Source organism: Nocardioides alkalitolerans DSM 16699 (assembly GCF_000426525.1).
Taxonomy (GTDB): Bacteria; Actinomycetota; Actinomycetes; order Propionibacteriales; family Nocardioidaceae; genus Nocardioides; species Nocardioides alkalitolerans.
On sequence record NZ_KE384533.1, the window covers coordinates 1 to 56,228 of the forward strand.

Consider the following 56,228-nt stretch of genomic DNA (forward strand, 5'->3'; position numbering starts at 1 on the left):
AACACGATCAAGAACGCCGAGGAAGTGACAAGTGTCGCCTCCGCGCCACTACTCGGAGCTATCGCGTTCGATGGTGCAACCAAGACCGAACCCCTCGTTACGTCTCTTCCGTCGCACGCCCCTCGAGCCGAGGCCTTCCGCGTCCTTCGGACCAACCTCCAGTTCGTCGACGTCGACGCTGAAAGCAAAATATTCGTCGTCACCTCGGCATTGCCGTCCGAGGGTAAGACAACGACCTCGGTCAACCTTGCTATCACGCTTGCGCAAGCAGGCCAGCGTGTCCTTCTCATTGAGGGGGACCTCAGGCGCCCGAAGGCTCTGGAGGCGCTTAACATTGACGCCGCCGTCGGAGTAACTACCGTTCTGGTTGGCAAGGTCAGCTTCCCAGATGCTATCCAGAAGCATTCCGAAAGTGACCTTCACGTACTTGGCGCCGGAGCCGTGCCGCCCAATCCGGCAGAACTTCTGCAATCTCGCGCCATGGCGGACCTACTATCTGAAGCGCGATCCGCATACGACATCGTCATCATCGACGCTCCCCCGTTGCTACCAGTGACTGACGCCGCACTAATCACTGCTCAGTCAGACGGCGCACTCCTGATCGTGCGCCATGGGAAGACGACGCGCGACCAGCTCACCGGGGCAGTAGATCGCCTCCAGCAGGTCGGCGGGGACCTCGTCGGCGTCGTGATGAACATGGTGCCAACGAAGCGCGGCGCGGGCTACGGAGACGGTTATGGCTACGGTTACGGCTACGGCTACGCTCCGCAGGCACCCGCGACGGCGGTACCGACACGCAGGAGTGAGAACACGCGGCGCGGACGTCGCGCCTCCAAGCCGTGAACTAGCAGGAAGACATGCAGCTCGGTCACAGTGGATCCGAGCCCGATTACGAACAGGCTGAAGGAACGGTCCGGTCTTTCTTCTCCGGCTCGATGCCGGCCGTCGTCTCGACCGAGACATTCCCCGTCTGATTTGACCCAGTCGTCATGTGCCATTCGACGTCAGCCGTGAACTTTGGCTCGAGATCCATCAGCACCGTGACAACAGGGCGGCCCTCAAGATCCACCGCGGGTGGGGTCACAATCTCAGCTCCATTGAACTGGACGTCAGAGATCGCGCCTCCTACGGGCCCGATTATCTGCATGGCGACACGCTGACTACCAGCGCTGATGCCGAAGATCTCCGCGCCCGTTACGTAGTCAGGTAACGAGGCCGCGTTTTCCGGAGCGTCCGAAAGCAGGTACGCACGACCGGTCAATCGCTGCACACCATCGACGCAACTATTGGCCGTGACTTGGACATCATGACGAAGAAAGTAAGACATCTTGGCGCCCGTGACGTCGTTGAGATAAGCGCCAACCTGCGGGTCCGCCGTGGGGCTGAAGACCAACTCTCCAGCAATCCGCGAACCCGCCAAAGCCGCCTGCTCAGCGTCGTCGAACGAGTGCACCTTGACACGGCCCTCATCGGTCCCGCGGGCGAGCGCCTCGATCATGGTTCGCGGATCCTCCGACCCCGCGAGGAACCGATCGAATACTGCCGCCGCGACCGCCGTGAAGTAGGCATCCTGGTCGGCCGGATCCTCGTAACGGAGATAGACCTGGTGGAGGAGTTCGTCGACGGCATTCTCGCTTGTCAGGGCGGGCCCTCCGGGCACCTCGATGGGACCAGTCGCACCAAGAAGGTAGGAAAGGGTCACTGGGTCCACGGTGAGAACCCCGTCGACGGTCTCGTACTCCTGCTCCCATCGCGCCTGCCATAACTCGGCGGTGCGCGGGAAGTCAGGGGTGAAGTTTGCGTCCAGGAAGAAGGTGCCCAGTTGGCGGTTCCAGATCTCGTCCTCGGCGTCCGTCAGCGGAAGCACCGGCTCGTCGGTGCGTCCAAACGAGCTGGCAGCCACCTGCCTAGTCAAGCTCACCCTTCCGGCGTTGGCTTCGACGAGCGAGACAGCACCCGGCAGTCCGCCGCCGGCTCGAATCTCAGCGTTGTTCTGGAACACCAGCAGATAGTTGCGCGACCCCTCGGCACCGAGCATCGTCGGCATGATCTCCAGCGCAGTGTCCGCCGTACCAAGCGCACGCGATGCCCGGTCGACCTGGCTCACCGCGTCTCGATACGGGCCCTGAAGCCGACCCGTGAAGCCGGCGGGATCGTGCTCGCTCAGCTTCTTCTGCGCATCCTCGAAAGCAGCCTTGCCGCGGGCCACCGGCTCACGCATGCTCTCCACAAGTGCCAGGTCCACGGCACCATCCCGAGGGCTCAGACCGCTGATGTCACGCGACACTTCCAGAAGCGGCTCAGCACCATCACGCGCGAGGTCATCGAGCACACCCGAGACGGTTCGCACACCGTCGAGGTCGTCACCGACGACGGGAGCCCACGTCAGCACGGACCAGACGGGGCCATCGGTGCGCGCGGCTGCCGACCTCGCACTCTCTTGCATTCGCGTCAACGCTGCTGCGGCGGCCGAGTCATCGCCGGAGGTCACCGCCTCTTGCAGCACCCTGGCGTCCTCAGACGCCGCGTTGAGGTCGGTGCTGACCTTCCAGACCTGCCATGCCGCGTACACACCGAAGACGACAACCAGAAGCACGATGAGCAGCACAGGAAGCTTCCAGCCGCGGAGAGCACGCATGCCTCGACCCTACCGAGGAAGTGACCTGGCTACTGACGCTCGGAGAAGCCTGTGAGGGATTCGAGACCGTTGCTGCGCAACGTCCTCATCCACCGAGGGTTCAGCGGAGCTTGGGGCGAACGTGAAGTCCAACCTCGGGGTCCACCAGGACCTCCTGGGTGGCAGGCAGCCCGCCCGCGTCGAGCTCGATGTCGAGCGACACGTTGCGCTTCACCATGGCCAGGGCGATGGGGCCCAACTCGTGGTGCCGGGCGGACGTGCCCACGAAGCCCACGACCTTCTCGCCGTTCCGCAGCTCGGCGCCATGCGCCGGGAGCAGGTTCTCGGAGCCGTCCAGGTGGAGGAGCGTCAGCCGACGCGGCGGCCGACCGAGGGTGTGGACGCGGGCCACTGTCTCCTGACCGCGGTAGCAGCCCTTGTCGAGGTGCACGGCCGGGCCGATCCAACCCGCCTCGTTCGGGATCGTGCGGTGGTCGGTGTCCAGTCCCAGACGCGGCTCACCGCGGGCGATGCGGAGCGCCTCGAAGGCCCACAGACCACAGGCGGGGCCGGCAGCCTCGGCGTACGAGAGCAGCTGGTCACGCGGGACGAACTCGTAGCCGGAGTAGGGCTCACCGGTCGCAGACGACGGCCGCCAGGTGAGAGCCAGGCTGGACGTGACGACCTCGACCTCGACCTCGGACCAGAAGCGCATCTTCACGAGGAAGTCGGCGAGTGCAGCGCCTTGGCCGGGCTCGGTCTGGACGAGCAGGGCCTCGCCGTCGTCGTACCCGTAGAAGGCGTGCTCGACGTGGCCGTTGGGACTGAGGAGGAGCATCCCGGTCCACTGCTTCGGCTGCAGGTCCGTGAGGTGCTGGGTGGTGAGGTTGTGGAGGAGCGTCAGGCGGTCCTTGCCGCTGATGCGCAGCACGTCGTGGTGGGAGAGGTCGACGAATCCCTCGCCGCTCTCCAGTGTTCGCTGCTCGGTGTTGAACGACCCGTAGTGCGCCGCCACCGGCGCGTCGATGCCTTCACCGGGAACGCCGCCGGGCAGGGCCACCAGGGGGCTGGTGGGCGCGGTCGGTGCGAGCGTCTCGTCAGTCATCGGTCTCCTCTGTCGCGTGCGGCCCGTGATCGTGGGCGACGACGGTCTCCGGGCACGTGCGGCACGTGCCGAACACCGCCAGGTGACCCACGTCGGTCACGAAGCCGTGGTGCTGGTCGAGCAGGGCGACGAAGTCCGCCGCCACGCTCTCTTCAACCGACGTGACCAGGCCGCAATTCCGACAGACGAGGTGGAAGTGCGTGTGGTCGTCGTCGATGGCGTGGTAGGTCGGCGCCCGATCGGTCAGATGGGCGTGTCGCACGAGCCCGAGCTGCTCGAGCACCTCGAGCGTGCGGTAGACCGTTGAGAGGTTGACCGCCGTGGAGTGCCGGCGCACCTCGACGTGGACCTCGTCGGGCGTGGCGTGGCGCAGCGTCGTGACCGCCTGGAGGATGAGCTCGCGCTGTGGCGTGAGCCGGTATCCCTGGGATCGCAGGCGAGCGCGCCAGTCGTCGGTCATGCGCGCTGCAGTCGAGCCCACGTGCGGGGCTGGAGCGGCTCGCCGCCCGCCGCGATGTCGTTCGCGTAGAGCAGGTCGCCCTCGACGTTGCCGTAGAGCCGCTTGCCGCCGGTGATCTCGGCGGCTCCCTCGACCCGACCGATGGCGTCGGTGACGATCTCGACCTTGCCCTCGCCTGCGTTGCCGAGCCAGATCTCGATGACGCCGCTCTCGTGGGCGAGGAGCAGCTCGACCTCGCCGCCGGGCTTGCCGCGGAGGAACCCGGTCTCGATCGCGTCCTCCCGCACCTTCTCGCCCGCCTCGTCGACCACCCAGGAGCGCGCCATGTAGTGGAAGAACGGTCGCCCGTCGTGGGTGAAGATCAGCTCCTGGCCGAACTGGTACGGCTCGATGCCCGGGTAGTCACCGTGCCCGTTGCCCCGCCACGTGCCGAGCATCCAGGCGATGGGCCCGCAGTCGGGGTGGAGGTTCTCCGGCAGCTCGAACGGCATCAGCCGACCCGCGGGGTGCGCAGCACGCGGACGGCGGCACGGAGGGCCACGGCAGCCAGCGCCAACGGCGCGGCGACGAGAACGGCGGTGAGGACGGCATCCATGCGATCGAGTCTAGGCCGAAATGAGCCGAGGCCCCCACCGCAGTGCGGTGGGGGCCTCGGAGAAGTCGTGCTAGGCGATCACGGACGGCCGGAGGGCGTGGCCCAGATCCAGTACGAACGCGTCGTGGAGCGGTACGTCGTGTCCGAAGGCACAAACGTGATCGAGACCTGGTAGCTGCCCTTGCGGGGGATGACCGGCGTGACGACGCGGGTCACGGAGCCGCCGTAGCTGTAGGCCGTGGCAGTGAACTGGCCCTGGCCCGCGAGACGCAGCGTCACGTAGGTGGTGCCCGTCACCTCCGTGCCGATGCCGTTGTTGCTGCCCTGAAAGAACACGGCGATGCCCTGGCCAGTGCCAACGCGACCGAAGCGCCACGGCGCGTCGACCTTGATGCTCGAGCCCACGGCGTACTGCCCCGGGTAACCGCCTTCGGCGGCAGCGACCGGCGAGGCGCCGGCTCCAGCGACCAACCCAGCAGCCATGACGACCGCCGAGATGACCGCGACGAGAAGCTTCTTCATGAGAACCCCTGACGTTGATCATGTCTGGCGGACGAACCCCTCATCCACCTGCAGAGAAGACTAGGGCAGAAACCCGCGTCCTTGCGCCAACAAAGGCAAATCCTCAGCGAACGCCGAGATATTCACGCCGCTGTAACCGATGACCGGCCCTCAGGAGCCTCTCAGCACGCGGAATCCAGGCCCAGCAGCGCACGGGCCCCTGCGCGCGACATCACATCCCGCTGGGCTAGACCACCCAGGGTGACCACCCGCTCCACCAGGGTCCGGTTGGATTCCACCGGCTGGCCGGGCGCGTAGGTCAAGGTGTCCTCCATGCCCACCCGGAGGTGGCCGCCCTTCGACAGCGACGCCAACGCGACGGGCAGCGACGCGCGCCCGATGCCCGTGGCGCCCCACGAGGTGACCTCGGGCGGCAGTGCGGCCACCGCCGCGACGAGAGCGTCCGCCGTCCCCGGCATCCCACCCGGGACGCCCATGACGAGGTCGCAGTGCACCTTGCCGCCGACGGGGAGCCCGTAGCGGCGCAGCAGCCGGCCGAGCGCGTGGACGTGACCGAGGTCGAAGAGCTCGAACTCCGGAGCGATCCCGAGACCCTGCGCCGCTTGGTAGAGGTCGCAGACGAACGGCCACGGGTTGAGGAAGACGTCGTCACCGAAGTTCGTCGTGCCCATGGTGAGGGAGCAGGAGTCGGGCGCCGCCTCCAGCACGCGGAGTCGAGCATCGAACGGGTCGTGCACCGACCCGCCCGTCGAGAGCTGGATGACGAGACCACTCCCCTCACGCAGCGCCGCGACGGTCTCCTGGAGCCGGGCCAGCTCGAGCGTCGGAGCGTGGACGTCGTCGCGGATGTGCACGTGGATCATCGCCGCCCCCGCCGCCTCGCACTCCTGCGCGGTCGCGACGAGCTCAGCGATCGTGGTCGGCAGCGCGGGGAAGTCGGCTTTCGCCGTCTCCGCGCCCGTCGGAGCGACGGTGATCAGCAGGGGGTTGATAGAGGCCTTCTCCATGTCGAGCATGCTGACAGAGGATCGTCCGGCACGAGAACCCTCGCGCCGCACTTCTTCCGCCTCTGGCGCACGTGTGGGAGCAGCCCGTCTACCGGACCTAAGATGTCCCCCGCCCCCACCGCCCCATCTCGGAGTAGTCCTGTGCCCGCCACCCCACGTCGTCCGACGGATGGTGGCCGCGTCGCCGGACGCCGGGTGGCGGGGCGCGATCCCGGTCGGCCCGTGAGCGCACGAGAACGGGCGCTCGAGGTCAACCGCGAGATCGCCAGGTCCCGTGACGCGGCTCCGGGCCGTCGGATCGCCGAGCACCCCCGCGGCCGCCGGGTGGCGGAGCGCCCCGACCGCACGTCCGAGGCCACCGGCGCCGAGCGGCGGGCGTCGCGGCGACGCTCCAGTCCCCGTCGCGCGCTGCGACCGAAGACCCGGGCCGACATCCAGGGCCTCCGCGCCGTCGCCGTGCTGCTCGTGGTGGCCGAGCACCTCACCGGCTGGCCACGCGGCGGGTTCGTCGGCGTCGACGTCTTCTTCGTGATCTCCGGGTTCCTGATCACCGGGATCCTCCTGCGCGAGCACCAGCACACCGGCCGTATCTCGTTCGCCGGCTTCTACCGCCGGCGCATCCGGCGGATCGTGCCGGCCGCGACCCTCGTGCTCGTGGTGACCGCCGCCCTCTCGTGGCTCGTCTACCCGGCCGCCCGCGCGTCGGCGATCACGCTCGACGGGGTCTGGGCGTTCTTCTTCGCCGGTAACTACCGCTTCGCGGTCGCCGACACCGACTACTTCGCCGCCACCGCCGGCGCCTCACCGCTCCAGCACTACTGGTCACTCGCGGTGGAGGAGCAGTTCTACCTCGTGTGGCCCGTCGTCATGCTCGTCGTGCTGACGCTGATGGGCCGCGCAGGGTGGCGCAGCCGCGGTCGGGTGGGGGTGGGCGTCGCGATCGGCGTGGTCATCCTCGCGTCGGTCGCATGGGGCTTCCACGAGACCGGCGAGCGGCCCGCCTGGGCCTACTTCTCCACCCTCTCGCGCGCCTGGGAGCTCGGCCTCGGCGCCCTGCTCGCGATCTGCACGCCGCTGCTGCTCCGCATCCGACCGATGCTGGGCGCCGTCGTCACCTGGACCGGCCTCCTCCTGATCGTGTCGGGTGCCTACGCGATCGGCGCCGACCAGGGATTCCCGGTGCCCGGCGCGATCCTCCCCGCCGTCGGCAGCGCGCTGGTGATCGCCGGCGGCACCGCCGGCCCCGCGCCGTACCTCTGGCCCCTCACCAACCGCGCCATGACCTACGTCGGCGACATCTCCTACTCGCTCTACCTCTGGCACTTTCCCGCCATCGTGCTGCTCGCCGGCCTCCTGCCGACCGGCTCGTTCCTGCACCTCGGCACCGCGGTCGTGGTCACGGCGATCGCGTCGATCACGGCCTACCACTGCTTCGAGAACGCGATCCATCACTCCCGTTGGCTCGAGCCGCGTCCGCACGCGCACCGGACCGTCGTGGCCCGCGCCGGCGGCCGCTCCCCCGCCGTGCGCCGGGGGCTCCTGGCCGGCACCAGCGTCGCCGTGACCGTCCTGGTGGTCGGCTCGGCCATCGCCGCGACCCCCCGGACCGAGGCCCCCGCCTCGAACGACCTCGAGACGCTCGCCGTCGAGCCCGCCGACGACGGTGCCCTCGCCGAGCAGCGTCAGGAGGTCGCGGAGGCCCTGCTCGCGACGACGTGGCCGGCCCTCGAGCCGAGCATCGACACCCTCGGACGCTCCGATCTCTCCGCCGCGTGGGTGCAGGACGACTGCCTCGGCTACGAGGGCAACGCGCTGCCGGACCCGATCGAGAACGCCCACACCTGCGTGTACGGCGACGAGACCGCCGACCGCACCATGGCCGTCTACGGCGACTCCATGGGCGTCTCGTGGGTGCCCGCCCTCGAGGCGGCCTTCGGCGACTCGTGGCGCATCGAGGTCTTCACCGCCCGCCAGTGCACCTTCGCGGACGTCGAGGTGCGGGAGACGAACGGCGGCCCCTTCCCGGAGTGCGCCGCGTTCCGCGCCGACGCGCTCGCCGACCTCGCCGCGCGCGCACCAGACGTGCTCGTGGTGTCGTCCGCCGGGGACCCCCGCCAGGTGGTCGGCGCCGCCGACGAACGCGACGCGATGGCCCAGCTGCAGGCGGGGGCCGTGCGCAGCACCCGCGACCTCTCGGGCGTCAGCCCGGCCACCGTCTACCTGCCCCCACCACCCGCGACCCGGTCGGTCGCCACCTGCCGCACCGCGGTCGCCGTACCCGCCGACTGCATCAGCGACCCCGCCGTCACCCAGCCCTGGGCCGACGGAATGCGGTGGGCCTCGCAGGCCACGGAGGGCGGGGTGTACGTCGACGTGCGCGACTGGTTCTGCGTCGAGGGCACGGGGTGCCCGGCCTTCGTGGGCGGGACGCCCGTGACCGCGGACGGCGCCCACCTCACCGACGCCATGGCCACGCGGCTCGGGCCGGTGGTCCGGGAGGTGCTGATGCGTGCCGTGCCCGCGCTGGCGGGCTGACGTCAGCCGTTGGACGACATCGCGAGGTAGACGAGCACGAGGGTCGCGATCGCGAGGACCGCGAGACCGAGAAACTGGGCCGTCTTCGCGCGACGGCGCTGCTCGACGGGGTGGGAACGAGAGCGGGCCATGGGGGACTTCCTTCGTTGGGGGGCGAAGGCGCTCGAACAGCTGAGATTGCTGGGGCGCGCAGACCACTCTGACGTGTCATGACAGAGCGGCGACAGCCAATACGACGGACTTGACCGTGACCTGCAACTCACTCTCAAAGGACCCGCAAGGCCTGGTTAAACGACGCACATCTCCCATTGAAGAAGCAGCGAGGGGCGCCACCCCTCGCGGGATGGCGCCCCTCGTCGTACAGCGGGAAGACCAGGTCAGAGCGTGATCGTGACCTCGGCCACGGAGCCCGTCTGAGCGACGACCTTGCGGTCCGTCGGCTCGGCCTTCGGCGCGAGCGTGCGCAGCGTCCACTCGCCGTCGTTCGCGAAGAACCGGAAGTGGCCGGTGGCGGAGGTCGGGACCTCGGCCGTGAACTCGCCCGTGCGGTCGAGCAGGCGCACGTAGGCGTTGCCGACCGGCTCACCCTCGCGCGTCACCTGACCCTGGATGACGGCCTCCTTCGCGACGTTCACGCCGTCGAGGGAGAGACCGCCTGCGGTTGCTCCACACATCTCAGGCCTCACCCGGCTCGTCGCCGAGGGCCACGGGGACGCCCACGAGGGAGCCGTACTCGGTCCACGAGCCGTCGTAGTTCTTGACGCTCTCGTGGCCCAGCAGCACCTTCAGCACGAACCAGGTCAGCGACGAGCGCTCACCGATGCGGCACAGCGCGATGGTCTCCTTGGAGTCGTCGATGCCGGCGTCGGCGTAGAGCGCCTTGAGGTCCTCGTCGGACTTGAAGGTGCCGTCGTCGTTGACGTTCTTGCTCCACGGCACGTTGATCGACGTGGGCACGTGGCCGGCGCGCTGCGCCTGCTCCTGCGGCAGGTGGGCCGGGGCGAGGAGGCGACCGGCGTACTCGTCGGGGCTGCGCACGTCGACCAGGTTCTTCACGCCGATGGCGGCGACGGCCTCGTCGCGGAACGCGCGGATCGAGTGGTCCTGCTCCTGCGCCGCGTACGTCGTCGTGGCGCGGCTCGGCACCTCGTCGGTCAGCTCGCGGGAGTCGAGCTCCCACTTCTTGCGGCCGCCGTCGAGCAGCTTGACGTCGCTGTGGCCGTAGAGCTTGAAGTACCAGAACGCGTAGGCGGCGAACCAGTTGTTGTTGCCGCCGTACAGCACGACCGTGTGGTCGTTGCCGATGCCCTTGGAGGAGAGGAGCTCCTCGAACTGCGCCTTGTTGACGAAGTCGCGACGCACCTGGTCCTGCAGCTCGGTGGTCCAGTCGAGCTTCACGGCGCCACGGATGTGGCCCTTGTCGTAGGCGGACGTGTCCTCGTCGACCTCGACGACCACGATGGTGTCGTTGTCGAGGTTGTCCTCCACCCACTGGGCGGAGACGAGCGAGTTCTCGCGGCTCATGCTGATTCCTATCGTCGGATGCAACTGGGAAGTCTGTGGATGATCTGGGTGGGTCAGGCGGTCGCCGTACGGCGCGAGGTCGCCCGCTTCGCGAGGAGGTAGACCTCGCAGCCGAGGCAGAACGCGAACACCGCGTTGAGCAGGGCCGCGGCGAGGGCGAAGCCGACGGCGACCTGGCCCACGAGCGTGGCCCCCGCGACGTACGCCACGAGCGCAACCACCGTGAAGGCGAGCCCGACGGTCTGGGCGAAGCGCGGCGGGGCCGCGTCCTCCAGCTCAGCGGGCGGCGAGAGGCGGGGACGCACGAGGGTGCGGAAGAGCAGGGAGTACGGCGTGTGCTGCACCCCGAGCGCCGCCCCCAGGCCGAAGACGACGACCTGCGCGGCCAGGAGGACCGTGCCGACGACGCTGTCACCGAGCAGCAGCACGGCAGCCAGGACCACCGAGGTGATCGCGGCGGCGACCTGCGGGCCACGGGGATCGATCAGCGTGCGCGCGGACGCGTCGGGAGCCGACGGCGACGCGGTGGCGTGGGCGGGCTGGGACATGGTGACGACCTGACGGACGGGGGTGGGCGAGGGCTCACGATGACGCGGAGGGTCGGCGTGCGCTGGGCGCGCACGACGACAGACCTCGGGCGTCGGTCAGGAGGGACGACAGAGCGCGGAACGGACGCGGCAGTGGTCGACTGCGCGTCGCTTCGTCAGCATGGTCGTGAACACGAGAGCCAATGTAGGCCGGGGTTCGGGGCGAACCGAACCCGTCGACCGGATCGTGAGACGGGTGTCCGATGGGTGGACGTGACCCGCGATCGACAGGTCAGCCGCGGGAGGTCTCGAGGACCTTCGTGCCGGTCGCCGAGTCGTCGGAGGCCGCCTCGGCGCCGTGCGGCTCGACGGTGGGCGGCTCGACGGTGGGGCCGGGGCGTCGTACGACGAGACCCACCCCGCGACGGCCACCCAGCCAGACCAGCGCACCGTCACGCAGCGGCGCGGCCCCCCGCACGCGGACGCCGTCGACGACGGTGCCGTTCGTGCTCCCGAGGTCGCCCACGAACCAGGTGCCGCCGGCGTTGTAGAGGATCGCGTGCCGGCGCGAGACCTCCGCGCTGGGGAGGTGGACGCCGCAGCCCGACGAGCGGCCGACGATCGTGCCGGAGCGCACCGTGGCGGTGAGGCCCGAGACCGTCACCACCGTGATCTCGTCGGCGCCGCGGAGCAGGGTGGCGCGGCGAGGGGCGGGCGGTCGCGAGCGGGCGGGCGCCGCCGAGCGAGCCGGTGCGACCAGCGGCGGCAGCGGGGCGCCGTACGCGTTGGCGGCCGGTCTCGGGAAGGGACGTGCGCTCGAGCGGGAGACGGACGGGCGCTGGGACCAGGCGTAGGCGAGCGAGGCGCCGGCCACCGCGCCCAGCACCGCGACCACCACGACGACGAGCACCTCGTTCACGACCCCTCCTCCTGCACCCCGGCCCGGCGTGCGGATCGCCGGCAGGAACGCCTGGGACGAGTAAGCCACGTGAGCCCGCGTCCCGTCGAGAACTTCGCCCAACCTCGACCCACGCGACCCACGCCCGGAGTAGGGGCGGAGGAGCGAAACGACCTACCAAAGAAGGAAGCGGCCGAGGGCGTCGGATCTCCTACACTTGCCGCGGCACGACGCACCAGTCGGCCAGGAGATTCAGGAGCACCGTGGCAGGCATCGAACGTGGCGACGACATGCTGCGCGTCCGGGAGACGCTCGCCTCCATCGCGCCGGGCACCGCGCTCCGGGACGGGCTGGAGCGGATCCTGCGCGGGCGCACCGGGGCACTCATCGTGCTCGGCCACAACGAGCTCGTCGACTCCATCGCGACCGGCGGGTTCACGCTCGACGTGCCGTTCAGCGCGACCGGCATGCGCGAGCTCGCGAAGATGGACGGCGCGATCATCCTCGACAGCAACGTCACCCGCATCCACCAGGCCGCCGTGCACCTGATGCCCGACCACACGATCCCGTCGGAGGAGACCGGCACCCGGCACCGGACGGCCGACCGCGTCGCCAAGCAGACCGGCTTCCCCGTCATCTCGGTCTCGCAGTCGATGCAGATCATCGCCGCGTACGTCGACTCGACGCGCCACGTGCTCGAGGACTCCGGCCAGATCCTCTCGCGCGCCAACCAGGCCCTCGCCACGCTCGAGCGCTACAAGCTGCGCCTCGACGAGGTGGCCACCACCCTCTCCGCGCTCGAGATCGAGGACCTCGTCACCGTGCGCGACGTCGCCGTCGTCGCCCAGCGCCTCGAGATGGTCACGCGCATCGCCCGCGAGATCGACGACTACGTGCTCGAGCTCGGCACCGACGGCCGTCTGCTGTCGCTGCAGCTCGAGGAGCTCATCACCGGCGTCGACGCCGAGCGCGAGCTCGTCGTGCGCGACTACCTGCCCGCTGGCAAGCGCGCGCCGTCGACCGAGAAGCTGCTCGAGCGTCTCGAGGGGCTCTCCGCCACCGAGCTCGTCGACCCCGCCTCCGTCGCCAAGGCCCTCGGCCTCGGCGCCAGCGAGCACCTCGACGGCGCCGTCGCCCCGCGCGGCTACCGCCTGCTCGCCAAGGTGCCGCGCCTGCCCGCTGCCGTCGTCGACCGCCTCGTCGAGCACTTCGGCACGCTGCAGAAGCTGCTCTCCGCCGGCGTCGACGACCTCCAGGCCGTCGACGGCGTGGGCGAGCTGCGCGCACGCAGCGTGCGCGAGGGACTCTCGCGGCTCGCCGAGTCGAGCATCCTGGAGCGGTACGTCTGAGGGGTGCTCCCTCGGTGGTCGAGGAGCGAGCGTCTCGAGACCCCCCGCGCGTTTGACGATTCCGAGGTCGCGCGGCCGCCGACGCCTTTACCCTGAACGCCGCCCGGTGAAGCGTCGCCGGACCGTACTGGGGAGAACAGCGTGAGCATGCAGCCGACCACCCGTCGCAACGTCATCCGGTCCGCCGCGTGGGTCGCGCCCGCCGTCGTCGTCGTGAGCGCCGCACCCGCGTTCGCCGCGAGCACGACCGGGACGCTCACGATCGACCCGGGGAGCACGCGGTACGGACCCACGCCCATCGAGCCGGAGTTCGGCGCCTTCGCCGTCCTCTTCCGCGGATTCACCATCACGCCGAGCGTGTCCGGCACCGGGCCGCTGACCCTGACCGTCACGAAGCCGTCCGGCTTCGACATCTACGACGACTACACCCCAGCGGCCCCGTCGCTCTGGACCAGGATCGGCTCCCCCGTCTTCCAGGAGACCACGCTCGTCTACCGGTACGACGGCGCCATCGCCGCCGGGCAGCCCATCGCGTTCGGACCGAGCAGCTCCGAGGCCGTCTACTTCGACGACCAGGGCGAGCGAAGCACGATGGTTCTCTCCTTCCAGGCGTCGGGCTTCGACGCGCAGAGCATCAGCTACGGCCCGCGGTAGTCGGGCGGCGGCCCCCGCCGTACGCGCACGACGAGCCACCACCGACGGTGGTTGAACGCTCGATCACGTCGAACGGGCTGGTCAGCCCTACTGTGACCCCCGTACGGCGAACTGCTCGCCGCCTTCGTTGGGGGAACAGCATGCCGATCGAGCCCACCACCCGCCGCAGCGTGCTCGCGGCCGCCGCGTGGAGCGCACCCGTCGTCGTGGTCGCCACCGCCGCCCCGGCGTACGCCGCCAGCGCGACCGGGACGCTCACCGTGTCCGCGGGCAGCACCCGGTACGGAGACTCGATCTCCGAGCCCGGCCTCGGCTACTCCGGCGTCATGTTCAACGGCTTCACCCTCACCCCGAGCGCCGATAGCGCCGGCCCCCTCACGCTCACCGTGACCCCGACCGCGGGACGCGTGTACTCCGACGGCACGGAGCCCGACGGGTGGGAGCGCACGGTCGTCGAGGACGAGGTCCTCGTCTTCGTCGGCGGCGGCCCTCTGACCGCCGGCACCCCCGTGTCGTTCGGTCCGGGCGGCAGCGAGGGCGTCTACTTCGACGACGACGGCAGCGGGGCTCCGTTCACGCTGACCTTCTCGGCTCCCGGGCTGACGTCGGTCGTCGTCAGCTACGGGCCGAGCCGCGCACCCCGGGCCAGGACCGCCCCCGGCCGGTAGGGCCGCGGCGCTTCCGACGTACCGGATGCGTCGGATCATTCACGGACCCGGCGCCCTCGGGCCCGCCCCTCGGGGTCGCGGTGTCAGCGACAGGCCGGACGGGGCGCCCACACCGCAACCCGCAACCCGCAACCCGCAACCCGCACACGGTCCGCCGTACCGACCGACAGCCTCAGCCCGTGGTCGCCGGGGCGGCGGGGTCGGCCGTCGGGTCGGGCGTCGGCGTCACGGCGCGCTCGATGACCTCGGGCTCCGGGGCCACGAGCTCGAACTGGGTGTCGGTCGGCTCGCCGGCGAGGGCGGCCGCCTCCGCGTGGTAGGAGCCCGGCAGCGACCACTGCATGAGGGTGCAGTCCGGGCCCGAGCGCCAGGCCGGCCACTGCAGCTGCACCGCGACGGGCTCGGCCTGCCGCACCACGACCCGGCTCACGGGGATGGCGTCGGGGCAGTGCTGGGTGGTCCAGATGTCGTCGTCGCCGGAGGTCACCTTCACGACGGTGGTCTCGGAGGAGACCTCCCACGTGCAGGCGGGCGTCTCCTTCGTGGTCAGCGCGAGCGCGATGGTGACGGGGCTGCCGCCGACGGCCTCGCCGACGAAGGGCTCCACCACGACGTCCTCGGGCGCGCACGGGCCGGACGGCTGCGCCGGGGGCGTCGTGGTCGGCGCGGCGGGGGTGGTCGGGGTCTCGACCGGAGCGGTCGGCTCCCCCGCAGCGTCGGTCGGGGGCGCCTCGGTCGTCGTACCGCTCGGGGTGCCGGCCACCTGCCGGGCCTCGTCGGCCGTCTCCTCGGCCCCACCGCCGCCCAGGAGCCGGGCGACCAGGACGACGAGCAGGGTGGCGACGCCGACGAGCAGCGCCCGCCGGACCCAGTACACGCGCGCCGGGTGACGGCGGCGCGGACGGGTGGAGGCAGACATGGGCGACACGCTAGCCAGCCGGACGCTCCCGGCCGGGCAGGCGCACCGACGTGGCGGACGCCTCAGGCGAGCCGGTCGAGCTCGTCGCGCTCGGGGCGCTGCTCGAGGGTGTCCAGCGCGGCGTCGACGGCGCGCTGGCGGGCCCGCTCCAGGCGTACCCACACGACGCCGACCACCACGGCCGGCACCCACAGCGGCGCCGTCACGAGCAGCCCGAACAGCATCCAGCCCCAGAAGACGTAGCCGACGACGAGCACCGGGACCGCGACGAGGGCGGCGAGGAGCCAGACGACGGGGTGGGTGGTGCGCACCTCCGCACGGTAGCGCCGCGACGGCCCGGTGGGGCGGGTTCCGGACTTCTGGCTAGGCTCCCAGACCGTGCCGACCCCGCCCGCCAGCCCGTCCTCCGAGCCGTCCCCCGAGCGGCTCCCGGCCGATGCCGTGGACGTCGACGCGCTGCACGCGGACGTCCTGGCCTGGTACGACGAGCACGCGCGCGAGCTGCCCTGGCGCGGGGTCGCGGCGACGCCGTGGTCGGTGATGGTCTCGGAGTTCATGCTGCAGCAGACGCCCGTGGTGCGCGTGCTGCCGGTGCACGCGGTCTGGATGGAGGCGTGGCCGACACCGGCGCACCTCGCCGCCGTACCGACCGGGGAGGCCGTGCGCGCGTGGGGCCGGCTCGGCTACCCGCGGCGCGCGCTGCGGCTGCACGCGGCGGCCACCGCGATCGTGGAGCGGCACGGCGGGGAGGTGCCCGCGTCGTACGACGAGCTGCTCGCCCTGCCCGGAATCGGCGACTACACGGCGGCCGCGATCGCGTCGTTCGCCTACGGGCGGCGGCACGTGGTGCTCGACACGAACGTACGGCGGGTGCTCGCCCGCGCGGTGGGCGGCGACGAGTTCCCCGCCCGCTCGGTGATGCGGTCCGAGCGCGACGTCGCGGCGGCGCTCCTGCCCGACGAGCCGGCCGACGCCGCCACCTGGAACGTCGGCCTCATGGAGCTCGGCGCCCTCGTCTGCAGCGCGGCCAACCCGGCCTGCGGGCGCTGCCCGCTCGAGGACCGCTGCGCCTGGGTCGCCGCGGGCCGCCCGGCGTACGACGGACCGCCCCGCCGCGCGCAGGCCTGGGCCGGCACCGACCGCCAGTGCCGTGGACGCCTGCTCGGCGCCGTGCGCGACGCCGACGGGCCCGTGCACACGAGCACCCTCGACGCCGCGTGGGCCGACGCCGACCAGCGCGAGCGGTGCCTCGCGAGCCTGGTCGCCGACGGCCTGCTGGCCCGGGTCGGGCCGGAGAGCTGGGCGCTCCCCTGACCCGACCCGGTCAGCCGGTCAGCCGGTCCGATCAGCCGGTCCGGTCAGCCGGTCCGGTCAGCCGGTCCGGTCAGGGCCCGTAGGCGGCGATCCGGATCTTGTAGAGCCCGTGCGCCTCGGCCTGGGCGTGCGCCCGCTCCCACGACGCCGACGGGATCCTCACCGTGCTCGCCCGGCGCTGCGCGAGGTAGCGCGCGTCGGCCGCGGCCAGGGTGGCGGCCCGGTCGTCGAGCGAGGCGTCGTACGCCGCCAGGTTGGCGGCCGCGATGCGCTCGGCGGACGACGCGGCGTACTCCTCGGCGCAGGTGCGCGCTTCCGCCTCGGTGGGCCGGGTGCAGCTGCGGGTGGCGTACGCGCCGGCGGTGACCGTACGGCGCCACTGGTCGCGGCGGGTGGCCGAATCGGACGCGGTCACGTAGACGTTGCCGGTGCCGAAGGCGGTCCAGGTGCGGCCCTTGGCGCGGGCCGTGACCTCCTTCTGGAACGACGTGCGCAGGACCGTCGCCGTACCCGTGCCGGTGCCCGTGCCCGAGACGATGCCGGAGACGCTCGCCGCGCTCCCCGTGGTCACCGTGACCGGCTCGCCCGGCTCCTCTGGCGCAGGGTCACCGACGGTGAAGGTGTCGATCACCTTCGGGGCCACGTCGGGGGTGCGCAGGTCGAACGAGTACGTCGTGATCGCCCCCGTGCCGGTGTTGAACTTCGTGAACACGGCCAGGTTGTTGTCCTGCACGAACGGCAGCGGCGTGCCCTCGGCGTTCGCGTAGGGCGCCACGTTCGGCACGATCGGCTCGAGGCCGCCCGGGTTGTCCTGCGCCCAGTAGTTCTCGGCGTTCCACGGGGCCGGCGGCACGGGACGCGAGCGCCCGCTCAGCGGGTGGTAGGCGCCGTACGAGTTGCCGGTGTTCGAGGTCTCGAGGAAGTTCGTGACGCCGTTGTCGGCGACGAAGCGGTTCCAGAGGTGGCTGTGGCCGTTGTGCACCAGGTCGACGCCGGCGTCCTCGAGGAGCGGCTGCAGGTCGTAGAGCAGCTCGTTCTCGGTGGCCGGGTAGTCGTAGCGCACGCCGACGAGGTTGCCCGCGTCGTCGCGCTCCTCGATGCGCTCGGGGTCGGCGAACTGCGGCATCACGTTGTCGCCGAGGCCCTGCGGACCCTCGTGCAGCATCACGACCTGGTAGCGCGCGTTCGCGAACTCGTCGCTGGCCAGCTCGTCCTGCAGCCAGGCGTACTGGTCGCTCGAGGAGTCGATCGCCTCGAAGATGTGCTCGCCGTACCCCTGGGCCAGCGGCGTCTCCAGCGTGGTGCGCGCCTCCTGGTAGCGGCTGCTGCCGGTGCGGGCCGCCGGGTCCGGCGTCGCGGTCGTGCCGCGCCAGATGCGGGTCGAGTAGAGCGACACCAGGCGCACGTCGCCGACCGTCGTCGCGTAGTAGGTCTCGCCGCCGGGCGAGCCGTCGGGCAGCGAGAAGACCTCCTCGTACGTCGCGGTCGAGAAGGAGTTGTCGACGATCCACTGCTCGCGCACCGCCGGGTCGCCGGACGGGTTCACGTCGGCGGCCACCGCGTCGTACGCCGTCTCGGCCACCTCACGGGGCACGGGGGCGTTGAAGGAGCCGCCCAGCGTCGTGGCGCCCGCGCGGCGGCCCTGGACCTCGTGGTTGCCCACGGCCGGGTAGAGCGGGGCGTTCTGGATGATCTCGCCGCCGACGTACTCCACGCCGCCCGTCGAGACCCGGCCGCCGTTGCCCTGCAGCACCGGGAAGAAGCCCGAACCGCGGGTGTCGTCGAACCACTCCGAGGCGCGGTCCGGGATGTTGACGAGGTCGCCCGCGAGGAAGACGGCGTCGATGTCGCCGATCGTCGCGGCGGCCTGCTGGAGGTTCGCGGGGGTGTTCACCATCGCCTGGTGGTCGCTGGTGAGCAGGATGTCGAGGTCGTCGCCGGCCTGGGCCGCGGGCTTCACGGTGAAGGTGCCGGAGCCCGCGAGCGCCTCGCCGTCGAGGCTGACGACGCGGTACGGCGCCTCGGTGCCCGGCGCGAGGCCCGACACGACGGCCTCGTGACGCCACACGTCGCGGTCGACGATGCCGGCCTCCTGCGCGGGCTTCACGTCGGCCGGGATGTTGGACTGGTAGTCCTCCCCCACCTGCGACAGCTGCGTGGTCTCGGGGGTGAAGCGGGTGACGCCCGGGAACGACGTACCGGCCGCGGCCGCCGCGAGCTGCTCGGCGCTCAGGTCGGCGACGCCCGCCCCGGTGAGCACCGCGTGGCGCGAGCCCGCGAACTCGGTGAACCAGACGACGGACGCGCCGTCGGCCGTGGGCGCCTGGAGGAACGGGTCCGTCAGGAGCTCGGCCTCACCGACGGGGTCGGACGAGGCGGCCGCTGCGGGTGCGGCTGCGGTGAGCGCCTGGGCGGTGAGCGAGGGCGACGTGGTCGCGGCGGTCGCGACGCTGGGCAGGACCGCGAGCGCGGCCCCGCTCACGGCGAAGCAGCTGGCGACGGCGACGAGACGCCGCCGCGCGCGGGGGTGGGTCATCAGGGTGCCTTTCGACGGCATCGGGAGCGGTGCGGGTGCGGTGGGCCGGCGTCGGTGGGACGGCCCTCGCGCCCTGACGCTGTCGTCGGCAGGTGGAGGTGGGATGAACGGCGGGAGCCCGGTCCCCGACGAGCGTGACAAGGGAGGGTCCGCGGGGCGTGGAGTGGGTCACGGGCATGGGGGGAGGTACGCATGTGGGGGTGCGGGGTGCGGGCGGGGGGGGTGAGTGCGCTCGGTCGCGGTGTGAGCGCCCCATCCGCCCTGTCGCTGACACCGCAACCGGGTGGGTGCGCTCGGTCGCGGTGTGGGCGCCCCATCCGCCCTGTCGCTGACACCGCAACCGGTCGTGGTGCCCGCGTCGCGGTGTGGGCGCCCCATCCGCCCTGTCGCTGACACCGCAACCGGTCGTGGTGCCTCGCTCCGTGTGACCCTCAGGCCCCACGCACGCAGAAACGGCCCGCACCGATCGGTGCGGGCCGTTCCGTGGTCGTGCGGGGCTAGCTGATCACTCGGTCTCGTCGGCCTTCTTGATGTCGACGGGGCCGTCCGGGTCCTCCGGGATGACCTCACCCTTCGTCATCTCGATGCCGGCCGCCTCGAAGGGCGGGAGGTCCGGGACCTCGCCGACCTTCTGGCCGTGGAACGTGAAGGTCGCGGTCGGACCCTCGCCCTCCACGTCGACCAGCACGATCTGACCGGGACCGATCTCGCCGAAGAGCATCTTCTCGGCCATGACGTCCTCGACCTCGCGCTGGATCGTGCGGCGCAGCGGTCGCGCACCCAGGACCGGGTCGAACCCGCGCTTGGCGAGCAGGTCCTTCGCGTTCTGGGTGAGCTCGAGGGACATGTCGCGGTCCTTCAGACGCAGCTCGACCGAGGCGATCATGTTGTCGACCATCGAGACGATCTGCTTCTCGTTGAGCGGCGGGAACACGATGATCTCGTCGACACGGTTGAGGAACTCGGGACGGAAGTGCTGCTTCAGCTCCTCCGACACCTTGTTCTTCATGCGGTCGTAGGAACCGGCCGCGTCGCCCGACTGGGCGAAACCGAGGTTGACGCCCTTCGCGATGTCTCGCGTGCCGAGGTTGGTCGTCATGATGATGACCGTGTTCTTGAAGTCGACGATCCGACCCTGGGAATCGGTCAGGCGGCCTTCCTCGAGAATCTGCAGCAGCGAGTTGAAGATATCCGGGTGCGCCTTCTCGACCTCGTCGAAGAGCACCACGGAGAACGGCTTGCGCCGCACCTTCTCCGTCAGCTGGCCACCCTCTTCGTAACCGACGTAGCCGGGGGGCGAACCGAAGAGACGCGACACCGTGTGCTTCTCGCCGAACTCGCTCATGTCGAGCTGGATCAGCGAGTCCTCGTCACCGAAGAGGAACTCGGCGAGCGTCTTCGACAGCCACGTCTTACCGACACCGGACGGACCGGCGAAGATGAACGAGCCACCGGGACGCTTCGGGTCCTTGAGGCCGGCACGCGTACGGCGGATCGCCCGCGAGAGCGCCTTGACGGCCTCGTCCTGGCCGATGACGCGCTTGTGGAGCTCGTCCTCCATCTTGAGCAGACGGGTGGACTCCTCCTCCGAGAGCTTCACGATCGGGATGCCCGTCGCGACGGCGAGCACCTCGGCGATGAGCTCCTCGTCGACCTCGGCCACGACGTCCATGTCGCCGGAGCGCCACTGCTTCTCGCGGTCGGCCTTCTTGAGGATGAGCTGCTTCTCCTCGTCACGCAGGGACGCAGCGGCCTCGAAGTCCTGGCCGTCGATGGCCGCCTCCTTGCGGACGCGCACCTCGGCGATCTTCTCGTCGTACTCCTTGAGGTCGGCCGGTGCCGTCATGCGACGGATGCGCAGGCGCGAGCCCGCCTCGTCGATGAGGTCGATGGCCTTGTCGGGGAGGAAGCGGTCGGAGATGTAGCGGTCGGCCAGCGTCGCCGCCGAGACCAGGGCCTCGTCGGTGATGGTGACGCGGTGGTGCGCCTCGTAGCGGTCACGCAGGCCCTTGAGCATCAGGATCGTGTTGGCGATCGAGGGCTCGGCGACCTGGATGGGCTGGAAGCGGCGCTCGAGGGCGGCGTCCTTCTCGAGGTACTTGCGGTACTCGTCGAGGGTGGTCGCACCGATCGTCTGCAGCTCGCCCCGGGCCAGCATCGGCTTCAGGATGCTGGCGGCGTCGATCGCGCCCTCGGCCGCACCGGCACCGACGAGGGTGTGGATCTCGTCGATGAACAGCACGATGTCGCCGCGGGTGCGGATCTCCTTGAGCACCTTCTTCAGGCGCTCCTCGAAGTCACCGCGGTAGCGCGAGCCGGCCACGAGCGCGCCGAGGTCGAGCGTGTAGATGTGCTTGTCCTTCAGCGTCTCGGGCACGTTGCCCTTGACGATGTCCTGCGCCAGGCCCTCGACGACGGTCGTCTTGCCGACGCCCGGCTCGCCGATGAGCACCGGGTTGTTCTTCGTGCGCCGCGAGAGGATCTGCATGACCCGCTCGATCTCGGACTCGCGCCCGATGACCGGGTCGAGCTTCCCCTCGCGCGCCGCCTGCGTCAGGTTGCGACCGAACTGGTCGAGCACCAGGGACGACGACGGGGCCTCGCTGCTGCTGCCACCGGTGGAGGCGGCCGCGCCGGCGCTCTCCTTGCCCTGGAAGCCGCTGAGCAGCTGGATGACCTGCTGCCGCACGCGGTTGAGGTCGGCGCCGAGCTTCTGCAGCACCTGGGCGGCGACGCCCTCGCCCTCACGGATGAGGCCGAGGAGGATGTGCTCCGTGCCGATGTAGGAGTGGCCCAGCTGCAGCGCCTCGCGCAGCGAGAGCTCCAGCACCTTCTTGGCACGGGGGGTGAAGGGGATGTGGCCGCTGGGCGCCTGCTGGCCCTGGCCGATGATCTCCTCGACCTGGGCGCGGACGGCCTCGAGCGAGATGTCGAGGCTCTCCAGAGCCTTGGCCGCGACACCCTCACCCTCGTGGATGAGGCCGAGCAGGATGTGCTCGGTCCCGATGTAGTTGTGGGAGAGCATGCGGGCCTCTTCCTGGGCCAGCACGACCACCCGGCGGGCTCGGTCAGTGAACCGCTCGAACATGTGCGCCTCGATCCTTCTCAAGTCGCGATGCCGAAGGCATCGCGGGCTGGGCCGGGCGACCTCGGAAAGTCGCTCGTACACCGGAGATCAACTCGTCGACCAGCCTACGTGTTCCTCCACAGCACCGGTCATGGGTCCGCTGACAGCGAACAGACCCGTACGGCGGCCGCCACGGCGTCGTACCGGTCGGGCGACCGACACCGCCACCGGCGAGAAGCACGAGGGGCCGCGGTGCGCCCCGTGGTCGTCGACCATCGGAGGCACCGCGACCCCTCGGAGCAGGTCGGGCCTGCGTCAGTGCTGCGTCAGTGCGCGGACTCGTACGCCTCGCGCACCTCGGCCGACACGCGGCCGCGGTCCGGGACGTCCCAGCCGTTCTCGCGCGCCCAGTCACGGATCTCCTTGGCGCTGGGCCCGTCGCTGGCGGCGCTGCTGGCGCTGCTGCCGCCCGACGTACGGCGCGCGCGGCGCTGGCCGCCGGCCTTGCGGGCGTGCCCGACGTACGGCGAGAGCGCCTCGCGCAGCGCGGCCCCGTGCTCGTCGTTCAGGTCGATCTCGTAGGTCACCCCGTCGAGGCCGAACGTGATCGTCTCGGTGGCCTCGGAGCCGTCGATGTCGTCGACGAGCACGATGTGCACTTTCTGCGCCATGTCATTCCCTTTCGAGCATTTCGCGGCCCCTCGGACGGCATTCCCGTCCACGCGTCGGAAGAAAAAGTAGCAGCGCGAATACCCACCTCACAATCGACAGGACGAAAGCGATGATTCACGTCGGTGAATTCGATGCGTGGCGATACTGGTGAATCGTCATGACACCCAGCCGGTGCGCGACAAAAGGGTGAGTGCGGATGATCGCGAATTCGCCGGAATCGGGGCGCCGGGAGGGCTGGGCCATTCGCGGTAGGTCGCACCCGTGCGATGGGTATCCCCTACCGCGAAAGCCCGGGGGCAGCCGGTGATCGAGCATTCGCGGTACGTCGTACCCGTGCGACGGGTATCTCCTACCGCGAATGATCGACGTTGCAGAAGTGCCGGCTCGGCGCAGACGCGACAGCTCGGCGCACACCCGACAACTCGGCGCACACCCGACAACTCGGCGCACACCCGACAACTCGGCGCACATCCGACAACTCGGCGCACACCCGACAACTCGGCGCAGACCCGACAGCTCGGCGTCAGGCGTTGCGGCGGAACACCAGCTCGAGGCCGCGCAGGGTGAGCCACGGGTCGTGGAGCCCGATGCAGGCGCACTCGTCGCTGACGAGGCCCGCGAGGTAGCCGGTGGAGACGACGGTGAGGTCGTCGACCGTCACGCCGAGCTCGGCGGCGACGCGCGCGACGAGGCCCTCGACCTGGGCGAGCACGCCGAAGTAGAGGCCCGACTGCAGCGCCTCGACGGTGTTCTTCGCGATCACCGAGCGGGGACGGCCCAGCTCGACGCGGCGCAGCTGGGCCCCCCGGCGTCCCAGGGCCTCCGCGGAGATCTCGACGCCCGGGGCGATGAGGCCCCCGACGTACTGGCCCTTCGCGTTCACCACGTCGAGGGTGGTCGCCGTACCGAAGTCGACCACCACCACCGGTCGGCCCGGCTCGGCGTGGTGGGTGACGGCGGCGAGGGCGTTGACGATGCGGTCCGCGCCGACCTCGCGGGGGTTGTCCATCAGCACGGGCACGCCCGTCTTCACGCCGGGCTCGACGATCACGCTCGGCACGTCCGCGAGGTGGCGGCGCAGCATCTCGCGCCACTCGTGCAGCACCGTCGGCACCGTCGAGGCGATGGCGACGCCGGTGAGCGAGCGCAGTCCGTCCGGCAGCGACGCGGTCGAGCCGCCGCCGACGAGGGAGGAGAGGAGGGCGGCCCACTCGTCGGCGGTGCGGCGCTCGTCGGTCGCGACCCGCCAGTCGGCCAGCGGGGTGGCGCCGTCGAAGAGCCCGAGCACGGTGCGGGTGTTGCCGATGTCGACGCAGAGCAGGCGCGACCCGGCGGTCGGCGCCGGCAGGGGCACGCTCACGGGAGGTCCCGCAGGTCCAGTCCGAGGTCGAACACCGTCACGGAGTGGGTGAGCGCGCCGACCGAGATGTAGTCGACGCCCGTCTCCGCGACCTCGCGGGCCCGGCCGATCGTGAGGCCCCCGGACGCCTCGAGCGTCGCCCGACCGGCGGTGATCGCCACCGCCTCCGTCATCGTCGCGGCGCTCATGTTGTCGAGCAGCACCCAGCCGCACCCGGCGTCCAGCAGCAGCCGCAGCTCGTCGAGCGTCGTCACCTCGACGACGACGTGCAGGTCGGGGTACGCCGCGCGCACCGCCTCGTACGCCGGCACCACGCCGCCGGCGGCCACCACGTGGTTGTCCTTCACCATCGCCACGTCCGAGAGGCTGAAGCGGTGGTTGACGCCACCGCCGCAGCGCACGGCGTACTTCTGCAGCGCCCGCATGCCCGGCAGCGTCTTGCGGGTGTCGAGCACCTTCGCCCGCGTGCCCGCCAGCGCGTCGACCCACGCGGACGTGGCCGTCGCGACGCCCGAGAGGTGGCAGGCGTAGTTCAAGGCGACCCGCTCGGCCGTCAGCAGCCCGCGGGTCGGACCGGTCACGCTCATCACGGCGTCCCCCACCGCGACCCGCGTGCCGTCGGCGAGCCGGCCAGTCACCTCGACGTCGTCGCCGAGCACTGCCCGGAACGCCAGCTCCGCCAGGCCCAGGCCCGCCACGACGCCGGGCTCCCGGGCGCCGAAGTCGGCCGTGCCGCGCGCGTCGGGGCTGATCGTGGCGACGCTCGTGACGTCCTCGGTCGGCACGTCCTCGTGCAGGGCGGCGCAGACCGCGTCGTACGTCGCCCGCGGGTCGAGGCCCGCCGCGGCCAGCTCGTCGAGCAGCGGGGCGGGCAGCGCGTCGTACGACGTGAGCTCGAGGCCGGCGGGGGCCGAGGGGCGGGTGGGGGCCGGGGCGGTCACACGCCCTCCTTCGCGGTCGGGGCGTTCTCGGGGTCAGCGAGGTCGGTGGCGAGGTCGGTGGCGGGCGCCGGGCGGAACAGCACGTCGACGGCGCCGGTCTCGCCGAGCGTGACGTCGACGTGGCCGGCCCAGGCGGCGTCGTCGCGGTCGGGGTGGTCCTCGCGCCAGTGCGACCCGCGGGTCTCCCGGCGCAGCCCGGCCGCGGCGGCGAGGGCCGCGGAGACGGTGACGAGGTTGGTGGTCTCCCACGCGGCGAGCTCGGGGTCGACGTCGGCGGGGGCGGCGAGGGCGGCGAGCCGGGCCGCGGCCTGCGCCAGCCCGGACTCCGAGCGCAGCACCCCGACGAGGCCGGTCATCGTCTCCTGCAGGTCACGCCGTACGGCGGGGTCGACCACGCCCGAGGGCGACCCCGCGGGCTCGGGGGCGGCGTCGACGAGGGTCGTCCGCTCCAGGTCGGCGGGCAGCGCCTCGGCGATCCGACGCGAGAAGACGAGGCCCTCGAGCAGGGAGTTGGAGGCGAGCCGGTTGGCGCCGTGGACCCCCGAGCAGGCGACCTCGCCGGTGGCGTAGAGGCCCGGCACGCTGCTGCGCCCCCAGAGGTCGGTGGCGACACCGCCCGACGCGTAGTGGCAGGCCGGGGCGACGGGGATGAGGTCGGTGGCCGGGTCGACGCCGTACCGCTCGCAGGTGGCGAGGATCGTCGGGAACCGACGCTCCCAGAACCCCCGGCCGAGGTGGCGGGCGTCGAGCCAGACGTGCGGACGGCCGGTGGCGTGCATGCGGCGGGTGATGGCCTTGGCGACGACGTCGCGCGGCGCGAGGTCGGCCAGCTCGTGCTCGCCCTGCATGAACCGCTCCCCCGCGTCGTCGACGAGGAACGCACCCTCACCACGGACCGCCTCGGAGATGAGGGGCTGCTGGCCGCGGGAGTCGGGGCCGAGGTACATCACGGTCGGGTGGAACTGCACGAACTCGAGGTCGCGCAGCACCGCGCCGGCCCGCAGGGCGAGGGCCATGCCGTCGCCCGTCGAGACCGCCGGGTTCGTGGTCTGGCTGAACACCTGGCCGAGGCCGCCGCTGGCCAGCACGACCGCGCGGCAGCGCACCGCGCCGACCCCGCCCCGCTGGCCCTCGCCCATCACGTGGAGCGTGAGGCCGGCGACCGCGCGGCGTCCCTCGGCGTCGGGGGCTCCGAGCAGCAGGTCGACGGCGTGCGCGTGGTGGGCCACCTCGATCTCGGGGGCCGCCTCGACGGCCGCGACGAGCGCCCGCTGGATCTCCGCACCGGTGGCGTCGCCGCCGGCGTGGGCGATGCGGTCGCGGTGGTGGCCGCCCTCGCGGGTCAGCGACAGCTCGCCGTCGACGCCCTGGTCGAAGACCGCGCCGAGGGCGATCAGCTCGCGCACGGCGGCCGGGCCCTCCGTCACCAGCGCCCGGACCGCGTCGACGTCGCAGACCCCGGCGCCCGCGACGAGGGTGTCGAGCTCGTGCTCGGCGGGGCTGTCACCCGGCCCGAGGGCCGCGGCGATGCCGCCCTGGGCCCACTGGGTGGAGCCCGCGCTCAGCACGTCCTTCGTCACGACCATCACGGTGCCGACGCCGGCGGCGTGCAGCCGCAGCGCGGCCGTCAGACCGGCGATGCCGGAGCCCACGACCACCACGTCGGCGTACGTCGCCCACCCCGGCTCGGCGGCCGAGAGGCGGCGCGGCAGGGTCGGGCGGCGGACCGGGTCGGGCCCCGGTGTGGTGGTCATGGGGAGAAGTGTCGCGCAGGGGGTCAGCGACGGGCGAGCGTGTCGCCGCGCACCAGCCCCGAGCCCTCGATCGCCTCGGCCGGGTCGAAGCCCGTCGCGAGCACCTTGTTGTCGGCGTCGACGAAGACGACGCTCGGCTTGAACTCCTTCGCCTCCGCGGTCTCCATCTGCGCGTAGGCGATGAGGATGACCAGGTCGCCCGGCTGCACGAGCCGCGCGGCGGCACCGTTGATGCCGATCACGCCCGAGCCGCGCTCACCGGCGATCGTGTAGGTCTCGAGGCGCGCGCCGTTGGTGATGTCGACGATGTGCACCAGCTCGCCCGCGAGGAGGTCGGCCGCGTCGAGGAGGTCCTCGTCGACCGTCACGGAGCCGACGTAGTGCAGGTCGGCCTGGGTCACCGTCGCGCGGTGGATCTTGCTCTTCATCATCGTGCGGAGCATCAGAGGTTCTCCTCGCTCGGGGTGCCGAGAGTCGTGGTGGAGGTGGTCGGGACGGGACCGGGGGTGGTCGGGGGCGCGTGCAGCGCCAGGGGCGCGTTGTCGAGCAGGCGGGTGGTGCCGACGCGGGCGGCGAGGAGCACGCGGCCCTCGCGGCCGTCGAGCCCGTCCAGGTCCACCGCCGCCAGGTCGCGCTCGGTGGCGACGAGGTAGTCGACCTCGACGTCGGGCTCGTGCGCCAGCTCGAAGTGGGCCGCGGCGAGGGCCGCGGGCACGCCGTACGGCGCGTTGTCGGCCGCCGCGCGCAGCGCCCGCGACAGCACGAGGGCCTGCTGGCGCTGGTCGTCGGTGAGGTAGCGGTTGCGGGAGCTCAGCGCGAGGCCGTCGGCCTCGCGGGCCGTCTCCGCGCCCACGACCTCGACGCCCAGGCAGAGGTCGGCCGCCATCCGCTGGATCAGCGCGAGCTGCTGGTAGTCCTTCTGGCCGAAGACGGCGACGTCCGGGCGCACCAGGCCGAAGAGCTTCGCGACCACGGTGAGGACGCCCCGGAAGTGACCGGGACGGCTCGCGCCCTCCAGGGTCGTCGCGACGGGGCCGGGCTCGACCGTGACCTGGGGGTCGCCGCCCGGGTAGACCTCGTCGACCGCCGGGGCGAACACGACGTCGACGCCGGCAGCGGCGCAGACGTCGAGGTCGGTGTCGAGGGTGCGGGGGTAGCGGTCGAGGTCCTCGCCCTCGCCGAACTGCAGCGGGTTCACGAAGATCGACACGACGACGGCGCCGTCGTCGCCCACGTGGTCGCGGGCCACCCGCATCAGGCTCGCGTGCCCCGCGTGCAGCGCCCCCATCGTGGGCACGAACGCGACCCGGCCACCGCGCGCCCGCACGGCGGCGAGCTCGTGGCCGAGCGCCTCACGGGTCGGGGCCAGGGCCGGGGCGGTCAGCGTGGTCATCGGGTGGGCTCCTCGGTGGTGGTGGTCGTCGTGGTGGCGTCCTGGTTCTCCGTCGCGTCGAGCACCCGCAGCATCCGGGCCGCGCGGATCGGCAGGAGACGGCCGTCGGTGGTCGCGCGGTCGGTGGTCGCGCGGGCGAGCGCGACGTACGAGCCCAGCGCCTGGGGCGCCTCGGCGGCGATCTCGCCGAGGTGGGCCTCGACGGTGCCGACGTCGCCGCGGACCACGGGGCCGGTCAGGGCCGCGTCGCCGGAGCGCAGGGCGTTGTCGAGCGCCGCGGCGAGCAGCGGACGCAGCACGTCGGCGGGGTCGGCAGACCCGGCGGACTCCCCCTCCGGAGCGACCGCGGCCAGCATCTCCATCGCCTCGGCGACCAGGGTGACCAGGTGGTTCGAGCCGTGGGCGAGCGCGGCGTGGTAGAGCGCGCGGCGGTCCTCCGCGACCCGGACCGTGCGGCCGCCCAGGTCGGCGACGAGCCGGTCGGCGAGCGCCTGGCCGGCGGGGGCGGCGGTCACGCCGTACGCGCAGCCGCCCACGCGCGGCAGGTCGGTCGCCGTACCGGTGAAGGTCATGGCCGGGTGGAGCGCCACGGGGACGGCGCCGGTCTCGACCACGGAGGCGAGGGCGGCGAGGCCGTGGGCGCCGGAGGTGTGCACGACGTGCTGCCCCGGGCGCAGGGAGCCGCTGGCCGCCAGCATGCTGGCGACGTTGACGAGCATGTCGTCGGGCACGGTCAGCAGGAGCACGTCGCAGGCGCGGGCGACGGCGCTGGGCTTGTCGCGGGGGACGCCGGGCAGCAGGGCGTCGGCACGGCGCACGGAGGCGTCGGACTCACCGGCGACGGCCACGATCTCGTGGCCCGCGTCGGCGAGCGCGCGGCCGAGCACGGCGCCGACGCGACCGGCACCGACGATGCCGATGCGCAGGGCGGAGCAGGGCATGTCAGTCGACATGGGTCCGAACCTTTCGTTCCCGTCCCGCCGACCACCCCGCGAGCGGGGCCGGTGTGGGTACCGGACGTTGTCCTCGAACGTCGACCGGAGGGACCCGGTCGCTTGGTGCAACGGGAACGTTACGCCCGGGCTTCCCGACTGTGAACAGACCGCCCGGTGACGTGGGTCACGCGGCCGCCGCGGGCCCGTCCGGCGGGCGTCAGGCGGGGTCGTGGACGATGCGCAGCGGCCCGTCGTCGTCGACGATCCGGCTGTCGGAGGCCTCCGCCACGGCGTCGAGGGCGACGTCGGCGACGAGGTCGCGCGTGCCGTCGGGCACCACGCTCCCGTACGCCGGCCCCGGCACCCGCAGGCTGCCGGCCCGGGGGCGCGTGGCCCGCAGGTGGCACGGCTCGAGCGCGACCGCCGACCCACCGGGCCCGAGGTTGCGGACCACGTCGCGCCACGCGGCGTCGCGCGCCGTACCGACCTCGGCGCGCGCGCCGACGCCGACCTCCGCCACCGGCCACCACTCCTGGAGCCAGCGACCCACCTGCTGCGGCACGCTCATCTCGATGAGGCGGGCGCCGAGCCGCTCGCGGCCGCTGAGGGGGTCGACGTGCACGAGGCGGGGGTAGCCCTCGGTGTCGACCTGGACGACGTGGGTCGGGACGTGCGCCAGCCAGTCGCCCGCGAGCACGAGGCCGCCGAAGCCGGGCGGGAGGTCGAAGCGCACGGCGACGCCGGGCACGGCCCGGACGATCTCCGGGGTCAGGACGCCGACGGAGCCGAGGAGCACGAGCTCGCGCGGCGCCGCGTCGGTGACGACGCCGAGCACGTCGTCGCGCCGCTGCAGCAGCGACGGCGGGTGGGAGCGCAGGTAGCCGGAGGGCGCGCCGTACAACGCCGAGTCCCAGGCCTGCTTCCAGGACGGCTCGGTGGGCGGCGGCAGCCCCGGCATGCCGAGGTTGGTGGACATCCCGGTCGACCCTAGGCGCAGGTGGTCGTCGTCAGGAGACCGGGACGTCCCTGTGCCAGGACTGCGTCATGTACGACGTCGTCCAGCCCATCGACGTGTAGAGGCCGTCGGCGCCCGTCGGGGAGTCGGCGTCGACCTCGAGGCCGACCCGGTTGCGGTCGCGGACCGCGGCGTCGGCGATCACGGTGTTCAGCAGGCCCTTGGCCACGCCCCGGCCGCGCGCGTTGGAGAGCACGCCCAGGTAGTCGACGTAGCTGCCGTTCGGGCCGTCGTCGGACTCGCTCTCGGTCGCGACCAGCGCGCCCGCCGCGACCGGCTCGCCACCGGCCTCGTCGACGATCTCGGCGAGCCACCAGTGGTCCCAGCGGTGGCCCGGGTCCTGGCGCAGGCGGTGCACGAACTCGGCGAACGTCTCCTCGCGCGAGTTGAAGTGGTCGGTGAAGGCGCCCTCGAGCACCTCGTGCACGGCCCGCAGGTCGGCCTCGGCCGGCATGCCGTCACCCTCGCGACCGACGGCGCGGAAGACGACGCCGTTCTTCTCCCAGCGCTCCGGGTCGGGCACGAGCCCGGCCTCGTCGGGGGTCACCGGGCGGCTCATCTGCCACCAGGCGCGCACCCGGTCGAAGCCCGCACGACCGAGCCACGCGTGCTGGCGGGCGTCGTCGGCGAAGGCGCCGGTGTCGATCTGCTGGACGTCGAGGCCGCGGGCGGCGCCGACCTCGCGGGCCTGGCCCTCGGCCCACGTGAAGAGGACCTTCGCGCAGCGGGCGGCATCGCGGTGGTCGAGGTCGCGGGCGACGACGTGGAGGAAGAGCATGCGGCCGGCGGCGCGGTCGTGCACGCTGCCCCAGGCGACGATGCGGCCCTCGGCGTCGCGGATCACGACGTTGGCGCGGGTGCGGATCCCGACGTCGGAGACCTCCAGCAGCACGTCGTCACGACCGGACGACGGCCAGCCGCGGCCCGCCGTCTCGTGGGCGCGGAGCAGCGCGGTGAGCTGCTCGACGTCGGCCTCGACCGCGGGGTCGGCTCCCCCGACGACCCACCCGTCGGGCAGGTGGGGCTCCTCGTCGAAGATCTCGTCGGGGTCGGTCTCGAAACGGCTGTCCTCCGGGATCACCCGAGTGATTGTGCCCTAGTCGGCGTCCCGCCCGCCGCGCGCGGGGGTGGAGGGGGGCGGCGGCGGTTTAACCGCTCGAGCGGCGAAACCGCCACCTTGCGCCCTGAATTCAGAGCGTAAAGCGGCGGTTTATCCGCTCAGGCGGTTAAACGACGGGCCAGAGTGACCCCTGTGACTCGACCCCAGGTCGCTGCGGCGGGCGTCGTACGACGCCGGGTCAGGCGTGCTTGCGCAGGTTGACGGCCGTCTGCTCCCAGGCCGTCAGCTCGGCGCGGACGACGTCGAGCTCGTGCTCCAGCTCGGCCAGGCGCACGATCGCCTCGGCGGCGCGCTCCTCGGCGGCGCCGGCCTTCGAGCGGGCCGTGTCGCGCTCGGCGACGGCGGTGTCGGCACGACGCGACTCGGCCGTGGCCTTGCGCGTCAGCTCGACGACCTTCGACTGCGCGAGGCTCACCGCCTCCTCGAGCTCGCGGATCGCGACCTCGCGGGCGTCGAGCGCGGCGTCGCGGTCGGCGAGGCGGGAGGTCATGGAGGTCACGAACTCGGCGTTCTCCTCGGCGCGGCGGGCCGAGAGAGCGGTGAACTCCTTGGCCTGGGTCGCGCGGTCGGAGGCCGCGTCGCGGCGGGTGGTCATCAGCTCGCTGTGGGCGATGCGGAGAGCGGCGGCGCCCAGGAGGACGGCGACGGACGCGGCGACGGCGACAGCGACGAAGGAACCAGTGGGGACGGTGGCTGCGATCAGCAGCCCCGAGGCAACGATGAGTGCGGTGGCAACAGCGAAACGCGTGCTGCGCTGCCGACGACGAGCGTTGGGGGAAGCCATGGTGGTCACCCTAGGTGCGCGGATCGTCCGATCGGACGCGACACGCACGCTCCAGGAGCAGCGCCGTGACGGCCACCGCGGCCCCGGCGACGGCCGCGACCAGCCCGCGCAGCACCCGCTCCTGCGCCACCTGGGAGCCGACACCCAGCCAGCTGACCGCGTGGCCCAGGTAGCCGCCGGCCAGCAGCACGCCCACCAGCGCGCAGGCCCGGGCCAGTGCGAGCCGGTTCACGGCCTGGTGCGGGAGCAGGTCGACGGGGGCCCGCTGGACCGTGCGGCGGGTGGCGAACGCCGTACCGCCGAGGATGGCCGCAACCAGCACCAGCAGCAGGATCTGGGTCCAGCTCACCTCGGGCACCGACCACCCGGCGGCGCGCGCCACGCGGCGCAGCAGCCAGCCGCCCACCAGGCCGACGACCAGCCAGGCGGTCAGCAGGCCGGGAGGGGTGGGGCGCAGCCGGCCGGGCTGCTCGCCCGGGGTCGGACGGTCGTCGTCGTCCGCGTCGATGCGCGGGTGGTCGTCCCGGCTCATCCGACGCCTCGACTCATGCGCTCACTCGACGTCTCGGGAGGGCCCGAGGGTCAGGACGGGAGCTCCAGCGCGAGGTCGTCACGGCGACGCACGCCGTCGGAGCCGACCTTCGCGAGCAGCTCGGCGACGGTGCCGTAGTCGGGGATCTCGGCGTCGGGCTCGAGGTCGTACCAGGGCTGCAGCACGAACGCGCGCTCCGCGGCCCGGGGGTGCGGCAGGCGCAGCCAGTCCTCGTTGCTGCGACGGTCGCCGACCACGATGAGGTCGACGTCGAGCGTGCGCGGGCCGTTGAGCTCGGTGCGCTCCCGGCCGAAGGCGTCCTCGACGGCGAGGGCGCGGTCGACGAGGCGGCTCGCGGAGAGCGTCGTGTCGAACAGCACGACCGCGTTGAGGAACGTGTCGGAGCCCTCGGGCGCGCCCACCGGGTCGGTCTCGTAGACGCCGGAGACACCGGTGACCCACACGTCGGGGGTGTCGGCGAGCGCGTCGACGGCACCCTGCAGGTTCGCGAACCGGTCACCGAGGTTGGACCCCAGGGAGACGACGGTGCGTCGGATCGGACGCATCTCGCCGGTCAGCGTGTCGGCGTCGATGATGTTGGGGTTCGGCGTCTCGGTCACGCGTGGCCTCGTTTCCGCTCGATCGTCAGCGCGACGTCGGCAAACGCCGCAGGTATGGGTGCATCGGGCTTGTGGAGCGTCACCCTCGCCCATTCAACACGACCGACCAACAGACAGACGTCGGCTATCCGCTGGGCGACCACCTCGATGAGATCGACGGGATCTGACTCCACGGCGGTCTTCACCGCCATGGTGAGACTTCCGTAGTCGACGGTGTCGTGCAAGTCGTCGGACGCCGCCGCGGGACGCGTGGCGACCCCGAGCACGAGGTCGACCACGAACCGCTGACCCTCGCGGCGCTCGTCGGCGAACACCCCGTGGTGGGCGAAGCACTCGATGCCGCTGACGGCGAGCTGGTCGAGCTGGTCGAGGGGCTGGTCGGTCATGCGTCTCCTCCGGCTGGGGCGGCGGCACGGCGCCAGGCCGACCACACCGCCAGGGCGTCACGGGCGGCGCGCACGTCGTGCACCCGCAGGCACCACACGCCGGCGTCGGCGAGCAGCACCGAGAGGGCCGTCGTGCCGTGCTCGCGCTGGTCCACCGGTCGCAGGCCGTCCGGGCCGGCGAGGAGGTGGCCCAGGAACGTCTTGCGGCTGGCCCCGACGAGCAGGCGCTGCCCGAGCTCGTCGAAGGCGTCGAGGTGGGCGAGCAGCTCCCAGTTGTGGCCCGCGTCCTTCGCGAACCCCAGGCCCGGGTCGAGCACGAGCCGGTCGGGGGCCACCCCGGCCGCCAGCGCCGCGTCGCGCCGTACGCGCAGCTCGTCGACCACGTCGGCGACCACACCTCCCGGGTAGGTCGCGAAGGCGGTCATGCGGTCGCTGTGGGCCCGCCAGTGCATGGCCACGTACGTCGCGTCCGCCGCCGCGGCGACCTCGAGGATGCGGGGGTCGGCCAGCCCGCCGGAGACGTCGTTGACGATCGTGGCGCCCGCGGCGACGGCGGCCTCGGCGACCTCCGCGCGCATGGTGTCGACCGAGATCGGCACGCCGGCGCCGGACAGCTCGGTGATCACCGGGACGACCCGGTCGAGCTCCTCGGCGAGCAGCGGACGGGTCGCGCCGGGACGCGTGGACTCGCCGCCGATGTCGAGCACGTCGGCCCCGTCGGCGATCAGCGAGAGACCGTGGGCGACGGCCCGCTCGGCGTCGGCCCAGCGGCCGCCGTCGGAGAACGAGTCGGGGGTGACGTTGACGACGCCCATCACGAGCGGACGGGCGAGGAGGGTGGGCGGTCGCACCGGCACCGCCGGGCTCAGCCGCGAGGGCTGTGGATCAGGGCCATGGCCTCGGCGCGCGTGGCCGGGTTGTGCATGACGCCGCGCACCGCCGACGTGATGGTGCGCGCGCCGGCCTTGCGGACACCGCGCATGGTCATGCAGAGGTGCTCCGCCTCGATCACGACGACGCAGCCGCGCGGTTCGAGGATCGACATCAGCGAGTCGGCGACCTGGGTGGTGAGCCGCTCCTGCACCTGGGGGCGCTTCGCGAAGACGTCGACGAGGCGCGCCAGCTTCGACAGCCCCGTGATCTTGCCGCTGGCGGCCGGGATGTAGCCGACGTGGGCGACGCCCGTGAACGGCACCAGGTGGTGCTCGCACATGCTCCACAGCTCGATGTCGCGCACGAGCACCATCTCGTCGTGGCCGATGTCGAAGGTGGTCGTCAGCACGTCCTCCGGACGCTGCCGGAGGCCGCCGGTGACCTCGGCGTACGCCCGGGCCACACGGGCCGGGGTGTCCTTGAGGCCCTCGCGCTCCGGGTCCTCGCCCATCGCGTGGAGGAGCTCACGGATCGCCGCCTCGGCGCGCGCGTGGTCGAACTCGGGCACGTCGTGGGGGTCGGTGTCCGACACCGAGATCCGGTCGGTCACTGGACGCCCGGGTCGTGGACGTCGCCGCCCGAGCCGGGAGGCGTGATGATCGCCCCGCCGGTCGAGCTCGAGTCCTTCGTCATGTCGATGCCGTGGAGACGGGCACGCTCGCGGATGGCCTCGGGGATCTCGACAGGCGGGATCGTGGACGGCACGCGCGTGGCGGACCCGGTCCAGGCCGGGCGCACGGCACGCCGCCGGAGGGGCTCGAAGATCTGCGCGATCTCGGCCTTGTCGAGGGTCTCGCGGTCGAGCAGCGCCAGCACGAGGCTGTCGAGCACGTCACGGTTCTCCTCGAGGATGTCGAACGCCTCCTGGTGCGCGGTCGCCAGCAGCTTCTTCGTCTCGTCGTCGACCGCGGCCGCGACGTCCTCCGAGTAGTTGCGCTGGTGGCCCATGTCGCGACCCAGGAACGGCTCGCCGCCGGAGTCGCCGAGCTTGATGGCGCCGAGGCGCTCGGTCATGCCGTACTGCGTGACCATCGCCCGGGCCAGGCTCGTGGCCTTCTCGATGTCGTTGCCGGCGCCGGTGGTCGGGTCGTGGAAGACCATCTCCTCCGCCGCGCGACCGCCGAGCATGTAGGCGAGCTTGTCGAGCATCTCGCTGCGGGTCTGGGAGTACTTGTCCTCGTCGGGCAGCACCATCGTGTAGCCCAGCGCGCGACCGCGCGGCAGGATCGTGACCTTGTGCACGGGGTCGGTGCCCGGGAGCGCCGCGGCGACGAGCGCGTGGCCGCCCTCGTGGTAGGCGGTGATGAGCTTCTCGTTCTCGCTCATCAGGCGCGTACGGCGCTGCGGGCCCGCGATCACGCGGTCGATCGCCTCGTCGAGGCTCGCGTTCGTGATCAGCTTCTCGTTCTGGCGGGCGGTGAGCAGCGCGGCCTCGTTGAGGACGTTGGCCAGGTCGGCGCCGGTGAAGCCCGGCGTACGACGGGCGATCGACAGCAGGTCGATGCCCTCGACCATCGGCTTGCCCCGCGAGTGGACCTGGAGCACCTTGTGGCGGCCGTTGAGGTCCGGCGCGTCGACCTGGATCTGGCGGTCGAAGCGGCCCGGGCGCAGCAGGGCCGGGTCGAGCACGTCGGGACGGTTCGTGGCCGCGATCAGGATGACCCCGCCGCGCACGTCGAAGCCGTCCATCTCGACGAGGAGCTGGTTGAGGGTCTGCTCGCGCTCGTCGTGGCCGCCGCCCATGCCGGCGCCGCGGTGGCGACCCACCGCGTCGATCTCGTCGATGAAGACGATGGCCGGTGCGTTCTCCTTGGCCTGCTCGAAGAGGTCACGGACGCGGCTCGCGCCGACACCCACGAACATCTCGACGAAGTCGGAGCCGGAGATCGAGTAGAACGGCACGCCCGCCTCGCCGGCGACGGCGCGGGCGAGCAGGGTCTTGCCGGTTCCGGGCGGGCCGTAGAGCAGGACGCCCTTCGGGATCTTCGCGCCCACGGCCTGGAACTTCGCGGGCTCGGAGAGGAACTCCTTGATCTCGCCGAGCTCCTCGATCGCCTCCTCGCAGCCGGCGACGTCGCTGAAGGTCGTCTTCGGCATGTCCTTGGTGATGAGCTTCGCCTTCGACTTGGCGAACTGCATGACACCGCGGCCGCCACCGCCCTGCACCTGGTTCATCAGGAAGATGAAGAGCGCGATGATGATGACGAACGGCAGCAGGCTCACCAGCAGCGTGCCCAGGAGGCTCGGCTGGGGGTTCTCGGAGTTCGACTTCTCGATCGTGCCCTCGGCGACCTGCTCGTCGACCGCGGCGATGATGCCGTCCTGCTGGCCCTGCACGTAGTAGGCGACGATGTCGGGTCCGCCCTCGCGGTCGACGTCGTCGTCGAGGACGGCCTGGATCTCCTGGTCGCCGTCGACGAAGGTGATCTCCTTGACCTGGCCCTCGGCAATGTACTGCTCCATGCGGGAGGTCTCGACCTCGTCGGCCCCCGTCCCGGCGGACAGGAACTGCAGGCCGATCAGGACCGCGAGGACGGCGAGGATGATCCAGACCCACGGGCCCTTGAACAAACGCTTCACAGGCTTCTTCCACTTTGACGCGGCAGGTGTGCCGCGATCGCCGCGGCGCAGGGATGTCAGAGATCGAAACTACAGGTCCGCACCACACGGGGCAGGCTGTCGGGACATTGTGTCAGGCAGGCCCACGCGACGGTCGGCGTACCCGCGGACGCGCCCCGGACGCTCACGGACGCGCCCCGACGGCGCGCACCGGGGGTCAGGAGTAGACGTGCGGGGCGAGCGTGCCGATGCACCGCAGGTTGCGGTAGCGCTCCTTGTAGTCGAGGCCGTAGCCCACGACGAACTCGTTCGGGATGTCCCAGCCGACGTACTTCGGGCTGACGGGCATCGCGAGCGCCTCCGGCTTGCGCAGCAGCGTCGCGATCTCGACGCTGGCCGGTGCACGGCTCGAGAGGTTGGAGATCAGCCAGCTGAGCGTGAGGCCGGTGTCGATGATCTCGTCGACCACCAGCACGTGCTTGCCGGAGATGTCGGTGTCGAGGTCCTTGAGGATGCGCACGACGCCGCTCGACTTGGTGCCCGAGCCGTAGGACGACACCGCCATCCAGTCCGTCTCGACGTGGCGGGTGAGCGCGCGGGAGAGGTCGGCCATGACCATGATCGCGCCGCGGAGGACGCCGACGACCAGCAGGTCCTTGCCCGCGTAGTCCGCCTCGATCCGTTGCGCCATCTCGTCCAGCTTCGCGAGGATCTCCTCCTCGGTGAAGAGGATGTTGACAAGGTCCTTCTCGACTGACGACGCGTCCACGTCGCCAGCCTCCCACAGGCGCGGGGCGAGGGGTGGTCCGGGGCGGGCGGGGGTGCGCGCCGTACGGGCTGACGGGGCGGGGCGGGCGCTGGCGCCGTCTGGGCGCTGGCGGCAGTTTCGCCGCTCGAGCGGCGAAACTTCCTGCAGCGTGTCCCATTGGTGTCACCAGGTGGCACCAAGGGGACACACTCGCGATCCGGGGCGAGGCGGGCGCCGTACGACGACGGGTCGCGGTGGGAGCGCCCCGTCCACCCTGTCGCTCACACCGCACGGGCCCGGCCCCCGCCGTACGACGACGGGTCGCGGTGTCCGCGCCCCATCCGCCCTGTCGCTCACACCGCACGGGCCCGGCCCGCCCCGCACGGGGCCGGCCCGCGCCGTACGGGCGGGGCACCCACTTCTGCGGTGCTGCGGTGTCCGGGTGGGTGTCCTGCCACGTGTGCAGACACCCGGACACCGCGTTACACGGGGTCGGTGCGGCGGAACCGGAGGCGCCGCCCGGCGGGCGCGCCGGTGACGTACGACGTGAGGTGGCCCGGGAGCTGGGCCTCGCCGTGGGGTGCCGCCTCCATGAGGTGGCGGAGCGCCTGGACGTGGGTGGCGAAGAGGTCCGCGTCGAGGGCGCCCGCTCGGACGGCCGCCCGGCGCAGCACCCGGTCGGCGACGGCACCCGGCTCCGCCGCCAGGGCCGCGGCGTCGACCGCCACCCCGAGCCCCTCCCCCGTGACCGCCGCGAGCTCGAGCGCGTCGGCGTAGTGGTCGAGGGCGGCGAGGTCGGCCTGCAGCTGGTCGGCGGTGCGGGCGAGCGTGCGGCGTACCTGCGGGTTCAGCTCGGCCTCCAGCACCGGCAGCACCGCGTGCCGCACCCGGGAGCGGAGGAAGCGGGGGTCCGCGTTGTGGGGGTCGGTCCACCACGCGATGCCCTCGGCCGAGCACGCCGCCTCGGTCTGGGCGCGGGAGACGTCGAGCAGCGGTCGCGCGAACGGGTCGAAGGCGCGGCGCATGCCCGCGATCGAGCGTCCGCCGGACCCGCGGGCCAGGCCCAGCAGCACCGTCTCGGCCTGGTCGTCGAGCGTGTGGCCGAGCAGCACGCGCTCGGCGGAGAAGTGGGTCGCGACCTGCCCGAGCACGGCGTAGCGGGCCTCGCGGGCCGCCGCCTCGACGCCGTGGCCGTCGGCCTCGACCCGCACCCGCGCGGCGACCGTCTCGTCGACGCCCAGCGCCGCCATCTGCTCGACGACCCGGGCGGCGTGCTCGTCGGAGCCGTCCTGCAGGCCGTGGTCGACGGTCACCCCGACGACGCGGGTGCCGGTGGCGTCCCGCGCGCGGTGCGCCACGAAGACGGTGGCGGCGAGCAGCGCCAGGGAGTCCGCGCCCCCGCTGCAGGCGACCGCCACCACCGCCGGGCCGGCAGCGCCGGCGGACCCGTCCCGTCCCGTCGGCGCCAGCACCGGGCGTACGGCGTTGCGCACCGCCGCGACGGCGGGGTCGAGCGTCACGTCGACCTCAGCCGAGCACCCGCGCCACCCAGGCGTCGGGTTCGGTGATCTCGGCCTTGCTCGGCAGGGTCTGCGGGGAGGTCCAGATGGCGTTGAAGTCGTCCATGCCGACGCGGTCGACGACGGAGCGCACGAAGGCGGCGCCGTCGCGGTACTGCGCCATCTTGGCCTCGAGGCCCAGGAGCCGCCGCAGCTGGCGGTCGACGAAGCCGAGGCCCACGCGCCGGTCGTTGAAGGCGGCGCGGATGCGCTTCACCGTCGGGATGACCTTCGGCCCCACGCCGTCCATCACGACGTCGGCGTGGCCCTCGAGCAGCGACATCATGCCGGTGACCCGGTCGACGATCTCCTTCTGCTCGGGCGTGCCGATGATGTCGATCAGGCTGCCGCGCCCGCCGTTGCGGACGGCGGTGGCCACCCGGGAGAGGCCGTCCTCCAGCACCGAGCCCGGGTCGACCGTGCCGGCCAGCGCCGAGACCTGGTCGCGCAGGTGGTCGCGGAGCCACGGGACGGTCGTGAACTGCACCCGGTGGGTCTCCTCGTGGAGGCAGACCCAGAGGCGGAAGTCGCGGGGGCGCGCGCCGATGTCGTCGCCGATCTTCCAGATGTTCGGCGCCACGAGCAGCAGGCGGCCGTCGGGGGCGACGTCGGCGGGCGCGAACGGGTCGAACTGGCCGAGCACCTTGCCCGACAGGAAGCCCAGCAGCAGGCCGACCTCGGTGCCGGTCACGCGCGAGCCGATCGCCGTGCCCACGCCGCGCACCGGGCCCAGCGCCTGCGTCAGCACGTTCGACTCGCGCTTCGTGACCAGCTTCTCGACGAACGGGTCCATCAGCATCGCGAAGCTCTGGGCGTTCGCCTCGATCCAGCGGGCCCGGTCGACGACGAGCACCGGCGCGCTGTGGGGGCGGGCCGCCAGGCCCGTGAACTCCTGCACCAGACCCGTCGAGCGCTCGGCGTCGGCCCGCAGCGCGGCGACGGTCTCGGCGACGGCGTCGGCCGGTACGTCGGGCTCGGGCGGCGCGAGCCGGGCACCGATCCGCACCGCGAGGTCCCAGTCGATCATCCCGCCGCCGGAAGGCTCCTGCTCCGCTGCCGTCATGCTCGCGACCCTACGGCCAGCGCGGTCATCCGGTGGCGGCGTCGGCGGGGTCGGTGGACGCGAGGGCGGACGGCGGGTCCGACGGCGGGTCCGACGGTGTCGGCTCCGGCTCGCCCAGCGGGGTCGAGCAGACGCAGGCGGCGAGCGCGGCGGCGGCGCGGTCGATCGCTGCCCGGGCGTCGAGCCCGTCGGCCTCCCCCACCGCGTCGGCCACGAGCACGAAGCGCAGGGGCGTGCCCGTCGCGTCGTGCAGCACCCCCGCGAGGCCCTGGACGCCGGTGAGCGTGCCCGTCTTGGCGCGTACGTCGCCCAGCCCCGCCGGGTCGGCCGTGTCGAAGCGCCCGGCCAGCGAGCCGCTGAACCCGGCGACCGGCAGCCCCGTGAGCGCCGGCCGCAGCTCGGGGTGCTCCTCGGCCGCCGCCACCTCGACGACCCCGAGCAGGGTGGCGGCCGACAGTGCGTTCTCCCGCGACAGCCCGCTGCCGTCGCGCAGGACGTCGCCGCCGAGGTCGACGCCGAGACCGGCGAGCACCTCGCGCGTCGCCGCGGCCCCGCCCTCGAAGGAGGCGTCGCCCGCGACGGCCAGCCCGACGTGGTGGGCGAGCACCTCCGTCGTCTCGTTGTCGCTCACCGAGATCAGCCGCTCGACGATGTTCTCCAGCGGGGCGCTCTCGGCGGTGGCGAGCGGCTCGCCGTTGCCGCCGAGGCCGGCCGTCGGCTCGCCGACCACCTGGATGCCGGCCTCCGCCAGCGCGCCCGCGAACCACGCGGCCGCGTCGGCGGCGGGGTCCGCGACGACGTCGTCGGCGTCGTCGGCCGCCCGCCCGCGGTCGACCCACAGCGAGGTGATCGGCGCGACCACGTCGTCGGGCACGTAGTCGGCGGGCCAGAACGGGTTGACGGCCGGCCCGGTGAACAGCGACGCGTCGTACGCGACCTGCACGCTCGTGCGGCCCCGGGCCTGCAGCGCGGCGGCCGTCTCCGTCGCCAGGGTGCGCAGGTCGGCGCGGATCGGCACGCGCGACGCCGCGGAGCCCGCCTCGACCGGCTCGCGGGCGAGGTAGGGATCGCCACCGCCGACGAGCACGACCCGGCCGGGTGCGTCCGCACCCGCCGCGGGGTCGGTGCCGTCGACGACGGAGGTGGTGAAGGTGTGGTCGCCGCCGAGCGCCTCGAGCGCGGCGACCGAGGTGAGGAGCTTGGTGGTGGACGCCGGGGTAACCCGCTCGGGCCCCGCGACGTACGTCTGCTGCCCCGACGTCGTCGCGTCGTCGGCGTCGAGCGGGGCGACCCCGACGAGGATGCGGCCCGCCAGCACCGGGTCGGCCAGCCAGGGCGTCAGCGCCGCCGCGACCGCCGCGGTGTCGACCACCGCACCGTCGGCCGCGGAGACGTCGAGGAGCGGGCTCGGGTCGGTGATCGAGGGCACCTCGAGGCCGGGCGGAGGCGCCACGGCGGCGGGATCGGTGGACGGGTCGGGCGACTCCCCCGTCACCCACCGGTCGACCAGGTCGAGGCGCCAGACGGCGAGTCCGGCGCCCGCCACGACGACCAGGACCAGCACGACGGGCAGCAGAACCTTTCGGCCCCGCCTGCGACGAGCCCCACGTGGCACCTAGGATCACCCCTGTTCGTACGGTCCGCGCCATTGTGCGCGACCGCACCGACACCCCGCACCTCGGCCCACCGGGCCACCGCAGCACCCGGCACCACGCCGGTGATCCACCCCGATACGACCTAAAGACAACGACCGCACCGCTGCGGTCAGACGTGGGAGGCAGAAGCCGTGCTGGAGTTCGACGTACTCGTGGAGATCCCCAAGGGCGAGCGCAACAAGTACGAGGTGGACCACCACAGCGGTCGCCTGCGCCTCGACCGGACGCTCTTCACGTCCACGCAGTACCCGGCCGACTACGGCTTCATCGAGAACACCCTCGGTCAGGACGGCGACCCGCTCGACGCGATGGTCATCCTCCCGGTGCCGACGTTCCCGGGCTGCCTCATCAAGTCCCGCGCGATCGGGATGTTCCGCATGACCGACGAGGCCGGCGGCGACGACAAGGTGCTGTGCGTGCCCGCCGGCGACCCGCGCGTCGACCACCTCAAGGACCTCGGCGACGTCTCCAAGTTCGACCTGCTCGAGATCCGCCACTTCTTCGAGGTCTACAAGGCGCTCGAGCCCGGCAAGTCCGTCGAGGGCGCCGACTGGGTCGGCCACACCGAGGCCGAGGCGGAGATCAAGGCGTCGTTCCAGCGCTACTCCGACAACGGTCACAAGTACTGAGCAGCACCCCGCTCCACCGCCGCTGCCCCCGGGTCCTCCCGGGGGCAGCGGTGTTTGTGGGCGCAGGACGAGGGGCACAGACGTCGCCGTGAGCTTCCACGTCGAGACCGGTGCGCTGCGCAGCGTGGGCGACGACCTGCGCGCGATGGCGGCCGCGATCCCCGCGGCCCTGACCTACGCCGAGACCCACGTCCGGGCTCCGACCGGGGGCGTCACCTTCGACAACATCGTCGCCGAGCTCGACCGGGCGCGGGCCGACCTCCAGGCCGCGTACGCCGGGAGCGGCCCCGTGCAGTCCTACCTCCAGGGCGCGGGCGACGCGCTGGGGGCGAACGCCGACGACTACGACGCCACCGACCTCGCGCAGCGCGCCCAGTTCGACGCACTCCTCGACGGGTCGCCGCCGCCGGACGCCGGCTACGGCTTCGACGCCGACGGCGAGACGGCCGGGATCACCACCGCCGACCTCAGCGCCGAGCTCGCCCCGCCCGGTGACTTCTTCGAGGGCCTCGACGTCTGGCGCGCGATCCTCGACAACACCAGCTACGTCGTCAGCCTCACCTGGGCCATCGACGGGCTCCTGCAGATCCCGCTGTTCGCCCACCTGCCCTCCCCGACCCAGGGCCTGCGCGACACCTTCGACGGCGACTGGACGACGATCGGCACCGCGTCGCTCTCGCTGGCCGAGCTCAAGGACTTCTTCGAGCGCGCCGAGGCCGAGGTCGCCGCCTCCGTGCTCGCGCTCCAGCCGCACTGGAGCGGCAACGCGGCCGACGCGGCGTACACCTCGCTCTCGGGCTTCTGCGAGGTGCTCGCCTCCCACCAGAGCGACCTCGGGCGCACCTCGAACGGCTTCCACGGCTTCGCGATGGGCATGCGGTTCCTCACCGACGCGCTCTGCGAGCTCATCGACTGGGCCGTCGGCGTGTTCATCGAGTGGATCGGCTTCGACCCCGAGGACATCCTCAACGCGATCCGGCGGGGCTCGAGCCAGACGCTGAAGTGGATCTTCGCGGTCGCCAAGGCGATCGACCTGATCTTCCTCATCATCGACCTGGTCTTCGCGCTCGTCGCGGTCTTCCCGCTCACGCTCGGCCAGATCGACACCTACCCGGGCCTCGCGATCCCCGACGGCGCCTCCACCACCTACACGCCCTCGGACGTGGACGGCCCGTGAGGCGCGCCGACGACGAGTGGCGCAGCCCGCTCGCCCGGGAGCTGCCGGCCCGCACGGACCCGCTGCCGGCGCCGCCCCGCACCGACGTCCGGGCGGTCACCGCCTACGCGACGGACCACCTGCCGCGGCTGCTGGCCGGCTTCCGCTCCGAGGCCGGACGACTGTCGCGCTTCGACTCCCCCGTCCCGGGTGCCCCGCGCCGCACGCTGGACGTCACGGCCGAGGTGCTGCGCCGCAGCGACGACGAGACCCTCCACGACCTCGCGGCCGCCGTACGACGCGGGACCGCCGACGAGCGCGACCTGCGCCGCCACCCCGAGTTCGGGCGGGTGCTGCGGGAGATCGCGGCCGAGCGGGCGGCGGCGTACGACGCCCTCGCTCAGGACGCGCGCCGACCCCGGAAGTAGCCGATCGCGCCGCTCGTCGTGACCTCGAGGTCGACGACGCCGTCGGCGGCGGCCCAGCGCCGTACGTCGTCGCTCGAGCACAGCGGGCCCAGCAGGCCGGAGAGCCGACCCAGCCGGCGCAGCGGCTCGAACCGCAGCCCGGAGTCGGTGAGCACCGCGCTGCCGACCAGCTCGCCGCCCGGCGCCAGCACGCGGGCCATCTCGGCGAACGCGGTGCGGGGGTCGGGGAAGCAGTGCAGCCCGGTGAAGCTGACGACCCGGTCGAACGCCCCGTCGTCATAGGGCAGGGCCGCGACGTCGGCGACGACCCCGGTGACCTGGTCGGCGACGCCGAGCCGCTCGGCGGTACGGCGGGTCCGCTCCAGCATCGCCGGGGCGATGTCGACGGCCTGGTAGTCGACGCCCTGCCCGGGACGCAGCCCGCGCAGCGCCACCCCCGAGCCGCACGGCACGTCGAGGACGCGCGAGCCCTCCGGCAGCCGGCCCGTGCCGTCGGCCACGTCGAGCAGCAGCCGCAGGTCGGAGCCGACCGCGAGGCGCCAGCCGAGCGCGCCGTACGCCGGGTGGTCGACCGACCAGCTGTAGACGTGCGCCCACGCCGGGTCACCGTCCCATCCGCCCGCGAGCGAGCGGAGGCGGGCGAGCGGACGGCGGACCACGGTCAGGCCTCGGCGGCGACGACCACGGGGCCGAGGAGGTCGGGGGCGCGGAGGATCTCCGGGGGCACGCCGAACGCGTCGACGAGGTCGCCGGCCAGCGGGCGGAGCTTGCGGCAGAGGTCGCCGACCTCCCGCGTGATGGCCTTCGAACGGGCCGCGGTCATGCGGCCGTGCTCGAGGAACCAGGCCCGGTCGCCCTCGATGGTCGACAGCGCGTGCAGGTCGACGAGCAGGTTGAGCGCGACCTTCTCGTCGCCCTCGGGCACCTGGTCGACGGCCGCGATGAACGCCTCCAGCACGACGCGGTCGACGTGCGCGCGGGCCGCGGCGATGACGTGGTCCTGCACGCGGGAGAAGACCGCGCCCGGGTTCTCGCCGTCGTCGACGCCGCGCTTGAGGCGGCGCGCGGCCGACGAGATGATCTGCTCCTCGCGGTAGCGCAGCATCGCGAGCTGGTAGGCGGGGTCGAGCAGGCCGGCCTCGGAGTCCCAGTCGTCGCCGCCCGGCAGCAGGTCGCGGACCCGCTCGAAGAGCTGGTGGGCCCGGGTGCGCTTCACGAGCTCGTCGAGCGTGATACCGGCGATGAGGCGCACCATCTCGAACTGGTCGGCGTCCTGGAAGTCGCCGGCGTAGTCGGTGAGCAGGCCCTTCGCCACGAGCTGGAACAGCACGTGGTTGTCGCCCTCGAAGGTCGTGAAGACGTCGGTGTCGGCCTTCAGCGCCGCGAACCGGCTGGCGGCCAGGTAGCCGGCGCCGCCGCACGCCTCGCGGCACTCCTGGATGGTGCGGGTCGCGTGCCACGTGCCGGCCGCCTTCATGCCGGCGGCCGCCGACTCGAGCGAGCGGCGGGCCAGCCCGTTGTCCTTGTCGTCTCCCCCGTCGGTCGAGAAGACCTCGTGCAGCTGGCGGGTGACGTCGGCCTGCGCGAAGTGCATCGCGTACGTCGACGCGAGCAGCGGCAGGAGCCGGCGCTGGTGCATGCCGTAGTCGAGCAGCAGCTGCTCCGACTCCTTGGAGCTGGCCTCGAACTGGCGGCGGCGCTCGGCGTACCTCACCGCGAGGACCATCGCGACCTTGCTGGCGTTGATCGCGCCGCCACCGACGCTCACGCGGCCCTGGACGAGCGTGCCGATCGTGGTGAAGAACCGACGGCCCGGGCTCTCGATCTCCGAGCTGTAGACGCCCGCGGCGGAGACGTCGGCGAAGCGGTTGAGCAGGTTCTCGCGCGGGATGCGCACGTCGTCGAACCACAGCCGGCCGTTGTCGACGCCGTTGAGGCCCATCTTGTGGCCGCAGTCCTCGATGCGCACGCCGGGCGCCGGCACGAGGTCGCCCGCGTCGTCGCGCACCCGGATCGGCACCAGGAAGGCGTGCACGCCCTGGCTCTCGCCACCGATGTGCAGCTGGGCGAACACGACGGCGAGCTCGCCGTGGGTGGCGGCGTTGCCGATGTAGTCCTTGCGGGCCGCGTCGTGCGGGGTGCGGACGACGAACTCGTCGGTGCCCACGTCGTACGTCGCGGTGGTCGCCAACGCCTGGACGTTCGAGCCGTGGCCCGACTCCGTCATGGCGAAGCAGCCCAGCGTGCGGCCGTGGATGATGTCGGAGAGGTGGGCGTCGTGGTGCCGCTTCGTGCCCAGCTGCAGCACCGCGCCGCCGAAGAGGCCGAACTGGACGCCGACCTTGACGAGCACGGAGAGGTCGCCCATCGCGAGGGTCTCGAACGCCGCGATCGAGGCGCCGACGTCGCCGCCCCCGCCGTACTCCTCGGGGAAGCCGAAGCCCGTCTGCCCGGTCTTCGCCATCTCCTGCACGATCTCGAGCACGCGCTCGCGGAACTCGGGGCCGGTCATGGTCTCGGCGTCCTCGAGCACGCCCGCGTACTCCGCCAGGTTCGTGCGCACGAGGTCGCGGACCTCGGCGTAGCGGCCGTCGAGGATGCGGGTCAGCACCGGCACGTCGACCGTCGGCTGGACGTAGCCGGAGGTCCCGGCGCGGTCGGCGCGGCCGGCGTGGTCGGACCGGTCGGCGGCCGCGGCGGGGCCGTCGGCGTCGTCGGTGGAGGTGGACAGCTCGGGGGCGACCGTGTCGGACATGCCGCCCAACCTACCCGCGGGTCACATACGGGTCCCATGGCCCGAACGGGCGAGATCCGGAGCGTCAGGCGGGGTCGCCGGCGGCGCCGGACCCCGTGCCGGAGCCCGTTGCCCCGCCGTCGTCGGCGCCCGCCGTACCGCGGCGCTTGCGCCTGCTCCAGGGGAACCGCAGGCGCGACGCCTCGGGGGACGCGTCGGAGGGGTCCTCGACACGGACGTCGGCGTCGCGGCCGCCCTCGGTGAGCGGCACCTTCGACGTCGTCGTCGTGGGGTGGCTGGTCAGACCTCTCCTGTCGAACTTCTGCCCGCTCGCGACCCCGCCGACGTAGAAGGCGACGATGGCGATCATCGCGCCCGCGATGTCGTCGGCCACGTAGTGCCAGCCGAAGTAGAGGGTCGCGATGATGGTGAGGCCGAAGTTGGCCCAGAAGATCCAGTGGATGATCCGGTTGCGGATCGTGTACTGCACCATCAGCGCCCACAGCAGGGTGATCGCGGTGTGCAGGCTCGCGAAGGCCGCGGTCGACTGCAGACCCTCGCCGTCGCCCCACAGGACGTTGGTCCTGCTGTAGAACAACGACTCCAGCAGGTCGCTCGCGCCCGTGCTGATGTCCTCGTAGAGCCAGGGGAACGCGAAGCCCGGGCCGAGCGCCGGCAGCATGTAGTAGGACGCCGTGCCGAGCGTCCAGGCGATGACCTGCGAGGTCACGAACCAGTAGCCGAACGAGATGTTGCGCGACCAGATGACCCAGATGGCCACGAGCACCGGCACCATCGGCAGGTACCAGAGGTAGATGGTCGAGATCAGCTGCTCGAACCAGACGAACCCGAAGAGCGTGTGCAGCACCGCCGACGGGTCGTTGCCCAGGAACAGCACCTTGTCGAGCGCGTGCAGCTCGTTGTCGTACTTCTTGTCGCCCAGCACGAACGGCAGGAACGACTTCAGGTTCCGGTAGCAGGCGTAGGTGACGTAGAAGCAGCCGATGCCCAGCGCGACCAGGGTGAACCGCTCGCGGGTCCAGTGCTGGTGCCAGCGCTCCTTGATGTGCACCGACGTCTCGCGCGGGTTGAGCCGGGCCCGCCACAGGGCGCGGGGCACGAGGTCCACGAGCAGCGCGGCGCCGACCAGCAGCGGGAACCGCAGCCACCCCGGGCCGAGGAAGCCCTCGGGGTCGACGACGGACCGATCGAGCGCGAGGGCGGTCGCGAAGGTGAGGACCGCCATCGTCGCTGCGACCCCGATGAGGAGGACATAGGCGCGGCGATACACGGCGGTCATCCTAGAGGTCGACGCCGCGCGGCACCCATCCGTCGGGCGTCGTCACGTCAGCCGGCGAGCACCGCGAGACCGGCCGGGTCGACCCGGACGGCGACCGCGTCGCCCGCCGCGGGCGGCTCCGGGACCCCGTCCGCCGGGGCCGCGTCGAGCTCACCGACGTCGGCGACCGCGACGGTGCACCGCGCCCCGGCGGCGGTCAGCCGGGTGGCGACCACCACGCCCGCGAGCGCGTCGGGGGTGCCGGCGGGCACGAGGCGGCAGGCCGTACGGCGGAGCGCGACGCCGACGGGGGTCGGGCTCGCCGGGCGCCCCGCGGCCCGCAGCACCCGGTCGGCGGCGTCGCCGTCGAGCACGACGCCGTACCCGAGGAGACGGGCCGTCGGGGCGTCGACGGGCGCGGCGAGGACGGCGGCGGCCGGTCCGGACTGCACGACCCGGCCGTCGCGCACGACCGCGATCCGGTCGGCGACCGCGAGCGCCTCGTCGACGTCGTGGGTGACGAGCAGGGCGGTGGTGCCGGCCGCGACGAGGATGCGCCGCAGGTCGCCCGCCAGCCGCTCGCGCAGGTGGCGGTCGAGGGCGGAGAGCGGCTCGTCGAGCAGCAGCAGCCGTGGGTCGCACGCGAGGGCCCGGGCGAGCGCGACCCGCTGCCGCTCGCCGCCCGAGAGCGTCGCGGGGAGGCGGTCGGCGTACCCCGTCAGCCCCACCAGCTCGAGCAGCCCGGCGACCCGGGCGGCCGTGTCGGGCCGGGGGGTACGGCGCAGCCGGAGCGGGTAGCCGACGTTGCGGGCCACGGAGAGGTGGGGGAAGAGCTGGCCGTCCTGGAACATCAGCGCGAACCCGCGGCGGTGGACCGGCACGCCCGCGAGGTCGGCAGCGTCGAAGGTCACCGTCCCGTCGTCGAGCGGTTCGAGCCCGGCGACGGCGCGCAGCAGCGTGGACTTCCCGCTGCCCGACGGGCCGAGCACGGCGAGCACCTCGCCGCGCGGCAGGTGCAGCGACGCGTCGCGCAGGGCCGGGCTCCCGTCGTACGCGACCGTGACGCCGCCGAGGCGGAGCCCGTCGGGCACGGCGGTGCCGTCGGGGCTGGTCGACGTCTCGTCCGGCATCTCAGAACGCTCCCACGCTCGGCACCCGCAGCCGCTCGACGAGCAGCATGACGACGGTGGTGGTGGCCGCCAGCACGACCGCGGCGGCGGTGGCCATGCCGTAGTTCGTGCCGCCCGGGGTGCCGATGAGGCGGGCGATGACGACGGGCAGGGTCGGACGGTCGGGCTGGGCGAGGAACGCGGTGGCGCCGAACTCGCCCAGCGACGCCGCGAAGGCGAAGCCGGTGGCCGCCAGCACGGGCCGCCAGGCGACGGGCAGGTCGACGACGAGCAGCGTGCGGGCCGGTGAGGCCCCCAGCGAGGCGGCCGCCTGCCGCTGCCGGTCGTCGATGCCGGCCAGCACCGGCACGAGGGTGCGCACCACCAGCGGCAGCGCCACCAGCGCCTGCGCCAGGGGCACGAGCAGCGGGTCGTCGCGCAGCGCCAGCGGCGGGCGCGCGACGGTGATGAGCAGGCCGAAGCCGAGCGTCACGGCCGAGACGCCCAGCGGCAGCATGAAGACGCCGTCGAGCACGCCGCGCACCGTGCGCTCGGTGCGGGTTCGGGCCCGGCGCGTCACCACGAGGGCCACGAGCAGGCCGAGCAGGAGCGCCATCCAGGTGGCGTCGACGGCGATCTGCAGCGAGTTGCGCAGCGCCTCGGTGACCGGCACGAGCAGCGCCGTGTCGTCACCGGTGCCCGTGAGCGCCCGGAAGTTCGCCGTGCTCCAGGCCCCGTCGACCCGGAACGCGGCGACCACGAGGCCCACGATCGGCAGGGCCGTGGCGGCCAGGACGGCGACCGTGGCGGCGACGGCGGGCACGTCGTACCCCTGCATGCGCCGCGGCGTCGTCGGCGCGCGCCCGGCCGCCGCGTCGTCGCTGCGCCGCAGCCGGCCGACCACCACGAGCAGGAGCACGACGCCGACGATCTGCACGACCGAGAGGCCGGCCGCCGCCGGCAGGTCGAAGGCGCGGGTGAGCAGGTAGATCTCGGTCTCGACGGTCGCGTAGCGCAGCCCGCCGAGCGTGAGCACGAGCCCGAAGGCGGTCGAGCAGAAGAGGAAGACGACCGACGCGGCCGAGGCGATCGCGGGCCGCAGCGCCGGCAGCGTCACCGTGCGCAGCACCGTCGCCGGGCTCGCCCCGAGCGCGGCCGCCGCCTCCCCGGCCCGCGGGTCGAGCGACGCCCAGGCCCCGCCGACGACCCGCACGACCACGGCCACGTTGAAGAACACGAGCGCCGCGACGATCGCGGTGGCCGAGCCGTCGAGACCGAGGGACCCGAGCAGTCCCCCGTCGCCCAGCAGCGCCCGGAACGCCACGCCCACCACCACGGTCGGCAGCACGAACGGCACCAGCAGCAGGCCCCGGGCGATGCGCACGCCCGGCAGGTCGAGCCGGTGCAGCACGTACGCCGCGGGCAGGCCGAGCAGCACGCTCAGCGCCGTGCCCGACCCCGCCGAGACGAGGGTGAACCACAGCACCCGCCCCGTGCGGTCGCGCCCCAGCACCTCGACGACGGCACCCGGGTCGAACGTGCCGTCGACGACGAACCCGCGCGCCACCATCGCGCCGACGGGCACGACGAAGAACACGGCGAGGACCGCCAGCGGCAGCGCCGCGAGCGTGAGGAGTCCGAGGGTGCGTCTCATGGGGAGGCGGCCGGTCGACGCCCGGGCGGCCCGGGCGTCGGGGGCGTCAGCGGGCGACGACGTCGCGCCAGGCGCTGATCCACGCCTCGCGGTTCTCGGCGATCTCGTCGGTCGGCAGCGTGAAGGGGTCCGTGGGGCGCTCGGTGAACGCGGCCCACTCCTCTGGCAGCGCCGCGTCGTCGGCGACGGGGTAGACGTACATGCTCGTCGGCAGCGCCTCCTGGACGTCGGCGGAGAGCAGCCACGACACGAGCGCGTCCGCGCCCTCGGGGTTGTCGGCGCCACGCAGCACCCCGGCGTACTCGACCTGCGTGAAGCACGTGTCGAGCAGCGCACGGGTGGTGGTGGCGCTGCCGTCCTCGGTCACCGTCGCGGCGGGCGAGGAGTCGTAGGAGGTCACGATCGGGCGGGTAGGGTTCTCGCCGGCCGCGGTGAAGTCGACGTAGTAGGCGTCGCTCCAGCCGTCGACGACCTTGGCGCCGTTGTCGACCAGCCGGGTCCAGTAGTCCTGCCAGCCGTCCTCGCCGTACGCCGCGACGGTCGTCAGCAGGAACGCCAGCCCCGGGCTCGAGTCGACGGGGCCGGGGGTGACGAACAGCGGTGCGTACGTCGGGGTCGCGAGGTCGTCGAGCGTCTCCGGCTCCGGGATGCCCTCCTCAGCGAACCAGGCGGTGTCGACGTTGACGCAGACGTTGCCGTTGTCGACGGGCACGAGGCGGTCGTCGCCGTCGAGGCGGAACGCCTCGGCGCCGGCGGGCAGCTCGCCGTCCCACGTCTCGAGCGCGTCGGCGTCGAGGAGGCGGCTGGCGAAGGTGGTGTCGACGCCGAAGACGACGTCGGCGCCCGCGTCGTCGGGGTTGAGGCCGATCTCGGTGACGACCGCGCCAGCGTCGCCGGGCTGGCGGATCTCGAGCTCGACGCCGTTCTCCTCCTCGAAGGCCGCGACGAGGTCGTCGGGCAGCGAGAACGAGTCGTGGGTGAGCAGCACGACCGTCTCGGCGCCGTCGGCCGACTCGTCGTCACCGCCCCCGACGAGCGAGCAGGCGCTGAGCGAGCCGAGCGTGAGGACGGACGCGAGCGCGAGCACGGGTGCGCGTCGGGTGCGGGCAGGCATGGGCAGGCGGAACATCGGACTCCCTTCGCCGGTGCTAACCGGAGCAGGTTCGAGGGTCTGCGGCGGATCCGCACTCTCAGCGCCCGTGGGCGCTCCCCTGTCGTGTGCGGGCCACCCTACGGCCACCCCGCGGCGGCGGACGTCGTGGGAGCGTGACCCCGTGACCGCACGCGTGCTCCCCGTCGGCTTCGACGACCTGTCCCCGCGCCTCGCCTACGCCGTCTGGCGGCTACGGCAGGACGTGTTCGTCGTCGAGCAGGACTGCCCCTACCCCGACCTCGACGGCCGCGACCTCGAGCCGACCACCCGGCACCTGCTGCTCGTGGAGGGGTCCGAGGGCTCGACGGACGGCGGGGACCTGCTCGGCTACGCCCGGGTGCTCGACGACGGTGACGACGACGGCGGGGTGGTGCGCGTCGGCCGGGTGCTGCTCGCGCGTACGGCGCGGGGCCGGGGGCTCGCGGACCTGCTGATGCACGCCGCGCTCGCCGAGGTGGGCGAGCGACCCAGCCGGCTCGACGCGCAGGCGCCGCTCGCGCGCTGGTACGCCACGTTCGGCTACGCCGTCGACGGGCCCGAGTTCCTGGAGGACGGGATCCCGCACGTGCCGATGGCGCGGCCGGGTCAGGCCCGCCAGTAGCGCCCGGGGGCGCCGTCCCCGCGTCGTACGACGGCCTGCCCGCGCGCCACGAGCACCTCGAGGTGCGCGCGGGTCTCGAGCGAGGCGAGAGCGGTGTTGAACGGGTCGAGGGAGGCGAGGGTGCGCTCGCGGCGCGTCCACGGCAGCTCGCCGGCGACGTCGTACGCCGACATCCCCGCCCCGCCGTCGGCCTGCGGCTCCAGCGCGCGCAGGCTCAGCTCGAGCCGGGTGTCGTGGTGGGCCAGCAGCGCCTCGACACGGCCGTGGGAGGAGCCGTGCACCGGGCCGTGGGCCGGGAGCAGGCTGAGGTCGGGCATCGCGCGCACCTTCGCGAGCGAGGCGAGGAAGTCGGCCAGCGGCTGGAGCCGGGTGTCGGGCTCGAACCCGATCGACGGCGTGATCGTGGGCAGCACGTGGTCGCCGGCGAAGAGCAGCCCGTCGGCGCGGTCGGCGAAGACGTAGTGGCCCTGGGTGTGGCCGGGGGTGTGGACGGCGTCGAGCGTGCGGGCGCCGACCGTCAGGGGCTGGTCGCCCTCGAGCCAGGTGTCCGGGAGCTCCCAGAGGTCGTTCGGGGTCGAGGCGTCGTCGGGCGCGCGCTTCCAGAGCTCCGCGATCTCGACGGCCCCGGCGTCGGCCAGCGCCCCGCCCATCCGGGTGCGGACCTCCTGCTCGGAGCCCCGGACCAGCGCGAGCGACGGCTCCTCCCGGCGGCCGAGCACGACCTCGGCGCCGTTGAGGCGGCGGAGCGCGACGGCCTGCGTGTAGTGGTCGCGGTGCACGTGGGTCACGAGGAAGCGCCGGATGTCGCCGAATCCGGCGCCGATGCTCGACAGTGCCTTCTCGAGCACCTCCTGGGCCTCCGCGATGGCCCACCCACCGTCGACGAGAGTCAGCGCCGTGCCGCGGTCGGCGTCGGGCGTCTCGATCGCGTAGACGTTCACCGCGAGGAGCCCGTCGTTGGGCAGCGGGAGGGGGATCCGGTGCACCCCCGGCGCCGCCGGCCAGGCGCCCGGGTCGCCCCACGGGCGGTCGGAGTCGGGCGAGATGGCCTTCGCGGTGCTCATCAGCGCAGGCTAGACCCTCGGCCAGCGCGGGGGCCGCAGGGTCCGCGGTGGGGCCGGACGGACCGCAGGACCCCGGAGAAATGACGAACCGCGGTGGAGTCTCGGGTCTCCACCGCGGTTCGATGACCAGTATGCACACCGCGCCCAACCGGTGTCCTCCATTTCTCCGCAATCACGCTCAAGAAATCGTGCGAACGCCCGGAACGGCCCGCCGCTCAGCAGGCGACGGCCGCGGAGGCCTCCCCGCCGGGAGCCGCACACGCACCGCAGGGGTCGGACGTCGGCAGCACCCCACCGGTCTCGGCGAGCACCTGCTTCACGCGGGAGTCGAGGGCCAGCACGGCGAGCACGACGACCGGACGGAGCTCGTCGCGCTTCGCCTCGGCGCGCAGGAACGCCAGGATGTCCTCCATCGCGTCGCGCTGCTCGGCGTCGAGGTCGGCCTCGAGCACGACCGTGCTCGCGGCGTCCGCGAACGCGGCCACCTTGTCGGGCGTCAGGTGGCGCAGGTGCGAGGAGCGGGCGGAGTCGCGCGAGCTCACGCGACGACGCCGCGGAGGGGGAGGTCGACCGGACCCGTGCCGGCCGGGGTGGTCCCGTCGACCGCCGGGCGTGCGCTGCCCGCCGTCCGCGCGCTGCCCGCCGTCCGCGCCGATCGGGCGGCCCGCCAGCTCTCCACCCTGAGGTGCCGCGAGCCGGTGAGGGTGCTCTGCCACCAGGGGGCGCGAGCCACGCCGAGGGTGACGACCGCACGACCGTCGTGCTCGACCCGCACCGTGACGCCGCGCTCGGCCATCGCGGCGGTCGCCCGCCGCACCTCGCGCGACGGACGCAGCCGGGTGTAGGCCGACGCGTCCTCCGTGCGCAGCACGAGCTGCCCGTCGGGGTCGCGCACGAGCAGGGCGGCGGAGGGACCCGTGACGCCCTGCACCGTGAGTGCGAGGCCGCCGACGTGTCCGTGGTGACGGTGCTGGTCCATGTCGCTGCTCCTGGTCGGCCGAAGAAATCGAAACCTCAACACTGTAATTGAACGTCTTGTTGAGGTATTGTCAGATCATGCCGGGCCACTCCAAGGAGCCGCACGAGGCTCTTCTCTCGATCGGCGACCTCGCCGAGCGCACGGGGCTCAGCGCCCCCACGCTCCGCATGTGGGAGCAGCGCCACGGCTTCGCGGTCGCCCAACGCCTCCCGAGCGGCCACAGGCGCTACCGCGGGGAGGACGTCGCGCTCGTCCAGCAGGTCGCGCGCCGCCGCGACGCCGGGGTCCGGCTCGAGCAGGCGATCGCCGGGGTGCGCACCACGTTCACTCCCCCGGCCGCCTCCGTCTTCGCAGAGCTGCGGCGCCTGAACCCCGCCCTGCCCGTCCACCGGCTCGGCAAGGGCACGCTGATCGCGATGTCGTGGGCGATCGAGGACGAGTTCGTCGCCCACGCCCGTCGCCCCCATCTGTACGGCGCGTTCCAGCGCGCCGAGTTCTACGACGCCTCGCGGCGCCGGTGGCGCGACCTCGCCCGGGTCGCGGCGTCGACGACCGTGCTCGCCGACTTCCCGTCGACCGACCCCGAGGCCCGCCGCGGCGAGCCCCGCCACGTGGCCCTCGCCGACGACTCCCCGATGCGCAACGAGTGGGCCGTGGTCTGCGATGCCGAGGACCTCCCCGTCGTGCTCACCGCCTGGGAGCTGCCCGGCCAGGACGACGTGCCCGACGACCGCCGCGAGTTCGAGGCGATGTGGTCGCTGCGTCCCGCCGACGTGCGCGCCGCCGCACGGGCCTGTGCCGCCGTGGCCGGCGACGACCTCGTCGAGCCGCCCCTGGCGGCCGGGCTCCGCGCCGTACGCCCCGACGAGCGGGCCGACGACGGCGCGGGCGACGCCGCCGCCGCCCTCTTCGGCCGCATGATCGCGTACGTCGACCGCCGGGCCCGCTGAGGCGGCGCCGCCCCTCGGTTCGCGGTAGGTGCCACCCGTGCGACGGGTACGAGGTACCGCGAAGGACCGGTGATCCACGTCGCCACGCGAATCGCGGTAGGTGACACCCACCTCACGGGTACCTCCTACCGCGAACGCCGCCGCCCGCGGACCGCGCGCTTGCCCC

The 56,228-nt window shown here is 72.8% G+C and carries 55 protein-coding genes and 1 riboswitch; of the genes, 11 read left to right on the plus strand and 44 right to left on the minus strand.

Annotated elements, in window-relative coordinates; genetic code table 11:
* Positions 1-843 (plus strand): CpsD/CapB family tyrosine-protein kinase (locus tag K329_RS30440; RefSeq protein WP_157571800.1); only part of this gene is annotated, 843 nt, incomplete at its 5' end.
* A 46-nt stretch (positions 844-889) separates the two neighbouring features.
* Here K329_RS30440 and K329_RS0116705 read toward each other — a convergent pair.
* From K329_RS0116705 to K329_RS0116735, 6 genes are all read right to left on the minus strand, one after another.
* Positions 890-2,638, minus strand: coding sequence for a DUF4012 domain-containing protein (locus K329_RS0116705; RefSeq protein ID WP_084541397.1), 1,749 nt, complete (start codon positions 2,636-2,638; stop codon positions 890-892).
* Positions 2,639-2,738: 100 nt separating this feature from the next.
* Complete coding sequence (gene ygfZ, locus K329_RS0116710; protein WP_052337021.1) at positions 2,739-3,722, minus strand: CAF17-like 4Fe-4S cluster assembly/insertion protein YgfZ; 984 nt, start codon at positions 3,720-3,722, stop codon at positions 2,739-2,741.
* Positions 3,715-4,182 (minus strand): Fur family transcriptional regulator, encoded by a 468-nt coding sequence (locus K329_RS27460; RefSeq protein WP_052337022.1) that lies wholly within the window; start codon positions 4,180-4,182, stop codon positions 3,715-3,717. Before K329_RS27460 ends, ygfZ begins: the two co-directional genes overlap by 8 nt.
* Positions 4,179-4,673: a heme-binding beta-barrel domain-containing protein gene (locus K329_RS0116720; RefSeq protein WP_028473950.1), complete on the minus strand. Its 495-nt coding sequence runs from the start codon at positions 4,671-4,673 to the stop codon at positions 4,179-4,181. The genes K329_RS27460 and K329_RS0116720 overlap by 4 nt, the downstream gene beginning before the upstream one ends.
* 182 nt (positions 4,674-4,855) lie before the next feature.
* On the minus strand, positions 4,856-5,299 hold the full coding sequence (locus tag K329_RS0116730) for a hypothetical protein (protein ID WP_028473951.1): 444 nt from the start codon (positions 5,297-5,299) through the stop codon (positions 4,856-4,858).
* A 161-nt stretch (positions 5,300-5,460) separates the two neighbouring features.
* Positions 5,461-6,306 carry a beta-keto acid cleavage family enzyme gene (locus K329_RS0116735; protein ID WP_028473952.1) on the minus strand — a complete coding sequence of 282 codons (846 nt, stop codon included), beginning with the start codon at positions 6,304-6,306 and terminating at the stop codon, positions 5,461-5,463.
* A 222-nt stretch (positions 6,307-6,528) separates the two neighbouring features.
* Between K329_RS0116735 and K329_RS0116740 the strand changes: the two genes are divergently transcribed.
* Positions 6,529-8,841, plus strand: a complete 2,313-nt coding sequence (locus tag K329_RS0116740) for an acyltransferase family protein (protein ID WP_052337023.1) — start codon at positions 6,529-6,531, stop codon at positions 8,839-8,841.
* A 2-nt stretch (positions 8,842-8,843) separates the two neighbouring features.
* On the opposite strand, the gene K329_RS31965 is transcribed toward K329_RS0116740, so the two are convergent.
* The 5 genes from K329_RS31965 to K329_RS29730 all read right to left on the minus strand — a co-directional run bounded on the left by K329_RS31965 (position 8,844) and on the right by K329_RS29730 (position 11,880).
* Positions 8,844-8,972, minus strand: coding sequence for a hypothetical protein (locus K329_RS31965; RefSeq protein WP_281169826.1), 129 nt, complete (start codon positions 8,970-8,972; stop codon positions 8,844-8,846).
* Positions 8,973-9,218: 246 nt separating this feature from the next.
* Entirely contained in the window at positions 9,219-9,515 is a 297-nt protein-coding gene (locus K329_RS0116750; RefSeq protein WP_028473954.1) for a DUF1416 domain-containing protein, read from the minus strand.
* Between the two features lies 1 nt (position 9,516).
* Positions 9,517-10,365, minus strand: a complete 849-nt coding sequence (locus K329_RS0116755) for a sulfurtransferase (protein ID WP_028473955.1) — start codon at positions 10,363-10,365, stop codon at positions 9,517-9,519.
* A gap of 53 nt (positions 10,366-10,418) precedes the next feature.
* Positions 10,419-10,913 (minus strand): DUF4395 domain-containing protein, encoded by a 495-nt coding sequence (locus K329_RS0116760; RefSeq protein WP_043644091.1) that lies wholly within the window; start codon positions 10,911-10,913, stop codon positions 10,419-10,421.
* 271 nt (positions 10,914-11,184) lie between these two features.
* Positions 11,185-11,880: an FHA domain-containing protein gene (locus tag K329_RS29730; protein WP_084541399.1), complete on the minus strand. Its 696-nt coding sequence runs from the start codon at positions 11,878-11,880 to the stop codon at positions 11,185-11,187.
* Between the two features lie 200 nt (positions 11,881-12,080).
* Here K329_RS29730 and disA point away from each other — a divergent pair, with 200 nt between their 5' ends.
* The 3 genes from disA (at position 12,081) to K329_RS0116780 (ending at position 14,461) form a co-directional block, all read left to right on the plus strand.
* On the plus strand, positions 12,081-13,139 hold the full coding sequence (disA, locus tag K329_RS0116770; RefSeq protein ID WP_052337282.1) for a DNA integrity scanning diadenylate cyclase DisA: 1,059 nt from the start codon (positions 12,081-12,083) through the stop codon (positions 13,137-13,139).
* 141 nt (positions 13,140-13,280) lie between these two features.
* On the plus strand, positions 13,281-13,793 hold the full coding sequence (locus K329_RS0116775) for a hypothetical protein (protein WP_028473958.1): 513 nt from the start codon (positions 13,281-13,283) through the stop codon (positions 13,791-13,793).
* A gap of 140 nt (positions 13,794-13,933) precedes the next feature.
* Positions 13,934-14,461: a hypothetical protein gene (locus K329_RS0116780; protein ID WP_028473959.1), complete on the plus strand. Its 528-nt coding sequence runs from the start codon at positions 13,934-13,936 to the stop codon at positions 14,459-14,461.
* 172 nt (positions 14,462-14,633) lie between these two features.
* Here the strand turns inward: K329_RS0116780 and K329_RS0116785 are convergent, their stop codons facing one another.
* Complete coding sequence (locus K329_RS0116785; protein WP_157571802.1) at positions 14,634-15,380, minus strand: hypothetical protein; 747 nt, start codon at positions 15,378-15,380, stop codon at positions 14,634-14,636.
* A gap of 62 nt (positions 15,381-15,442) precedes the next feature.
* Positions 15,443-15,691, minus strand: a complete 249-nt coding sequence (locus K329_RS0116790; protein WP_028473961.1) for a hypothetical protein — start codon at positions 15,689-15,691, stop codon at positions 15,443-15,445.
* 130 nt (positions 15,692-15,821) lie between these two features.
* On the opposite strand from K329_RS0116790, the gene K329_RS0116795 reads away from it, so the two are divergent.
* The gene (locus K329_RS0116795; protein ID WP_028473962.1) at positions 15,822-16,694 is read left to right on the plus strand and encodes an HhH-GPD family protein; all 873 of its coding nucleotides are present in this window, start codon (positions 15,822-15,824) and stop codon (positions 16,692-16,694) included.
* A gap of 70 nt (positions 16,695-16,764) precedes the next feature.
* Here the strand turns inward: K329_RS0116795 and K329_RS27470 are convergent, their stop codons facing one another.
* From K329_RS27470 to dacB, 22 genes are all read right to left on the minus strand, one after another.
* A complete protein-coding gene (locus tag K329_RS27470; RefSeq protein ID WP_052337025.1) occupies positions 16,765-19,230 on the minus strand; it encodes a metallophosphoesterase family protein in 2,466 nt (821 codons plus the stop codon).
* A gap of 505 nt (positions 19,231-19,735) precedes the next feature.
* Positions 19,736-22,318 carry an ATP-dependent Clp protease ATP-binding subunit gene (locus K329_RS0116805; RefSeq protein WP_028473963.1) on the minus strand — a complete coding sequence of 861 codons (2,583 nt, stop codon included), beginning with the start codon at positions 22,316-22,318 and terminating at the stop codon, positions 19,736-19,738.
* A gap of 305 nt (positions 22,319-22,623) precedes the next feature.
* Positions 22,624-22,968: a histone-like nucleoid-structuring protein Lsr2 gene (locus K329_RS0116810; RefSeq protein WP_028473964.1), complete on the minus strand. Its 345-nt coding sequence runs from the start codon at positions 22,966-22,968 to the stop codon at positions 22,624-22,626.
* Positions 22,969-23,492: 524 nt separating this feature from the next.
* Positions 23,493-24,329 (minus strand): type III pantothenate kinase, encoded by an 837-nt coding sequence (locus K329_RS0116815; protein ID WP_245596586.1) that lies wholly within the window; start codon positions 24,327-24,329, stop codon positions 23,493-23,495.
* The gene (nadC, locus tag K329_RS0116820; protein WP_028473966.1) at positions 24,326-25,204 is read right to left on the minus strand and encodes a carboxylating nicotinate-nucleotide diphosphorylase; all 879 of its coding nucleotides are present in this window, start codon (positions 25,202-25,204) and stop codon (positions 24,326-24,328) included. The genes K329_RS0116815 and nadC overlap by 4 nt, the downstream gene beginning before the upstream one ends.
* A gap of 62 nt (positions 25,205-25,266) precedes the next feature.
* Positions 25,267-27,024, minus strand: a complete 1,758-nt coding sequence (locus K329_RS0116825; RefSeq protein ID WP_052337026.1) for an L-aspartate oxidase — start codon at positions 27,022-27,024, stop codon at positions 25,267-25,269.
* 23 nt (positions 27,025-27,047) lie between these two features.
* Entirely contained in the window at positions 27,048-27,467 is a 420-nt protein-coding gene (gene panD / locus K329_RS0116830) for an aspartate 1-decarboxylase (RefSeq protein ID WP_028473968.1), read from the minus strand.
* Complete coding sequence (gene panC, locus K329_RS27475; protein WP_052337027.1) at positions 27,467-28,417, minus strand: pantoate--beta-alanine ligase; 951 nt, start codon at positions 28,415-28,417, stop codon at positions 27,467-27,469. Before panC ends, panD begins: the two co-directional genes overlap by 1 nt.
* Positions 28,414-29,370 (minus strand): Rossmann-like and DUF2520 domain-containing protein, encoded by a 957-nt coding sequence (locus K329_RS0116840; protein WP_052337028.1) that lies wholly within the window; start codon positions 29,368-29,370, stop codon positions 28,414-28,416. The genes panC and K329_RS0116840 overlap by 4 nt, the downstream gene beginning before the upstream one ends.
* Positions 29,371-29,569: 199 nt before the next feature.
* Positions 29,570-30,328, minus strand: a complete 759-nt coding sequence (locus K329_RS29735; protein ID WP_052337029.1) for a hypothetical protein — start codon at positions 30,326-30,328, stop codon at positions 29,570-29,572.
* A gap of 31 nt (positions 30,329-30,359) precedes the next feature.
* On the minus strand, positions 30,360-31,448 hold the full coding sequence (locus tag K329_RS0116850; RefSeq protein ID WP_211225896.1) for a GNAT family N-acetyltransferase: 1,089 nt from the start codon (positions 31,446-31,448) through the stop codon (positions 30,360-30,362).
* Positions 31,449-31,665: 217 nt separating this feature from the next.
* Positions 31,666-32,271: a hypothetical protein gene (locus K329_RS0116855; RefSeq protein ID WP_043644494.1), complete on the minus strand. Its 606-nt coding sequence runs from the start codon at positions 32,269-32,271 to the stop codon at positions 31,666-31,668.
* 10 nt (positions 32,272-32,281) lie between these two features.
* Positions 32,282-32,803 carry a DUF3180 domain-containing protein gene (locus K329_RS0116860; protein WP_084541401.1) on the minus strand — a complete coding sequence of 174 codons (522 nt, stop codon included), beginning with the start codon at positions 32,801-32,803 and terminating at the stop codon, positions 32,282-32,284.
* Between the two features lie 50 nt (positions 32,804-32,853).
* On the minus strand, positions 32,854-33,423 hold the full coding sequence (gene folK, locus K329_RS0116865) for a 2-amino-4-hydroxy-6-hydroxymethyldihydropteridine diphosphokinase (RefSeq protein WP_028473973.1): 570 nt from the start codon (positions 33,421-33,423) through the stop codon (positions 32,854-32,856).
* Positions 33,420-33,809, minus strand: a complete 390-nt coding sequence (folB, locus tag K329_RS0116870) for a dihydroneopterin aldolase (RefSeq protein ID WP_028473974.1) — start codon at positions 33,807-33,809, stop codon at positions 33,420-33,422. Before folB ends, folK begins: the two co-directional genes overlap by 4 nt.
* Positions 33,806-34,624: a dihydropteroate synthase gene (gene folP / locus K329_RS27485; RefSeq protein ID WP_084541551.1), complete on the minus strand. Its 819-nt coding sequence runs from the start codon at positions 34,622-34,624 to the stop codon at positions 33,806-33,808. The genes folB and folP overlap by 4 nt, the downstream gene beginning before the upstream one ends.
* Positions 34,625-34,674: 50 nt before the next feature.
* Positions 34,675-35,250: a GTP cyclohydrolase I FolE gene (gene folE, locus K329_RS0116880; RefSeq protein WP_281169833.1), complete on the minus strand. Its 576-nt coding sequence runs from the start codon at positions 35,248-35,250 to the stop codon at positions 34,675-34,677.
* Positions 35,251-35,288: 38 nt separating this feature from the next.
* Positions 35,289-37,322: an ATP-dependent zinc metalloprotease FtsH gene (gene ftsH / locus K329_RS0116885; protein ID WP_028473976.1), complete on the minus strand. Its 2,034-nt coding sequence runs from the start codon at positions 37,320-37,322 to the stop codon at positions 35,289-35,291.
* Between the two features lie 196 nt (positions 37,323-37,518).
* Positions 37,519-38,070, minus strand: a complete 552-nt coding sequence (gene hpt, locus K329_RS0116890; protein ID WP_028473977.1) for a hypoxanthine phosphoribosyltransferase — start codon at positions 38,068-38,070, stop codon at positions 37,519-37,521.
* A 461-nt stretch (positions 38,071-38,531) separates the two neighbouring features.
* Positions 38,532-39,569, minus strand: a complete 1,038-nt coding sequence (gene tilS / locus K329_RS0116895) for a tRNA lysidine(34) synthetase TilS (protein WP_028473978.1) — start codon at positions 39,567-39,569, stop codon at positions 38,532-38,534.
* A 7-nt stretch (positions 39,570-39,576) separates the two neighbouring features.
* Positions 39,577-40,671, minus strand: a complete 1,095-nt coding sequence (locus K329_RS0116900) for a zinc-dependent metalloprotease (protein WP_245596587.1) — start codon at positions 40,669-40,671, stop codon at positions 39,577-39,579.
* Between the two features lie 25 nt (positions 40,672-40,696).
* On the minus strand, positions 40,697-42,235 hold the full coding sequence (dacB, locus tag K329_RS27490) for a D-alanyl-D-alanine carboxypeptidase/D-alanyl-D-alanine endopeptidase (RefSeq protein ID WP_052337030.1): 1,539 nt from the start codon (positions 42,233-42,235) through the stop codon (positions 40,697-40,699).
* Positions 42,236-42,460: 225 nt separating this feature from the next.
* Between dacB and K329_RS0116910 the strand changes: the two genes are divergently transcribed.
* The 3 genes from K329_RS0116910 (at position 42,461) to K329_RS0116920 (ending at position 44,539) form a co-directional block, all read left to right on the plus strand.
* Positions 42,461-42,955 carry an inorganic diphosphatase gene (locus tag K329_RS0116910; protein ID WP_028473980.1) on the plus strand — a complete coding sequence of 165 codons (495 nt, stop codon included), beginning with the start codon at positions 42,461-42,463 and terminating at the stop codon, positions 42,953-42,955.
* 88 nt (positions 42,956-43,043) lie between these two features.
* Positions 43,044-44,132, plus strand: a complete 1,089-nt coding sequence (locus K329_RS0116915) for a hypothetical protein (protein ID WP_028473981.1) — start codon at positions 43,044-43,046, stop codon at positions 44,130-44,132.
* Positions 44,129-44,539 carry a hypothetical protein gene (locus tag K329_RS0116920; protein WP_028473982.1) on the plus strand — a complete coding sequence of 137 codons (411 nt, stop codon included), beginning with the start codon at positions 44,129-44,131 and terminating at the stop codon, positions 44,537-44,539. Before K329_RS0116915 ends, K329_RS0116920 begins: the two co-directional genes overlap by 4 nt.
* On the opposite strand, the gene K329_RS27495 is transcribed toward K329_RS0116920, so the two are convergent.
* The 6 genes from K329_RS27495 to K329_RS0116950 all read right to left on the minus strand — a co-directional run bounded on the left by K329_RS27495 (position 44,512) and on the right by K329_RS0116950 (position 52,429).
* A complete protein-coding gene (locus K329_RS27495) occupies positions 44,512-45,198 on the minus strand; it encodes a class I SAM-dependent methyltransferase (protein ID WP_052337031.1) in 687 nt (228 codons plus the stop codon). The two genes, K329_RS0116920 and K329_RS27495, sit on opposite strands and share 28 nt — an antisense overlap.
* Before the next feature lie 2 nt (positions 45,199-45,200).
* Positions 45,201-47,294, minus strand: a complete 2,094-nt coding sequence (locus tag K329_RS27500) for an acyl-CoA dehydrogenase family protein (RefSeq protein WP_084541403.1) — start codon at positions 47,292-47,294, stop codon at positions 45,201-45,203.
* Between the two features lie 64 nt (positions 47,295-47,358).
* Complete coding sequence (locus K329_RS27505; RefSeq protein ID WP_245596589.1) at positions 47,359-48,564, minus strand: phosphatase PAP2 family protein; 1,206 nt, start codon at positions 48,562-48,564, stop codon at positions 47,359-47,361.
* 56 nt (positions 48,565-48,620) lie between these two features.
* Positions 48,621-49,682 carry an ABC transporter ATP-binding protein gene (locus tag K329_RS0116940; protein ID WP_052337032.1) on the minus strand — a complete coding sequence of 354 codons (1,062 nt, stop codon included), beginning with the start codon at positions 49,680-49,682 and terminating at the stop codon, positions 48,621-48,623.
* Between the two features lies 1 nt (position 49,683).
* Complete coding sequence (locus K329_RS0116945) at positions 49,684-51,315, minus strand: ABC transporter permease (protein WP_028473984.1); 1,632 nt, start codon at positions 51,313-51,315, stop codon at positions 49,684-49,686.
* 46 nt (positions 51,316-51,361) lie between these two features.
* Positions 51,362-52,429 carry a thiamine ABC transporter substrate-binding protein gene (locus K329_RS0116950; protein WP_028473985.1) on the minus strand — a complete coding sequence of 356 codons (1,068 nt, stop codon included), beginning with the start codon at positions 52,427-52,429 and terminating at the stop codon, positions 51,362-51,364.
* A 3-nt stretch (positions 52,430-52,432) separates the two neighbouring features.
* Positions 52,433-52,538, minus strand: a riboswitch (TPP riboswitch).
* 51 nt (positions 52,539-52,589) lie between these two features.
* On the opposite strand from K329_RS0116950, the gene K329_RS0116955 reads away from it, so the two are divergent.
* Positions 52,590-53,069, plus strand: coding sequence for a GNAT family N-acetyltransferase (locus K329_RS0116955; RefSeq protein WP_028473986.1), 480 nt, complete (start codon positions 52,590-52,592; stop codon positions 53,067-53,069).
* Here K329_RS0116955 and K329_RS0116960 read toward each other — a convergent pair.
* From K329_RS0116960 to K329_RS0116970, 3 genes are all read right to left on the minus strand, one after another.
* Positions 53,054-54,133, minus strand: coding sequence for an MBL fold metallo-hydrolase (locus K329_RS0116960; RefSeq protein ID WP_043644095.1), 1,080 nt, complete (start codon positions 54,131-54,133; stop codon positions 53,054-53,056). The two genes, K329_RS0116955 and K329_RS0116960, sit on opposite strands and share 16 nt — an antisense overlap.
* 215 nt (positions 54,134-54,348) lie before the next feature.
* A complete protein-coding gene (locus tag K329_RS0116965) occupies positions 54,349-54,675 on the minus strand; it encodes a hypothetical protein (protein ID WP_028473988.1) in 327 nt (108 codons plus the stop codon).
* A complete protein-coding gene (locus tag K329_RS0116970; RefSeq protein WP_028473989.1) occupies positions 54,672-55,112 on the minus strand; it encodes a hypothetical protein in 441 nt (146 codons plus the stop codon). Before K329_RS0116970 ends, K329_RS0116965 begins: the two co-directional genes overlap by 4 nt.
* A gap of 77 nt (positions 55,113-55,189) precedes the next feature.
* Between K329_RS0116970 and K329_RS0116975 the strand changes: the two genes are divergently transcribed.
* Positions 55,190-56,062, plus strand: a complete 873-nt coding sequence (locus K329_RS0116975; protein ID WP_028473990.1) for a DICT sensory domain-containing protein — start codon at positions 55,190-55,192, stop codon at positions 56,060-56,062.
* The last annotated feature ends 166 nt before the right edge of the window (positions 56,063-56,228 follow it).

What these genes read in the sequence shown, in the direction of transcription:
- K329_RS0116705 (WP_084541397.1), bottom strand. Translation starts at nt 2,638, where the DNA reads ATGCGTGCTCTCCGCGGCTGGAAGCTTCCTGTGCTGCTCATCGTGCTT.
- ygfZ (WP_052337021.1), bottom strand. Translation starts at nt 3,722, where the DNA reads ATGACTGACGAGACGCTCGCACCGACCGCGCCCACCAGCCCCCTGGTG.
- K329_RS27460 (WP_052337022.1), bottom strand. Translation starts at nt 4,182, where the DNA reads ATGACCGACGACTGGCGCGCTCGCCTGCGATCCCAGGGATACCGGCTC.
- K329_RS0116720 (WP_028473950.1), bottom strand. Translation starts at nt 4,673, where the DNA reads ATGCCGTTCGAGCTGCCGGAGAACCTCCACCCCGACTGCGGGCCCATC.
- K329_RS0116730 (WP_028473951.1), bottom strand. Translation starts at nt 5,299, where the DNA reads ATGAAGAAGCTTCTCGTCGCGGTCATCTCGGCGGTCGTCATGGCTGCT.
- K329_RS0116735 (WP_028473952.1), bottom strand. Translation starts at nt 6,306, where the DNA reads ATGGAGAAGGCCTCTATCAACCCCCTGCTGATCACCGTCGCTCCGACG.
- K329_RS31965 (WP_281169826.1), bottom strand. Translation starts at nt 8,972, where the DNA reads ATGGCCCGCTCTCGTTCCCACCCCGTCGAGCAGCGCCGTCGCGCGAAG.
- K329_RS0116750 (WP_028473954.1), bottom strand. Translation starts at nt 9,515, where the DNA reads ATGTGTGGAGCAACCGCAGGCGGTCTCTCCCTCGACGGCGTGAACGTC.
- K329_RS0116755 (WP_028473955.1), bottom strand. Translation starts at nt 10,365, where the DNA reads ATGAGCCGCGAGAACTCGCTCGTCTCCGCCCAGTGGGTGGAGGACAAC.
- K329_RS0116760 (WP_043644091.1), bottom strand. Translation starts at nt 10,913, where the DNA reads ATGTCCCAGCCCGCCCACGCCACCGCGTCGCCGTCGGCTCCCGACGCG.
- disA (WP_052337282.1), top strand. Translation starts at nt 12,081, where the DNA reads ATGCTGCGCGTCCGGGAGACGCTCGCCTCCATCGCGCCGGGCACCGCG.
- K329_RS0116780 (WP_028473959.1), top strand. Translation starts at nt 13,934, where the DNA reads ATGCCGATCGAGCCCACCACCCGCCGCAGCGTGCTCGCGGCCGCCGCG.
- K329_RS0116785 (WP_157571802.1), bottom strand. Translation starts at nt 15,380, where the DNA reads ATGTCTGCCTCCACCCGTCCGCGCCGCCGTCACCCGGCGCGCGTGTAC.
- K329_RS27470 (WP_052337025.1), bottom strand. Translation starts at nt 19,230, where the DNA reads ATGACCCACCCCCGCGCGCGGCGGCGTCTCGTCGCCGTCGCCAGCTGC.
- K329_RS0116805 (WP_028473963.1), bottom strand. Translation starts at nt 22,318, where the DNA reads ATGTTCGAGCGGTTCACTGACCGAGCCCGCCGGGTGGTCGTGCTGGCC.
- K329_RS0116810 (WP_028473964.1), bottom strand. Translation starts at nt 22,968, where the DNA reads ATGGCGCAGAAAGTGCACATCGTGCTCGTCGACGACATCGACGGCTCC.
- K329_RS0116825 (WP_052337026.1), bottom strand. Translation starts at nt 27,024, where the DNA reads ATGACCACCACACCGGGGCCCGACCCGGTCCGCCGCCCGACCCTGCCG.
- panD (WP_028473968.1), bottom strand. Translation starts at nt 27,467, where the DNA reads ATGCTCCGCACGATGATGAAGAGCAAGATCCACCGCGCGACGGTGACC.
- panC (WP_052337027.1), bottom strand. Translation starts at nt 28,417, where the DNA reads ATGACCACGCTGACCGCCCCGGCCCTGGCCCCGACCCGTGAGGCGCTC.
- K329_RS0116840 (WP_052337028.1), bottom strand. Translation starts at nt 29,370, where the DNA reads ATGTCGACTGACATGCCCTGCTCCGCCCTGCGCATCGGCATCGTCGGT.
- K329_RS29735 (WP_052337029.1), bottom strand. Translation starts at nt 30,328, where the DNA reads ATGTCCACCAACCTCGGCATGCCGGGGCTGCCGCCGCCCACCGAGCCG.
- K329_RS0116855 (WP_043644494.1), bottom strand. Translation starts at nt 32,271, where the DNA reads ATGGCTTCCCCCAACGCTCGTCGTCGGCAGCGCAGCACGCGTTTCGCT.
- K329_RS0116860 (WP_084541401.1), bottom strand. Translation starts at nt 32,803, where the DNA reads ATGAGCCGGGACGACCACCCGCGCATCGACGCGGACGACGACGACCGT.
- folB (WP_028473974.1), bottom strand. Translation starts at nt 33,809, where the DNA reads ATGACCGACCAGCCCCTCGACCAGCTCGACCAGCTCGCCGTCAGCGGC.
- folP (WP_084541551.1), bottom strand. Translation starts at nt 34,624, where the DNA reads ATGGGCGTCGTCAACGTCACCCCCGACTCGTTCTCCGACGGCGGCCGC.
- K329_RS0116900 (WP_245596587.1), bottom strand. Translation starts at nt 40,671, where the DNA reads ATGACGGCAGCGGAGCAGGAGCCTTCCGGCGGCGGGATGATCGACTGG.
- K329_RS27500 (WP_084541403.1), bottom strand. Translation starts at nt 47,294, where the DNA reads ATGTCCGACACGGTCGCCCCCGAGCTGTCCACCTCCACCGACGACGCC.
- K329_RS0116940 (WP_052337032.1), bottom strand. Translation starts at nt 49,682, where the DNA reads ATGCCGGACGAGACGTCGACCAGCCCCGACGGCACCGCCGTGCCCGAC.
- K329_RS0116945 (WP_028473984.1), bottom strand. Translation starts at nt 51,315, where the DNA reads ATGAGACGCACCCTCGGACTCCTCACGCTCGCGGCGCTGCCGCTGGCG.
- K329_RS0116950 (WP_028473985.1), bottom strand. Translation starts at nt 52,429, where the DNA reads ATGCCTGCCCGCACCCGACGCGCACCCGTGCTCGCGCTCGCGTCCGTC.
- K329_RS0116960 (WP_043644095.1), bottom strand. Translation starts at nt 54,133, where the DNA reads ATGAGCACCGCGAAGGCCATCTCGCCCGACTCCGACCGCCCGTGGGGC.
- K329_RS0116970 (WP_028473989.1), bottom strand. Translation starts at nt 55,112, where the DNA reads ATGGACCAGCACCGTCACCACGGACACGTCGGCGGCCTCGCACTCACG.
- K329_RS0116975 (WP_028473990.1), top strand. Translation starts at nt 55,190, where the DNA reads ATGCCGGGCCACTCCAAGGAGCCGCACGAGGCTCTTCTCTCGATCGGC.